Source organism: Prevotella veroralis DSM 19559 = JCM 6290 (assembly GCF_000377625.1).
In the GTDB taxonomy this organism is placed as follows: domain Bacteria; phylum Bacteroidota; class Bacteroidia; order Bacteroidales; family Bacteroidaceae; genus Prevotella; species Prevotella veroralis.
The window spans coordinates 230,685-288,355 of sequence record NZ_KB898326.1; the positions used below are offsets into that span (position 1 = coordinate 230,685).

Sequence of the window (57,671 nt, forward strand, 5' to 3'; positions counted from 1 at the left end):
CGTGCCGGTGCTCTTCTCTATCCTTCAACCTATGATACTGAAGGCTTGAAGAAGGCTATCTTCCTTGAGAGAGAGAAAGAGTTTATAGGTGAGAATGATGCTCGTTATGCTGACATCATACGCAATGGTTATGTCAAAGAAGAGCTCAATGGTAAGTTCAAACTATTGACCAATCAAGATATACAAGGTGGTGCTCTCTTCTTGCCATTACCTACAGATGCATGGCAAGATAAGGATGGTCACATCATAAACAACAAGTTGAGACAGAAACCTTATTGGCAGGCTTATAAGTAAATAGGTTCTATTACGAACTCTAAAAAGGTTGAATAATGAAAAAGATAATATATATTGTGGTACTCTGCTTGACGTTAGGAATGATGTCAAGTTGCACCGATTATAATTTTGATGATACTGGTCTTGCTAACGGCAAACATGAGACAAGCATGTGGGACTACTTCAAAACCGATTCTTACAACTGGAGTATGTTATGCGAAATGGCTGAACGTGCACAGCTCGTAAGCCTCTTTCAAGGTACAAGTCAGTATGGTAAGGACTTCACCTTCTTTGGTCCAACGAATCATAGCATTCGTCGTTACCTCTATAAGAATGGTATGACAAGCGTATCAGAGATACCTGTTAGTGATTGTAAGAAGTTTATTTTGAATTGCCTCTTACCGCATAAACATATCATGTTAGACGACTTCAAGACTGGTACTAAGTCTTCTGATGCCTCTAACCCAATAGGTAAAGGCGGTGAAACATTCACTATGGCATCAGGTGAGAAACTATGGATTTATACCTTCCGGGAGTCTTACGATGGTGTACCTAACGCTGGTCCTTTACAGATCTATTTGGTTTCTCCCACCACAACCAAGACCTCTCACGTTGCTTCTTGTAATATAGAAACACAAACAGGAGTGGTTCATTCACTTGATTATAACTTTAGTTTAACTGACTTTTAAGGTATGAAAAGAATAAAAAATAGTATAGCGTTAGTTTGTCTAACTTTACTTGCTGTGGGCTTAATGATGTCATGCAGCAAGATGAAAGTGGGTTATCTCCGTACTGCGGGGGCTTCTTTTGCACCAGACTCCATCAATGTTTTCCATAATATCGACCCTACCTCTGATCGATATATAGAGCAACAACCCTTCGTATCAACGAGTATTCAGGGTGTAGCAGGTACCAATCCTATTAACTTCGAACTGGCCAGTGTGAAGGCAGATACGCCTGCAGCAGGCGAACTCTTTATGAAGTTATATAAAGAAGGAGAGATATCTGTTGTGGGCGGAAAGGTCATTGTCTCTTTAAAAGCAACTAAGCAGTTGACCAACGGACATTATCTTCTCACCTTGAAAGTCTATAACGAGGATCACGAGGCATTGTTGAAAGACATCTTCAAGGTCGTTGTGACAGATGATGAGTTACCTATTTACTAATCGTAAATCAATGTTTTATTATTTAAAATAGCACATATTATGAGAATAAAAAGATATTTCTTAGTGCTCGTTACACTCATTGCTTTCACCCTCCAAAGCTTTGCGCAAGAGGGAACAACGGGTATTCAGTTCTTTCAGGGAACCTTTAATGATGCCCTTGTAAAGGCTAAGCAAGAGAATAAAGTGCTCTTTGTCGACTTTTATGCAGTGTGGTGTGTACCTTGTAAGAAGATGGCTAAGACTGTATTCACACAAGAGGAAGTGGGCAAGTTCTTCAATGAACACTTCGTTAGCATACAGCTGGATGCAGAGAAGGGAGACAATGTCAACATTGCAAAGAACTATAAGGTCGTTGCCTACCCAACGGTTGCTTTCATCTCACCTGAAGGAAAGGCAATATCGGTGAATACGGGTGCAATGAATAAAGATGAGCTATTGGATGCAGCGAAGATAGCCGCTGGTCAGAGTATTAGCTTTGAAGCTCTTTATGAGAAATATAAGGCTGATAACAATGATCTCGACGTCCAGCAGCAACTCCTTCTCAAAGCTCCTTCTTTCTTACAAGCGCAAGAAGGAATGGAAGCCGACAAGTGGGTTACCCGTTTGCAGAAGTTGTATAAGAACTACATCACCGCTAAAGCACCTTTAAAACTTATCAATGAGAATGATTACAAGATTATTCTTGCACTTGAGGGAGACGATGATAAGGAACACAAGCAATACATAGTTGATCTCATCAATGACCATCTCGACGATTGGACAAAAGCGGTTGGTAAGGCTCCTGCCTACTATATCGTTGAGGCGAATGATGGCTTTGCGGAAGACTTAGCAAAGGATGGTAATGCTAAGTACAAGGACTATGTTGAAAATGTAAAAGGCAAGTATGCAAAGGCTTACAGTGTAATTGGTCTAACTGAGATCACGCCTTATGAGAAGACAAAACTCTATAATGATGCCCTCTTCAACCTATATAAGAATAAGGATGTCGACGGTTATATCAAGGCTATGCAGACTTACTTCGACAAGATGAAAGGCAATGTTCAGGCTGCTGACTATGGTAAGGCTGCCCAGAATCTATACATGGCTGCAGGCAAGGTGTTGAAACCTAAGCACCATGAAGTAGCTATTCAGTGGTCAGAGAAAGCCCTCGAAAAAGAGAATGCAGTTATGGATCGCGTCAATTACATGGTAATGATTGGCGACTCATATCGTGAGTTGAAGAACTATGCGAAGGCTCGCGAGTATTACAACCAAGCCTTTGCTGAGACCCTCACACTACAGAATATGGAGATGCCACAAGCGATGTTGCAAAGTGCAATTAAGCATAAGCTCTCTACCCTCGAACTACTTGAAAAATAAGAATGTATATGTTTAGAAACATCATAAAGAACCTCACGAGCGTGGCTATGTGCCTACTCGTGAGCTTTCTGTTTGGTGTCTCTTCGCCTGCTCATGCACAGATGAAAGGCTTGCGAAAGGGCACCTTACCGAATGGTCTCACCTATTATATATATAATGACGGATCGGCAAGTAGCGATGCTCAATATTATCTTTATCAAAACGTGGGAGCCATCATGGAGAATAAAGATGAGATGGGTTTGGCACACGTCTTGGAGCATTTAGCCTTCAACACAACCGATCATTTCCCTACAGGAGTGATGTCTTTTCTCCGCAAGAATAACCTCAATGACTTCGAAGCCTTTACGGGGGTTGATGATACGAGGTATGCTATTCACAACGTACCAAGTACTAACGACGAACTCAATGACAAGGTATTGTGGATTCTTCGTGACTGGTGTCATGGTATTAAAATCACGCCACAAGATGTGGAGAAGGAGCGTGGTATCATCCTTGAAGAGTGGCGACATCGTGCTGGCGTGAACCGCCGTTTGACCGATGCCATTGCTCCTGTCGTTTATAACCAGTCGGGTTATGCAACGCACAATGTTATTGGTTCGCTTGATTTCTTACAGTCTTTTCAGCAGAAGCAGGTAAAGGCTTTCTATGATAAGTGGTATCGTCCTAACCTCCAATTCATAGCTGTTATAGGCGATGTCGACCTTGATAAGACTGAAGCAAAGATTCAGTCGATCTTCAAAACATTACCGAATAAGCTCGCACCAGCCGTTGATACGCAGGTTCGGAACATTCCCGTGAATGACAAGCCACTCTATCTTCGATTCATCGACCCCGAGAATAAGAGTGCATCCTTTGGTCTTTACCAACGCTATGAGATGCCAGGTAATGCACAGGAAGAGGCTCGCACCCGTCAATTCATCTTCACTAAGTTCTTCAATACACTTGCTCCTAAGCGGTTCGCAATGCTGAAGAATGCGGATAAAGAGAAGTTTATTGCTGCCGACTTGAGCCTTTCTCCATTGGTGAGAGACTATTCACAAATGGCATGGGACATGGTTCCGTATCAGGGGGAGGCACAAGCTGCTTTGCAGCAGTTGCTTGCCGTGCGTGCTAACCTTCGTGACAAGGGCTTTACCGAGGCGGAGTTTAATGCCGAGAAAGAGGCGATGTACAACGGAATGAAGGATGTTTTGGAGGCAAAGGGATTAGGAACTCCTGATAACGCCTTAATGCTCTTCCGCCAAAACTACCTCTATGGTATTCCTGTAAAAGACTTCCGTTCACAGATTAGTCGCAACCTTGAGACCTTAGTAGAGCTTGAGGTGAGCGATATCAATGCGTGGTTGAAGAACTTACTCGATGATAAGAACCTTGCTTTCGTTACTTATTCAAAGTCGAAGGAAGAGATGAATATCACCGAAGACGAGTTTAATACTGCTCTAAAGAATGCCTCTTCCAACAACGATTTGGCGCAGGCTGCTAACGTGAAACCTATCACGAACCTCATTGATTATAATCTCGTTCCAGGGAAGATAACCAGTGAGACGACATTAAAGAAGCTCCAATCGAAGGTGTGGAAACTAAGTAATGGCGCACGAGTCATCTATAAGTATGTACCTGAAGCAAAGGGTCGCTTCTTCTTTGCAGGCTCTTCCATCGGTGGCAAATCGGTTGTTCCTGCAACAGAGCTAGCCAACTATACGGCTATGCGCTCACTCTTAATGCAGTCGGGAGTATATAACTATAACCGCAATCAACTTGCCCAATGGCTACAAGGGAAAGACCTGAATCTATCCCTATCACTCGAGGATTACAGTGACGGAATAGGTGGTTCTGCAGCTGTTGCAAACGCTGATGACTTCTTCGGATACCTTCATCTCGTTCTGTCGAAACAGAACTTTTCAAAGGCAGCATTCGATAAGTACATCCAACGCAGCGTTTATCTCTATGACAACCGACCATTGAGTGGTATGGAGGCAGTGCAGGATTCTATCCGTCAGTTGCTCTATCCAGTAAGCGCGTTGAACCCTCGTCAGGATGAAAAGTTCTTCCATTCAATGCAATATAACCAACTTGCAGAGCAGTTCCAAAAGCATTTAGGCGATGCATCAGGCTTCACTTATTGTCTGATGGGCGATATTCCAGAGGCGAAAGCAAGGGAGTTAATCACACGATATATCGCTTCGCTCAAGGGTTCGGGTAAGCCAGCTGTAACGTCAGTGACGCCACTTGACTTTGCAGCGAGTGCCCCTGTCATCAAGCATACCTTTGAGACTGAGACCGACGGAGGCATGGCTGAAATTGAAATCTCATACTCGAATAAACAGAAACTAAGCGATCGTGAGCAGGCTGCATTAGAGGTGTTGCGTGCGTTGTTGGAGCGTCGTTACTTCGATGTGTTGCGTGAGAAGGAACATCTCACTTATACGATTGGTGTGCAAAGTACTTATAATTCGCAGCCAGAAGCAAGTGAGAACCTAAGCATCCACCTCTCTACTGCAGCGGAGCATATCGATCGTGTCCTCACGTTAGTATATCAGTTTATTGAGGATGTCAAGGCAGGTCGCATAAGTGCTGACGATTTCAAGGCAGCGATGGTACCATTAGCTGTACAAGAGGAAGATGCTAATGCACAACAGAACACAGCTGATCCTTCATTGTGGATGGGACTTCTGAATGTCTATGCAGAGACTGGTGAGGAGTTGTCACCATCGGATAGCTCTAGTTCAGAACCTATCTTCAAGACCCTCACAGAACAAGATATTGCGAAGGTTGCAACGAAGATTTTCACACAAGCTAAGCAACGTGAAATCATCGTCAAGCCTGTTACTCACGAGGGGAAGCGCACGTTTAAGTAAGGAGGAGAGGCCTCACCCCCGCCCCCTCTCCGAATGGAGAGGGGCGTGAATAGTACCATCTGCTAACAAAGAGGGCGTTTCTTCGATGTGAAGAGACGCCCTTTTCACTTTGAAGAGGGCGTCTCCTTGCCATGAAGAGAGCCTCTCTTTGATACAAAGAAACGCCCTCCTTAAATGGAAAAGATACAAACCTGTAGGGACAGACGCCCTCGTCTGTCCGCCAGAACGCAAGCAATAAAAGCCTCCCCACACTCCTCTTTAGGGAAGGGATGTTGCCTAATGGAGTGTTACTGATGGATGGAAAGGCGGACAGACGAGGGCGTCTGTCCCTACTTTGAGGCATCTTTTTGGATAGAAAGAACCATCCCGACTTGCTCCCGTTTGGATCTCCTCCCCTTGGGGGAGGCTGGGTGGGGTTTCCAGATGAGGACGCCTGTCCCTACGCTGTGGCGTTGCTTCGACACGAGGTTAGTTGTAGTTGGAAATGAAGAAAGCCTCTCTTTGATACAAAGAAACGCCCTCCTTAAATGGAAAAGATACAAACCTGTAGGGACAGACGCCCTCGTCTGTCCGCCAGAACGCAAGCAATAAAAGCCTCCCCACACTCCTCTTTAGGGAAGGGATGTTGCCTAATGGAGTGTTACTGATGGATGGAAAGGCGGACAGACGAGGGCGTCTGTCCCTACTTTGAGGCATCTTTTTGGATAGAAAGAACCATCCTAACTCGCTCCCGTTTGGCTCCCCTCCCCTTGGGGGAGGCTGGGTGGGGTTTCCAGACGAGGACGTCTGTCCCTACGCTGTGGCGTTGCTTCGACACGAGGTTAGTTGTAGTTGGAAATGAAGAAAGCCTCTTCTTGTTAGCTTCCATTAATCACTTCTCATAAAAAATTACGTACCTTTGCAGGCGAAAAGAGATTCACGTAACGTGTAATAGACAATATTTAAGGTAAGAGATGACAAATAAAACCAGTATATTTCAGCGTCCCTTATGGGTGACAATATTCGCTTTAACGGCTGCAATAGCGTGGGGCTGGGCCTATCCACTGATAAAGTTAGGGATGCAGGAGTTCGCTATTACGCCCGATATGACAGGTTCGAAGATGCTCTTTGCTGGGATTCGTTTCTGCTTATCGGGGCTTATCATTTTGGCAATAGCTGGTGGAAAGCAACGCAACTTTGCGGTTAGGAAGTCTGCAGACTGGTGGTATATCCTCGTGTTCTGTTTGTTGAATACAACTTTACATTACGCTTTCTTCTACTTTGGATTATCCCATAGTGAAGGCTCAAGGGCTGCCATTCTCAACTCGTTGAGCGTTTTCTCTGTCGTTATCTTCGCTTGTATCTTCTTCAAAAGTGACCACATGACCATTAAGAAGATTATTGGTTGCGTTGTTGGTTTCGCTGGTATCTTATCGTTAAACATAGGAGGTGCCGAGAGCGGGAGCTTTACTTGGCTGGGAGATGGCATGATTATCCTCAACGCCCTATGCGGTGCTTCTGCCTCATTGATGATTCGGGGACTGGGAAAAAGAGTCGATGTGTTTGTTGGGACAGGCTATAGTCTGGCTTTAGGTGGCACTTTATTGGTCATACCGGGGCTACTCATGGGGGCAACCTTACCGAACGTCTCTGTCTTAGGTGGGATTTATCTCTTACTCTTAATAGCAATTAGTACGTTGGGATTTACGCTTTATAACAAGCTACTCACATGCAACCCTGTGGGAAAGGTAGCCATCTATAACTCACTAATCCCTGTCGTTGGTGCTGTCACCTCATGCCTATGTCTGCATGAGACCTTCTATATAAAATATGTGGTGGCAGGCTTCCTTGCGGCACTGGGAATCTATATCATCAATAAGAGTTAGACTGTTTAAATATAATACTCTGCCGCATCCACCAATCCTGTACGTATAGCGTAACGAGTGGCTTCGTGGGCATTGTTGACCCCAATCTTGCGAAAGATATTCTTTCTGTGAGTGTTTACTGTATGGAAAGAGGATATACGCTTTTCGGCAATCTCACGTGTTTTCATTCCCAAAGCAATATCCTTTAGCACTTCAATTTCCGTCTTCGTCAATCGGACTCTCTCCTTTTCTGGTATTGCAACAGGTGCTAAGAGCATGTTAGCGGCATGTTGGCAGAGATAGTGATTACCGTGCAGATTATATTCAATACACTGCTTTATCTCTGATAGTTTAGTATCCTTTAAGAGTACACTTATTCGACTCTCTGTGTTCACCAAGTTACGTATGAAGTCCACACTAAGGTCTTCGCTCCATAAGATGAAATACGATTTCGGATAACGTTGAGCAATGATTAGCAAGTCAGAAGAGCTGTTGATATCAAACAACGTATAGTCCAGTATAACAATAGATTCAGGCTTTTGCCTCAACAGAAACATAAGTTCTGCCTTCGTCTCAACCGATGAGATCGATTCCAGTTGCATGTCAGCAAGGATGTAAAGCATGCCTACGCGCGTTATATCTTGATTATCCGCAACAATGATATTCTTTGTTTTCTCCATACGAATTGATTATCAATTGCAAGCGTACAAAAGTATATAAAAAAGTTGATTAATCGAAAATTTTATCGTAAGTTTGCATCATCATTAAGCGTATAACCTAACATGAAGAAACTCATTACACTAATGGTTGGACTGCTCATAGCGGTCTCTTCGAATGCACAGATTCAACGACCTAAGTTGGTGGTAGGGCTTGTTGTCGACCAAATGAGGTGGGATTACCTCTACTATTATTATAATGAATACGGCACTGGTGGTCTACGCCGACTACTCAACGAGGGCTTCTCCTTTGAGAATACTCATATAAACTATGCCCCCACAGTAACGGCTATCGGACACAGTTCTATATATACTGGTTCGGTTCCAGCTATCACTGGTATCGCGGGAAACTACTTCTATCAGAATGATAAGAGTGTCTATTGTTGTGCTGACCCATCGGTGAAGAGCGTTGGTTCTGATAGTAAAGAGGGGCAGATGAGTCCGCATCGTATGTTGGCATCTACCATCGGTGATGAGTTACAAATTGCTACTGACTTCCGCTCGAAAGTAATAGGAGTGGCATTGAAAGACCGCGCTTCCATCCTTCCAGCAGGTCACGCGGCAGACGGAGCATACTGGTGGGACACCTCGGCAGGGCATTTTGTCACATCGAGCTTCTACATGAATAGTCTACCAAAGTGGGTGGAGGACTTCAACAAGGAGAACCATACTGCACCGAACTTCGACATTAAAAGCACCCTGGAAGGTGTAACGATGACTTTCAAGATGGCGGCTGCTGCAGTGCGAAATGAGCGGTTAGGTAAGGGCAAGGAAACCGATATGCTCACTGTGAGTATATCGCCAACTGACATCATCGGACATAAGTTCTCTACTCGTGGAAAGGAGAATCATGCAGTCTACATGCAGCTTGATAAGGATTTAGCAGAGTTCCTTAACATGCTTGACAAGGAGGTTGGTAGGGGCAACTACTTGCTTTTCTTGACAGCTGACCATGGTGCTGCTCATAACTACAACTATATGCGGGAGCATCGCATACCAGCTGGTGCTTGGAACTACAAGGAGACAGTTAAGAGTTTAAACGACCACTTGCAGCAGAAGTTCGGCATAACTCCTGTGATGGGAGAAGATAACTATCAACTGTTCTTAAACGACTCTACTATCAATGCAGCTGGTCTAAAGAAACAGGACGTGATAGACGCTTCTATTGATTATCTAAAGCAAGATCCACAATTCTTATATGTGTTTGATGAGGAAAAAGTAACCAATGTCACCATGCCTGAATGGATAAAGGAACGCATGGAGAATGGCTACTTCCGTGGTCGTTCAGGTGAGATTGGAGTAGTGACAAGACCGCAGTTCTTTGGTGGATCGGAGTCTCCCCAGTTCCGTGGAACACAGCATGGTCAACCCTTCCCATACGATACGCACATTCCTTTCCTACTCTTTGGTTGGAACGTAAAGCATGGTTCTTCAAATGTAGAAGCACATATCGTGGATATCGCACCGACCATTTGTGCCATGTTACATATACAAATGCCGAATGGTTGTGTGGGAACGGCTCGATATTAAGAAGCCGTTTTCTTTTAATGACAATATAAACAAAGAAATCACATTCACATACTTGTTTGGATTCCATTTGATGGTTAGGAGGAATGGAGAAAACCAGTATGTGGATATTAAGTTATGCACATCGCAATCGCAGGAAACATCGGGAGTGGTAAGACAACACTCACTACTATGCTTGCCAAACGCTATGGTTGGAAGCCAAGATTCGAGTCCGTTGATTACAACCCGTACTTAGAAGATTACTACAAGAACATCAAACGGTGGTCATTCGCTATGGAGGTGTTCTTCTTAAAAGAGCGTTTTAGAGACTTATTAGAGATTAGTCGTAGTGGAGAGTCTGTCGTTCAAGACCGCTCGATATACGAGGGTGTATATGTATTCACGGAGAATAACTATGCAATGGGCAATCTTGACGACCGCGACTATGAGACTTATATGGAGTTATTCGAGGATATGACTGATGCAGTTAAGTTCCCCGATCTTATGATCTATTTGCGTTCTTCGGTCAGCCACTTAGTTTCTAACATCGAAAAGAGGGGTCGTGAATATGAACAAAAGATGCCTTTAGACTACTTAGAGAACCTTAATAAAAGGTATGATGACTTCATTTCGGATAAGTATAAAGGTCGCGTTCTGGTTGTTGATGTCGATCACCTCGACTATCAACACAAGCCGAAAGACTTCGGACTGATTACTGATAAGATAGATAGAGATTTGTTTGGTCTGTTTTAAGAGGACAAGTTTACATAAACATTTAATTAATTAACTGAAATATAAAAAACGCCCTTCAAGGCACGAAAATCCATATATGTGGAGTCCTGCCAAGGGTTTTGTACATCATTATGCATATTGCAATCGCTGGAAACATAGGTGCTGGTAAGACCACACTAACCAAGATGCTCGCTAAACGGTACGGCTGGAAAGCCCACTTCGAGCCTGTTGATAACAATCCATACTTGGAAGATTACTATGCAAATATGGCTCGTTGGTCATTCAATCTACAAGTGTATTTCCTTAACAAGAGGTTTCGTGACGTCGTAGAAATCTCTCGTTCGGATGACACCATCATACAGGATCGAACCATATTCGAGGATGCGCGCATCTTTGCTCCTAATCTTTTCGACATGGGACTGATGTCTGAACGAGACTTCAAGAACTATACTGACTTGTTCGAACTGATGTTATCTCTGGTCAAGCTGCCCGATCTCCTTATATATATAAGGTGCTCCATTCCACGCTTGATTGATCATATCCAGCAACGCGGAAGGGACTATGAACAAACCATGCGAATTGATTATTTGCGTGGACTTAACCAACGTTACGAGGACTGGATAAAGACTTATAAGGGGCACCTGATGATAGTTGACGGTGATACAACTAACTTCCTTGAAAGCAAACAAGACTTCAAACGTGTCACAGATATGATTGATGACCGACTTTTTGGCTTGTTTCCTATGGAATAAACAGGCGTTTGCTTTTGGCATACTATTTGATGTTGTAATCATTACAAAGTATTAACTTGAGTCTTCGTAAGACTTTGGTCCAATGCAGAAGACTCTTTTCATGATAATAAGAAGTATGGAAAAAGTAAAGACACTAATAATCGGAAGCGGTCCAGCAGGTTATACAGCTGCTATCTACGCAGGGCGCGCTAATCTACGACCAGTACTATATTCTGGTATGCAGCCAGGCGGTCAGTTAACCACCACAACTATCGTTGAGAACTTCCCGGGGTTCCATGAAGGCATTGACGCAAACCAGTTGATGATGGAAATGCGCCAACAGGCGGAGGCTTACGGGGCTGATGTTCGAGACGGATCTATCGTTAAGGCGGATCTTAGCAAGCGTCCTTTTCATATCGAGGATGAGCGTGGTAACGTGATAGAAGCCGACACTTTGATCATTGCTACAGGTGCCAGTGCGAAGTATCTTGGTCTTCCTGATGAAGAAAAGTACCGTGGTCAGGGTGTAAGTGCATGTGCCACATGTGACGGATTCTTCTATCGTAAGCGTGTAGTAGCCGTAGTTGGCGGTGGTGATACAGCTTGTGAGGAGGCGATGTATTTGTCAGGTCTGGCAAAGAAGGTCTATATGATCGTTCGCAAACCCTACCTTCGTGCAGCGGAGATCATGCATAAGCGCGTTACAGAAAAGGACAACATTGAGATCCTCTACAATACTAATACCCTCGGACTCTATGGTGAGAACGGTGTTGAGGGGGCGCATCTTGTACGCTTCAAAGGCGAAGAGAACGAAGAGAAATATGATGTTGCTATTGATGGATTCTTCCTTGCTATCGGTCATACACCTAATACTGAACTATTCAAGGGGCAGCTCGATTTAGACGATCATGGCTTTATTCTCACTAAGCCGAAGTCGACTGCGACCAGTGTAGAAGGCGTCTATGCGGCTGGTGATGTGGCTGATCCAACCTACCGTCAGGGCGTTGTTGCTGCTGCAACAGGTGCAATGGCTGCTATTGAGGTAGACCGTTTCTTACAGAAACAATAAAGTATTCATAGATTAATAAGGGTGTATCAGATAGGCTAACTGATTGTTGGCAATCTAATACACCCAGCTTTTAATCAAGTTTCCATATACTCACTTAATCTCATCCCAACCATGTGTAAACTTCTTTCTACTCTATCTACTCTGTTATTTCCATTGCTTGTCAACGCCGCAACTTGTGGTTTTCTTGTGACGGGCTCATCATCATGTACGAATAAAACAAAGACTTCTATGGCACAATCCGACTCTACTCTCTTTCCCAAAAAGAAGTATGCTAAACCCGACGATGCCACCTTGCGCCGCACACTAACCGCCGAGCAATATGCCGTCACACAGCATGCAGCTACCGAGCGACCCTTTACCAATGAGTATGACCACGAGTTCCGAGAGGGTATATACGTTGATGTTACAACGGGCGAACCGCTCTTCTCCTCCACAGATAAGTATGATTCTGGTTGCGGATGGCCTGCTTTTTCAAAGCCAATCAGCGATAAGCTCATCACAAATCACGCCGACCACTCACACGGAATGACGCGTATTGAGGTGAAGAGCAAAACAGGCAACGCTCATTTAGGGCATGTCTTTGATGACGGACCAGCGCCAACTGGCGGCAAACGATATTGTATTAACAGTGCTTCCCTGCGCTTTATTCCAATAGAAGAGATGAAGGCGAAAGGCTATGGGGAGTACATTAAACTATTAAGACCGATGAAAGAAATATACTTAGCAGGTGGTTGTTTCTGGGGAACAGAGCATTACCTCAAGCAGATAGAAGGTGTAGTTGCAACGGAAGTAGGCTATGCCAATGGACGAACAAAGAACCCCACGTATGAAGAGGTATGCACTGATGGGACCCAATTTGCCGAAGCTGTGCATATAACTTACGACCCAAAGGTTATCAGTCTGCCGTTCCTACTGGATCTATACTTTAAGTCTATTGATCCAACTAGTGTCAACAAGCAGGGCAACGATCGTGGTACTCAGTATCGAACGGGCGTTTATTATGTTGATCCAAAGGACAAGGAGGTAATCAAAAAGGTATTTGCCGAACAGCAGAAGCACGTAAATGGCAAAATAGCAGTTGAATTGGAGCCCCTCAAGAACTTCTATAAAGCGGAGGAATATCACCAAGATTACCTTGACAAACACCCCTCCGGCTATTGCCATCTACCGCAGGCTCTGTTTGAATATGCCCGTAAGGCGAGGGAAAAGTAGCCCCCTCCCCAGCAAACAGTACATTTTACTCCCCCTCTCCATTACTTCCCGTTGGTCAGTGACCGTTGGTTCAGAGAGGGGTTGGTGGTGAGGCTGGTTGGGGCGATTGTTGAGGCTTTTTTTTCTTCTTTTCCTTGCTCCTTTAATTTATTCTTCTTACCTTTGCCGCCGTGAAAGAATTAGCAATGACATATCAAGTGAACGAAGTACTGCAAAGAATTATCCAATTCTTTGCATCTTTTTGCACTTTATCTTTGGTCAATCCAAATAATTTGCTAACACACATTCGCACCTAGCGTCTACTAAAATATTTTTTCTTCTCGCATACGCGCGCGAAGCGTGCCGTACCCCCTGTAAACAAAGGACTTTTAGGAGTTTCCTTTGTTCGCTTTTTTATGCCCTTTTGCGAACTCGATTTAGAGCAACCTAAGAACGAAATAACAACGGTTTTAATCAATGAAGTAATGAGAAAAAAGCAAGTAAAGAAGAGAGATATCACACACTTTTTAAGACACTACCCCAATACGCTTACTTTGGAAAGAAAAGACCTATAATAACCGATAATTCTAACAAATAATAAGCTTAAGTATATTTTATCTAACACGAAAGACCCCAAAAAGTTTTACCGGACAGCAATAATATCTTATGATGGAAAAAGCGATAGAAAAAAGGACTACCCCCTGTGGGATAGTCCTTAATTATAATGTAGTCCCTCCCTTAACAGGAGCGAGAACTTACTTCAACTTTGTATAACCATACTTTGCACAAGCACCGAGTTCTTCCTCAATGCGGATGAGCTGGTTGTACTTAGCCATACGGTCTGTACGAGACATAGAACCAGTCTTGATCTGACCAGAGTTTGTAGCAACTGCGATGTCAGCAATAGTTGTATCCTCTGTCTCACCTGAACGGTGTGAAGTTACAGTTGTATAACCATGACGGTGAGCCATCTCGATAGCCTCAAGTGTCTCTGTCAATGAACCAATCTGGTTAACCTTAATAAGGATAGAGTTAGCTGCACCCATCTTGATACCCTTCTCAAGGAACTTAACGTTAGTAACGAACAAGTCATCACCAACAAGCTGGCAACGGTCGCCGATAGCTGATGTTAGCTTAACCCAGTTCTCCCAGTCGTTCTCATCGAGACCATCCTCAATAGAGTCAATAGGGTACTTTGTGATCAAATGCTCTAGATAAGCAATCTGCTCATCTGCGGTTAACTTCTTACCATTTGGATCCTTTGGCATACCGTTCTTGAGCTGACGATAGTCATAGAACCACTTGCCACCCTCGCATACAGCGAACTCTGAAGCAGCACAGTCCATAGCAATCTTAACATCCTTACCTGGCTCGTAACCTGCGTCCTTGATAGCCTGAATGATTGAATCGAGTGCATCCTCGATACCATCGAACTTAGGAGCGAAACCACCTTCATCACCTACTGCAGTAGAGAGACCACGCTTCTTCAATAACTTAGCAAGTGCGTGGAATACCTCAGCACCCATACGGATACCTTCTTTCTCAGTAGGAGCACCAACTGGACGAATCATGAACTCCTGGAAAGCGATAGGTGCATCAGAGTGAGCACCACCATTGATGATATTCATCATAGGTACTGGCAATACATAAGTATTAGCACCACCAATGTAACGATACAATGGGATGTTCAATGCCTTAGCAGCTGTGTGAGCTACTGCCAAAGAAACACCAAGGATGGCGTTAGCACCGAGCTTGCTCTTAGTTGGAGTACCGTCGAGTTCGAGCATCTTGTAGTCGATAGCACGCTGATTGAGTACGCAATCACCTTTCAATGCTGGAGCGATAAGGTTGTTTACGTTTTCAACAGCCTTGAGGACGCCCTTACCCAAGAAACGATTCTTGTCGCCATCACGAAGCTCAAGAGCCTCATTCTCACCAGTAGAAGCACCAGATGGAACACTTGCACGACCCATTACACCATTTTCGAGGGTTACCTCAACCTCAACTGTAGGATTGCCACGTGAATCAAGAATCTCGCGAGCATGTACTTTTTCAATCTTCATAACTTATTTTGTTTATTAAATCTGTTATATTTTATATCCTTCTCTACGGTATGCAAAGTTAATAAAAAAAGTTGGAAACATATTGTACCAACCTTTTATATTTATGTTTTTGACATAATTAACGTTTAATCCACAATTATGACAGTAACTCCTCTTGCTGCCTGAGCACCCATGACGAGTGCTTGTTCTATATCTGCTGTCTTGCTCGGACCTGATATGAAGCATCCATAACCATATTCGGTCATGTGGATTCTCCTATAGGCTTCATGCATATTATTAACAATTTTGTCACGATGAACAAGTATTACGAGGTTCTCGGAAACAAAACAAACAACTCTTTCTTTCATTGTTTGTGGTACCCAAACACATCCATTCTCTGCCACAGCAATGTCTCCTTCAACGATACCGACGTCTGTTCCGTTGAGATCCTGCGCTTCTGAAACCATGTCAGGATTAAGGTCTACCTTAATACCCTTTACGTTTGACGCTAATACTTGAGCTTCTGGATAAGCTTTTCGGATTAGTTCGTTGAGGTCTTCTCCAGCCTTTGCTTCAATGACTTCACTCCCTACTTTGTGACTCGTCTCTATGAATTGTTCGATGGTATTTTCATACTTGATACCATCAATAGAAGCCTCTGGCATGTCAAACTGATGCATGGTATTACGACGCAGTTTGCCTAATAGTTCTTCCTTATTCATGCTTCAATTCCTCCATTGCTTGCTTAAAGATAACGTGGAAAGGCTTCTTGGCAAATTGTGGCATAGTATGTCCAATGCTCCAAGGATTTAGCTTTATATCCATCAATGACTTAGGTATGTGGTTGGCAACTGACGAATTTCTAAGCAAAGCATCATATATATGATAGTTCTCATAAACAGCCTTCATACCCTCTGCCATCACCTTCTTTTCCTTATTCTCTGTACCATATTTCTCTAAACTCTGGCGCCAACGATAGATCTGACTACCTGGAGAAACCTTTGCAGGGCACACACAATCACAACTCAAACACAATGAGCATGCTGACACGTTACCGCTGTGTTTCTTTGGACTCTTTAGCATACCGAGGTTGACACCAATAGGTCCTGGAATGAAATAACTATATGAATAACCACCCGAACGACGATAGACTGGACAGGTATTCATACATGCTCCACAACGAATACACTTTAATGTCTCCCAGTGTTCTGGGTTGGCTATGATATCCGAGCGACCATTATCTACCAAGATAACATGCATCTCTCCACCCGGACGAGGTTTGCGGAATTGAGAGGTGAAAGACGTTGCGGGCTGTCCTGTACCACTACGGGCAAGGAGTCTCTGAAATACTGCCAAGGCATCATAATCAGGGATAACTTTCTCAATGCCCATGGCTACGATATGCAATTTAGGCACTGAGGTAGACATATCAGCATTACCTTCATTGGTGCAAACTACACAATCGCCCGTTGCTGCAACCCCAAAGTTACACCCCGTCAGACCAGCATCAGCATCCATGAAGTCCTCACGCAAATCCTCACGTGCACATCGTGTGAGATAAGCAGGGTCATGGTTTCCTTTCTCATGAGATATTCCTTTTTCCTCAAACATCTCCCCCACCTCATCGCGCGTCAGGTGGATTGCAGGCATAACAATGTGTGCTGGCCTTAAATGCATGAGTTGCAAGATACGCTCGCCAAGGTCGGATTCAATCACGTTGATACCTCGTTTGATAAGATAAGGATTCATCTCACATTCCTCGGTAAGCATTGATTTTGACTTAACAAGCTTCCTTACTTTATGAGACTCAAGTATTCCATAGACCATCTCATTGAACTCTTGTGCGTCTTTAGCAAAATGTACGATGACACCATTGCGCTCCAAACTATTAGAGAATTGCTCTAAATAATCTGCTAAATGGGTCGCTGTATGCGCTTTAATGCGGCTTGCATGCTCGCGTAAGTCCTCCCATTCAGGTAATTCTGCTGCTGCCGCATCTCGCTTCTGACGCACCGACCAGAATGTGCGGTCGTGTTGTGCCACCTTCTTAGGGTCTTTCAGAAACTCTTTTGCTTTCTTTGAATGATATGTTGACATAACTCTTTTGCTCTTCTATCACCTTATTATATATATCAAAAACCAGCAGCTAAGATCTCAGCTACATGCATGAACTTTATAGGATAATGCCTCTTTGCCGCCACACCTTGCATGTGCATTAAGCAAGAGCTATCAGAACCTGTGATAATTTCAGCACCTGTCTCCATGTGACGTTTCACCTTGTCATTACCCATAGCAGCACTGACACGTGGCTCTTCTATTGCAAACATACCACCAAAGCCACAACATTCATCCTTGCGATTAGGCTCTTTTACCGTAATACCTTCCTTGAGCTTCAGCAAATCAATAATCTTATTGAAAGGCTTCTCTTGTATTTCTGAAGGTGCACTAAGCCCTAACTCACGAACACCATGGCAGGAGTTATGGACAGAAACAACGTGAGGGAAACTCCCAGGAAGTTCCTTTACTTTCAAAATATCATGTAGGAATTCTACCAGCTCCATTGTTTTTTTAGGGGTCTTACACTCATGATCAAGTATTTGTGGGTAATTAACACGCACAAAGGCAGCGCAAGATACACTTGGTGTTATCACATAATCAAATTCATTAAACTTATCCTCAAACCGCTTTGCAAGGTGACTTGACATGCGCTGAAAGCCACCGTTTGCCATTGGTTGCCCACAGCAGGTCTGCCGATCGGGATAGACTACATCTAAATGAAGCTTTCGCAAAAGCTTATAAGTTGCTACGCCAACCTGCGGAAAGAGCGCATCGACGTAACATGGAATAAAGAGCCCAACTCTCATAAATATATCTTCTCTTGTTCGTTTCTATGCTACAAATTTAGATAAAATAACTTAGATGGAGAAAGAAAAACGCAAAAAAGCATGGGGAAAAAGGCTTGTTTAATCCTCCTGTAGAATATTTTTCTTATCTTTGCAGGGGTGAAAGAGGAAGTTCGGAGGCGTAGAGTAAAGAAAAAACATGAAAGTTTGCATAGCAGAGAAACCAAGTGTTGCCAAAGACATTGCCCGTATCCTCGGTGCGAATAGTGCGCATAACGGGTATATGGAAGGCAATGGATATCAGGTAACATGGACTTTTGGCCACCTTTGTGAGCTAAAGGAACCCCACGACTATACCCTCAACTGGAAATATTGGAGCCTTGGTTCGCTTCCGATGATACCTCCTCGTTTTGGTATCAAACTAATTGATGATGAAGGTATCAAGCGACAATTTGATATTATAAAGGAACTTTTTCAAGCTGCGGATGAGATTATCAATTGTGGTGATGCGGGTCAGGAGGGTGAGTTGATACAGCGTTGGGTTATGCAGAAAGCCGGTGTGAAATGCCCTGTTAGGCGTCTTTGGATCTCGTCCATGACGGATGAAGCTATCCGCGAAGGCTTTGCCAATCTTAGAGATGAGGCCCAATACAAGCCGCTCTACCTCGCCGGCCTGTCAAGAGCGATAGGTGATTGGCTGCTGGGGATAAACGCTACACGTCTTTACACGCTCAAATATGGCAGGAATTCATACGGGAAAGGACAGGTATTGTCCATCGGGCGCGTGCAAACTCCTACTCTCGCGCTCATCGTGCAACGCCAGAAAGAGATCGACAACTTCAAGCCTGAGCCTTATTGGGTACTCGCGACGATCTATCGCGACACGCAGTTTACAGCGACAAAGGGAAAGTTTACGTCTAAAGAGGAGGGCGAAAAGGCTTTCTCAACCATTGAGGGTAAGCCCTTCACTATCACGAGCGTAACGAAAAAGAAGGGTTCTGAACAGCCCAAGCAGCTCTATGATCTCACGTCATTACAGGTGGATTGCAACCGAAAGTATGGTTACTCGGCTGAAATGACGCTCAATACTATCCAGAGTTTATACGAGAGGAAGTTCACAACTTACCCTCGTGTTGATACTCAATATCTATCGGATGACATCTATCCAAAGTGCCCACAAACAATGAACGGGCTTTTTCAGACAACTTTCGCAGGCAAACGTCCTTATGCAGAATTGGTAAAGACGCTGAGTGGTAAGCCTCTTCCGAAATCAAAACGAGTGTTTGATTCTTCAAAGGTGACCGATCACCACGCTATTATTCCAACTGGTATTCCGCCGAAGGGACTGACTGATGTGGAACACAATGTGTATGATCTCATTGCGAGAAGATTCATCGCTGCTTTCTATCCTGACTGTAAGTTTGCTACGACAACCGTATTAGGTAAGGTGGACGAGATAGAATTTAAGGTTTCAGGAAAGGAGATATTGGATAAGGGATGGCGTGTGGTGATGGGAGCACCCACCCCTGAACCCCTCCCCAAGGGAGGGGAGACTGGACAGCGAGATACGCTGGGCAAGGATGCTCAAGAGGGTACTTCTTATCTTCCAACATTTGTGAAAGGAGAGTCAGGGACGCATACGCCTACCCTAACAGAGAAGCAGACGACACCGCCGAAGCACTATACTGAAGCGTCACTATTGCGTGCCATGGAGACAGCTGGTAAGTTAGTTGAGGATGAAACATTGCGTGCTGCGATAAAAGAAAATGGTATTGGGCGACCTTCTTCACGTGCAGGAATCATCGAAACGCTGTTTCGTAGGCATTATATTCAGCGTAAACGGAAGAATATTGAGGCTACTCAAACGGGCATTGCACTCATCGATACAATCCATGAAAAGCTCCTTACATCAGCTGAGCTGACGGGTATTTGGGAGAAGAAATTACGTGACATCGAAGCAAAGAAATATGATCCTGCACAGTTTGTCAACGAACTAAAAGAACAGATTAACAACATTGTTAATGATGTATTAGCTGATAATTCTAACCGAAAGATTGGTGTGATACAACCTCCCGAAACTCCTACAAAGGACGGGGATACAACCTAACAAAATACAAAGAGACAGGTTTTAATACAGAATGACAGATTGTCATATAGTCTTAATGACATGCTCTTAGACAGAAGAAACACAAGGAATAGGACTTGGACATACATATTTTATTACAGGATATACGTGTTTTTTCAGAGCTACAAAGCGACATAAGATTCCTTACGAAACAAGAGAATGCACAGAAGTAGCTACTCTTGCGTAATTCAAAATGCAGACTTTACGATTCAAAGTTATAATTACTTTTGATCCATATAAGTATTGCTTCGTAAACAAGAGGGCGTTTCTTCGATTTGAAGGAGGCGTTTCTTCATTTCCAAGAGAGGCTTTCTTCGATGCAAGGAAAGGCTCTCTTCATCATAAAGAAACGCCTCCTTTGATGTGAAGAAACGCCCTCTTTAAATGAAGAGGGGCATTTCCTTCTATACAATAGATTGTTAGGAACGAATTACCAGATGATAAAGAATAACTGCAACTGGTAATCTTAATCATTTAGCTTACTGATATTTGCATTTAAAGAGACACTGAAAAGCACAAAAATTAGGTATTTTTAAACCGTGAAAAGTTTGCTTTTAAGAATACTTTTGGCTATCTTTGCAAGCGAAGAGTTATACAAATTGGGAAACTTTTAAGGCTCATTTGAATTTAAAGTTGTCCAAAACTAATAACTTTGAGCATAGCTTTTAACAACAAATAAAATAAGCTATTGCACTGGTTATAAGCGATATAAGTAATATATAATACGCTTAGATACCAATCAACAGATACTCAATAAAGTTAGACGAAATTATCTAAAAACGAAAGAACTAAGTAATTGTAATGAAGAACTTCACCATCACTAAGCGCAATGGAGACAAAGTCCCTTTCTCCCTTGACAAGATCATGAACGCTATTGTAAAGGCTTTCCAGAGTGTGAACGAACCAACGGATATAGGCATTGTATCGCGTATCTTGTCGGACTTAGACATTCACAACGATATAAAAGTCGAAGACATACAGAACCAAGTAGAGTTTGCTTTGATGAAGGAAGGCTACTATAAGGTTGCAAAGAGCTTCATCGTCTATCGCCAACAGCACACGGAAGACCGCGAGACGTTAGAGAAGATGAAGTTTCTCTCCGATTACTGCGAGGCGAAGAATGCTGCTACTGGATCGAAGTTCGATGCTAATGCGAATGTAGAACATAAGAATATTGCAACGTTGATAGGTGAGTTACCAAAGCAAGGGTTCATCCGTTTGAATCGTCGTTTGTTAGTGGATCGCATTAAGAAGATGTATGGTAAGCCGCTTGCTGACGAATACATCGACCTCTTGACACACCACTTTATATATAAGAACGACGAGACGAACCTTGCAAACTATTGTGCTTCCATCACGATGTACCCATGGTTAATCGGTGGAACAACGTCTATCGGCGGTAATTCTACAGCGCCAACGAATCTAAAGAGTTTCTGTGGTGGCTTTATAAATATGGTCTTCATGGTCTCTTCTATGCTTGCCGGAGCCTGCGCCACACCAGAGTTTCTGATGTACATGAACTACTTTATTCAGAAAGAATACGGCAAGGACTATTGGAAGAGAGCGGACGAAGTGGTGGATCTAAGCGTTAAACGCCGTACAATAGATAAGATAATTACGGACGACTTCGAGCAGATTGTCTACTCACTGAACCAACCCACGGGGGCAAGGAACTATCAGGCTGTGTTCTGGAACATATCTTACTACGATCGTCCCTACTTCGAATCGCTCTTCGGGAACTTCTATTTTCCAGATGGATCGCAGCCCGATTGGGAAAGTCTGTCATGGTTGCAAAAGCGCTTCATGACGTGGTTTAATCAGGAAAGACTTAAGACTGTCCTCACGTTCCCAGTAGAGACTATGGCGTTATTAGCCGAGAATGGCGATTGTAAAGACAAGGAATGGGGCGACTTCACGGCACAGATGTATGCGCAAGGGCATAGCTTCTTCACTTATATGAGCGATAACGCCGACTCGTTGAGCTCGTGTTGTCGATTGAGAAATGAGATACAAGACAATGGTTTCTCATATACTTTAGGAGCCGGCGGAGTGTCAACAGGATCGAAGAGTGTGCTTACCATCAACTTAAACCGCTGTATCCAGTACGCTGTGAACCATGACTTGGATTACAAGGAATACCTAACTCACATCATAGAGTTGTGCCACAAGGTGCAATTAGCCTACAATGAGAATCTTAAAGAGCTCTTGCACAACCACATGTTGCCGCTTTTTGATGCTGGATATATCAACATTGACCGTCAATATCTTACTATCGGAATCAACGGATTAGTAGAGGCTGCGGAGTTCATGGGGCTTGATATCAATCCTAATGACGATTACAAGAAGTTCGTGCAAGGTGTGTTAGGATTGATCGAAACGCAGAATAAGGCATTTAGAACTAAGGAGGCAATGTTTAATTGTGAGATGATTCCAGCTGAGAACGTGGGTGTTAAGCATGCAAAATGGGATAAGGAAGATGGTTACTTTGTGCCTCGTGACTGCTACAACAGCTACTTCTATCGTGTAGAAGACGATTCCCTCACCATTTTGGACAAGTTTAAACTACACGGGAAGCCGTATATTGAGCACCTAACGGGCGGTTCTGCACTTCACATGAACCTTGAGGAACATCTTTCCGAACCGCAGTATCGACAGCTTCTACGCGTTGCTGCGCAAGAAGGATGCAATTACTTCACATTCAACATACCGAACACCATCTGTAATGACTGCGGTCACATCGATAAGAGATACCTGCATGAATGCCCTCATTGTCACTCTAAGAACGTTGATTATCTCACACGTATTATAGGCTACATGAAGCGTGTTAGTAACTTCTCTGCACCTCGTCAAGAGGAAGCGCACCGCCGTTTTTACATCCACACAGACACATGCTCCGATACTGTAACACAGACATCGTATTCCAAGAGTACCCAGATGAAGTAACACTGGCTATCAACATCTCGGGCTGTCCATGCCACTGCCCGGGATGCCATAGCCCTTTCTTATGGGCTGATAAGGGTGATGAACTATCAATCGACTCGCTAACCTCTCTCATTGAAGAGGCTGGCGAGCCGATTACCTGTATAGGGTTTATGGGGGGAGATGCTGATCCAAAGACCGTTGATAACCTCGCTTTCTACGTAAAACAGCACTACCCTACGCTCAAAACAGGCTGGTACACAGGTCGTACCGCTATATCTCCTGACATCCACAAGGAATACTTCGATTATATAAAAGTGGGTCCTTATCTTCGCCACTTAGGCGCTCTTAATTCACCAAAAACCAATCAGCGCATGTTACGCAGACGCCCCGATAACAGCTTTGAAGACATTACCTCCCGTTTTTGGAACAAATAAATAAGGTGTATGGAATGAATAAGTGAGGCGTACGGGATAATTAAATGAGGCGTACGGGTCAATCAAGTGAGGCGTACGGGTCAATTAAATGAGGCGTACGGGTCAAACGACTAAGGCATACGGAACAAATAAAAAAGGACTATCAAACGATAGTCCTATATCATAAAAACCTACTCTTCTTCACCTGCATGTAGGATAATACTTGTTGCACCGATGGTGAATAGCGTTCCATCCTCTATCACTCTACGCTCTCGATCACCAAGTATCACGTTGTCAACGAACGTCCCCGTGTATGACGGGCCATCGCGTAGAACATATTGTAACTGCCCTTTCTTGTCACGCTTAACAGTAATGACACAATGCGTCATATCGACACTTGGATCCACAGTCTCTATCGGACAGTTGATCGGATTACCCTTCATATATCGTCCAATAACGTTCTCTCCCATCTGTAAAGGTATCACTTGCCAATAGTGAAAAACGTTCTCAATGACATGCAAAGAGCCATACTCGCAAGGTTGGTCACTGTCAGTTGGGGTGTTATTCTCCTCTTTTTGCGTCTTACGTAACTTCGACATGCCTATTCTAATACCAAACTCTTTACCGCATTGAGGGCACTGGAAGACCAGACGTTGCCCTGACTTATACTTCGTCTCATCGAATGTGATAAAGTTATCACACTTAGGACATCTTACTCGTTTCATATCTAATAAGGATATAAGAAAGTTTTGTTTGGAATACTAAAGATCGGTTATCACTTATCAATCTCGATGATCCAAGCATTCTTAAAGAAAGTCTTTCCGTGCATAGCATTCAGTTTCTCACGTGCCTCGCGTTGGCTTGCATAATAGCCGTAAAGCACCTTGATGCTCTCAGTCCCTTCATAGACACGGGCGTCATCAAGCCCTTTCTTCTGCATACGCTTTACATAGGTACGTGCATTCGATTCGGTTACATGACTTGCAACAACAATCGCCCAGTAATGCGAATGATGTGCGGCTTCCTCCTTGACAGGCGCATTCACCGAAGTTGCAATAGCTCTTAAAGGTTTGAAATGTACGGAAGTATTAGATGTATCACTGGAGTCGAAGAGGTTATAAAGCATGCCGCTCTTAATCTGATGTTCGGAAGTTCCATTCCTTGTAGAGCTCGGGAAGCCCACTAAGAACACTGCCGTAAGGAACACGGCAGCTACTGCAGCACTGCGAACAGCATGTAAACTAATGCTCAATCGTTTATTCTCTTTGTCTGAATTATCAATGTATATAATTCTGGACTTACGTTCCTGTGCATCAGAAAGGGCTAAGGTTGCATGATTACTCTCGCTCACCTCATTAATTTGTGGTGCCTCGAAGCTACTCAAACCATAGTACATTGGTGTCAATATACCGCTCTCGAAAGGTTCAAACTCAAGTTTCCCTTCGCTGTTCCGAGCCAATCTTCCAAGGTCATAAAGCTCTACCAAGCCTTCATTCTCCAGTGTGTGATAGATCTCATTCACCTCATTCTCTATCTGACGGAGTGCCTCTGGATAACTCATATCATACGCATCTACATACGACTGAGCCAACAAGGAGTCATTCATAGTGAGCTGTGCATTGAAGCCAAGAGTGCGATATGGCGGCAGAAACAAGCCGTCCTGCTCATCGTATCGGGCTGATACATGATGAGCAACAAAGCCTCCTAACCCTGGAACAATAACACAGTCATTATCCAAGAGAAGTATTTCTATATGTCGGTCGAGTTTTGTCACGTTTGCAAAATTAGCTATTTTATTCTGAAGTAGCAAGTCTCTTCAATTAAAAAATACCATCATAAAGGAAAAAGTTAGTTATCCTTCTCCTTATCAATAATTATCTTTATCTTTGCGAGAGAAAACTATCTTTAATTGCTAAGAGTATATAACAACGAACGAAATGGAATATATAAAGACAGAGATCGAAGGTGTATGGGTGATCGAACCTAAGGTGTTTAACGATCAAAGAGGCTACTTTTTCGAGGCTTTCAAACAGGCTGAATTTGACGAACACATCGGTCATCACGTTGAGTTCATACAAGACAATGAGTCTAAATCGAGCTTTGGTGTGCTGCGAGGACTGCATTATCAAAAGGGCGAGCATTCGCAAGCTAAGTTGGTAAGAGTCATCAAAGGGAAAGTAATTGATGTCGCTGTCGACCTCCGTAAAAGCTCTCCAACATTCGGAAAGTACGTTGCTGTTGAGCTATCAGAGGACAACAAGCGTCAGTTCTTCATCCCTCGTGGCTTCGCACATGGCTTCCTCGTATTGTCTGATGAGGCTATCTTTACTTATAAGGTGGACAATGTTTATGCGCCACAAAGCGAAGCCAGCATTCGATGGAACGATGAACACGTAGGTATCAAGTGGGCGATCGACCCAAAAGAGGTTCTCCTTTCAGAGAAAGATAACGCCAAGTCGCTATCCTGGGAGGCTGCTGAAAAATTTGAATAAACGTCTTTTTACCCAAATAACAAAGATGAAACAAACAATAATCGCATGTGCCGTATTAACGTCACTACTAATATTCTCTGCTTGTAAAAACCGAGGGGCTGACTATCAGAAGACGCACGAAGACAAGCAAGCAAAGGAGATGTTGCAGGGCTTATGGACTAATGGTGACAGTGGAGACCCTGCTGCGTTGGTCAAAGGGGATAGCATTTTCTATCCCGATTCGGCTAGTATGCCCGTGCGATTTTGGGTTTATCAAGACACTCTCTACCTACAAGGTCAGAACGTAAACGGCTATAAGATTGAGAAACAAGCACCTCATGTGTTTAAGTTTATCAATCAGAATGGAGAAGAGGTGAAGCTCGTCAAGAGTAGTGATAAGGCTCTTTACCCATCTTTCAGTTATCATGTTTATGCGATGAACACCTTTGATGAGCAGACACAAGATACCACGATTCGTACTGACTTAGGCTATTTCCAAAGTAAAGTACACGTGCAGACGACATCTGAAAAGGTAATTAAATCAACCTACAACGATAATGGTGTGGAGGTAGATAACATGTATCTTGACAACGTGGCATCCTTGCGTCTCCTCAACCATGGTACTCCAGTCTTTGCACATGACTTCCGTAAGCAGGAGTTCCAACCCTTAATTGCAAGAGACTTCCTCAATAAGAGTATTCTTCGTAAGCTCTATTTCACACATGCCGACGCAAAGGCTCTCTATTACGATGCCCTCATTGGCATTCCAGATGCCTCCACCACGTATGTCGTTGAACTGCGAATTACGCCTAACGGAAGGATGTCGAAGAAGCTAAGGTAGCACTTATTGTAATTCAAAATTCATAATTCACAATTCAAAATTATGATTACTTCGAGTTGATTAAGGCACGAGTTGACAAGTAGGCAAGTTATTAGCTCTATTTGAAAAAATAGGGAATCTGTAGGGACAAACGCTCTCATCTACCCGCCAAAAGAAGCCTCACTTTCAGCATCTCTTCCAACAGAAAGGTGAATGAATACTTCTATCAACAAATATTGCTGTCTGGTAAACCTTTTCCACATATAAAAGTTAAGGGCTAAAATCCTCTCTTGTATTTCAGCCCTTTTTGTTACTTTTGTTTTCTCCACAGAATGTTCAATAACATGGGTAAAAGTACACATTTTACCGGATAGCCAGTCTATAATCAGGTAATAAAATTAATCGATAAGCAAAAAATCAGGCAAATTAGCTTTGAAACACCCTAAAGTGTTCCTACGCTTGTACAGCTTACCGCTGCCGCTACGCATGATCACTATCTACTTAAAGAAGTGCATCTTCCCAAGGATGCTACTCTTACAATGGACAGAGCATACATTGATTATGCACATTTCCAGCGACTTACAGAGAGGGAGTATGCTATGTGACCAAGATGAAGAAGCCCCTTACCCATAGGGGAACTGTACTCCGTTATCTATGTAAGCCCTGACGGGCTGGTTACACATACGGACAAGAAGATTGTCTTTGAGAAAGGGAGGGGGATGTGATTAGTCTTGAGGAGCGTGTGTTAGGGTGCGTAAGTTAGGTGAATGATAGGGCTAAAGGGCTAAAATATGACCCGTACGGGTCGCACGCGTGAGGTGTACGGGTCAGAAGTCTAACCCGTATGGGTCGAAAAGTAGAGCATATAACCATATAACTCGTAACGTATGAATATCAAAAGTAGGACAATAGCAACAGGAGTAACTAAGTCCCCCCTCCCTTAGGGAGGGGGTGGGTATTATATGAGTAGTAACAAACAACAATATTAACAAAATCCCCTAACCAAATCCCCCTCCCTTGGGGAGGGGAGGGGTGGGTATTAATTTATGTGGCAATTCAGACAAGATGACCTCGATACTATCTTCACGGTCATTAACCAAGGATTGATAAAGAAGCCCTACTGGGTAGAGTATCACGATACATACGATGACGGCACACCTGTATGGAACGGAGAGAAGTCCGTGCTGTGGAACCTCATGGATCAGGCATACCCAGAGGAACATGCGCAGATAATGCGACGAATGATGGATAAGATGGAAGAGTTAGGAGGCTTATAAAAGGGCTCGCACCAATAGAAGCTCTTTGCATTCTTCGCTAAGTATTACTTCTCCGTGATTGACAACTTCTCCTCTATGCTCTATAACGAGGATAGCAAGTTTTATGAGCAGATGAAACTCGCATGGAAATAGCTTTATACCAAGAGGAAGCAGAGCTGTTGCACGTTGATAAACAAACGAAACCTTTAGAGGTGCAGGCTCGTCAACTTTACATGCACGTGTATCAAGATAGAGCTTTATTGTCACCGTATACTTTATTGCGTGTTATTTGCATGCATTTTTAAGTATTATTGTTTAATATTGTGCGTTATTGTGCAAATAATCGTTGTTTTTCGACTTTTAAAAGGCTGTAAAAAGGTTTGTAACTGCTTGATTTTGCGGAAAGAGAGGGAAATGACCATTCCGCTGCAACTCCTTGTATCATAGTCTTTTATTTTTTTATCCTTTTAAATTGTAGCCATATTGTAGCCACAACAGAGTATTTTGAGAGTACACGCAGATACTGCTACCCGAAATGCGCACTTGCATTTCTTGGGTTCAAAAGTACAAAAAAGTAGAACATTCTCCAAATTATTGTGGGAAAATGTTTTAGAAATCTTTTGGCTACAATTTTCAGTGCATGGTGCAAGTCTATATATATAGATAGACCTTGCACCATGCACTGACAGTCCCAAAGGTGTGATTGATTGATATGGCAGGCTCAATATTTTCGTCTATGCAATGAGCATCAAGGCAACAAATAAGTAACTACTCTGCAATACTGAAAAACAAGCATCATTGGTTTTCAATAAGTTACAGTCTTCTACCTCTGTGAATTTAGACAAATTCTGGCATTCAGAAGAGTTTTTCGCTAATATCCCAATTGTAAGTTACTGATGTTCAATGCTGACGATTGCTGAATAGTTACACAAATAATGCATAATGTAAAAAAAGCAAAATGGCAATATAATGCCAACATTGGCAATTTAATATTCTTTCTAAAGCCTTATTTGTTAGGAACCTTGCGACATTATTTCCAATAAAAAGACGGATACATATGAAGACAAACAAACGAAACTCCGGAAGTAACGCAAAATTCTACATTGTACTTCCAACACTTGAGAGTTTGCTCTCCGCCTGCAACAACTGCAAGCTTAGGGCAGATCATGCCGGCATGGAATATTCCAACTTTATGAAACATTGTAAGATGCAGACTGACCTTCGCATCAACACCTATGCTAGATGTGCGGCAGCCTTCGATATGGACGTGCTCCTGATACATCTCCCCAAGGGTATGATTGAGTCCATGATAACAACCACGCCCCATAAAAGCCTTCGCTTCTCCACAATGGAGCAGGAAGATCTCATCGTCATTCTCAATCGGCTGTGCAAGCTAGACAGTAGAAGATTTAAGCAGCATCTTATGCAGTTATTGCACCAATTTGGGAAGGACTCTGAATTTCCAGACGGATGATAATCCACGGAGAGCAACAATTCAATCCTAAACTGAAAAGAGAAGTGACATATGACAGAAGAAGACAATTTGCAAAAGACGGTAATTGCAGAGTTACGCTCACTAAGGAACGACATGGAGCGGATAGCCGGCTTTATCGTGGAAATGAGACGCGACTATTCCGTTTTGGAGGATAAGATGGAACTCAGTTCCTCCGACGTCATCAGACTCTTGGGCATTTCGCGGGCATCCCTTGCCCGATGGAGGGACACCAACGCAATCCCGTTCAGATATGTGTCATGCAACCACGTTGCCTATCCGTTCAAGGGACTTTACGTCGCCGTCAAGAGCGGACGTGCCTCATTCAAGGGTTTCAGACGAGTGGAAGCCCTACAACGGCTCAACGCCTACAAGGATGGTGTCCTTAAAGGATATATGGGTGATGGTCAAACTTTATTTGAGAAGCTATGAACATCAAAGAAGAAATACTGAGCCGAACCAACAAAGGACTAGATGTGTTCTGCTTCTATATGCCCATCGACTTTGTGCCAAAGCGCAATTTCCGAAATCCGTTGTATGACGACAGGCGTGCATCGTGCAATATCTATCTTGACAACAAGTCCGGCTGCTACCGAATGAAGGACTTTGGCAACGATGCCTACTCCGGCGACTGCTTTTGGTTTGCAGCCACAATGCTCGGACTGGACGTGAGGAAAGACTTTGTTAATGTGCTTGAAACCATAAATCGGGACTTGCAGCTGAATATTTGCATTGAAAGGAAAGAACATAGTAATCCCCACACAATGATGATGAAGCCTTGCAAACCAACCTTAGTACAACCACCTAACCAGCTCAAGAAGATGGAAGGTAAAAAGTGGTACAAGCTAATTGAGCAATCTTTCAATGTCAAAGAACTAGACTATTGGGAGCAATATGGTATTGATACTAAGACTCTGCAACGTTTTCATGTAAAGTCGCTTGCTCGCTATGAGTCTGTCTCCAATCAGGGTAAGCCGTTTACACTTGGTTCAACACATGAAGATCCGATGTTTGCATACAGTATGGGGAAGTTTGTAAAAGTCTATCGCCCTAAGAGTAAGCTGCGCTTTCTTTATGGGGGTGAGAAAGTGAACGACTATGTCTTTGGCTTCCAGCAGCTGCCCAGCAAAGGGGATGTTGTTTTCATCACAGGTGGGGAGAAAGACGTGCTTTCACTTTCGGCTCATGGTTTCAACGCCATCTGTTTCAACAGCGAGACGGCACAGATTCCTGAGAATATCATCGAAGGGTTACAGCTCCGCTTTCGCCACATTATTATATTGTACGACTCTGATGAGACAGGCATAAGAGAAGCTAAACGGCAGACAGATGCACTTGCTCAATACAAGGTGTTGAGTCTAACCTTACCATTGCAAGGGGGTAAGTCGGAGAAGGATATATCGGACTTCTTTGCCTTGGGCAATGAAGCAAAGGACTTGAAAGTGCTTCTTAATGATATGTTCACCAATATGTATGCACAGACGATGATGATATTGCAATCTTGTGAAATCGACTACGATAATCCGCCAGACGCTTCAAAGTCGGTGGTGGCAGTAAATGGTGTTCCGCTCGGTACGCAGGACAATCTGTTTTGTATCACAGGTGGAGAAGGAACAGGAAAGAGTAACTATATTGCTGCTATCCTTGCTGGCACACTTGGTTCAGAAAGATTACAGGCAGAGCAAACCTTGGGATTGGAGGTAACCGCCAACTCCAAAGGTTTGGCAGTTCTTCACTACGATACAGAGCAATCGGAGGCACAACTCTATAAGAACTTGGAGAAGACACTTCGCAGGGCTGGTGTCAAGTCCGTGCCAGAGTTTTATCATTCCCTCTATCTGGCATCGCTATCACGCAAGGACAGACTGAAGATTATTCGTGAAAGTATGGACTTGTTCCATCACAAGCACGGGGGAATACACCTTGTGGTCATTGATGGTATAGCAGACTTAATACGCTCCGCCAACGACGAAACGGAGAGTATAGCCATTGTGGATGAACTCTACCGCTTGGCAGGCATTTACAATACTTGTATCATTTGTGTACTCCATTTTGTACCTAATGGTATCAAACTAAGGGGACACATCGGGTCGGAACTGCAACGCAAGGCTGCGGGCATTCTCTCCATCGAGAAAGATGACAATCCAGAATACTCGGTCGTCAAGGCTTTGAAAGTCCGTGACGGAAGTCCGTTGGACGTTCCGATGATGCTTTTCGGCTGGGATAAGGCTGAGGACATGCACGTCTACCGTGGTGAGAAGTCAAAGGAGGACAAGGAAAAGCGCAAGACCGATGAACTGATTGGCGTTGTCAAGGAAGCTTTCCGAAGTTCTTTCAAGCTCACTTACCAAGAGCTTTGTGAGGTTCTGATGCGAGAGATGGAAATCAAGGGCAGAACCGCAAAGAAATACATCGCCTATATGAAAGAACAACGTATCTTGGCACAAGATACCAATGGTAACTATCAAAAAGGAGAACTATGCCGTACATAGATTATAAAACTGAAGATATTTGGCAAAAACGCCTGTTTGACAAGCTAATGAATGTCGAGGACAAACTTGATCGCTTGCTGGTTTTACAGGAACAATCCATCGACACGACCGTACACCCTCCATTGAAACCTGAATACTTGGACATTATCGACGTTTCCAAGATACTCAAAGTGGAGCAGAAGACCATCTATAACTGGGTTTGGGCAGGAAAAATCCCTTATCTCAAAGCCAATGGACGATTACTCTTTCTCAGAGAAGAGATAGATGAGATGCTCCGAAAGCGGGAGGGATGGTAATTATTGTTGCTTATATTTTTTTATCCGCAATTATTTTGCTGGAACAAAAATAATACTTACCTTTGCAAGCAGAAAGTTGGTTGCGGCTTTACCGCACATGAAGATAACAGTACTCGCTTGGCATACCGTAAGATCTGCCGGCGAGTCATTTTTTTATATATACTATGGCAAATAAAAAATCACGTTCCATTCAGGAACAAATCGATTTACTGAAAGATAGGGGCATGATTATAGAAGACGAGGAGTTTGCCCGTCTTCACTTGAATCATGTCAGCTACTACCGATTAAAGGGGTACTGGTGGGATATGCAAAAGGACAAAGACCGGCATATATTTATGGAGGAGTCCAGATTTGAGGATGTTATCTCACGTTATTTCTTCGACAAGGAATTACGCCTGATACTGTTTGATGCCATTGAAACGATAGAGATAGCGTTGCGAACAAAAATGATTTATCATCTCTCACAATCTTTTGGCGGGCTATTCTATACAGACAAAAAACTCTTTGTAAATGAATCTTTCCATCAACAGCATATAGAGGATTTGATGAGCGAATTTATGCGCAGTGGTGAAGTCTTTATAAAAGAATACAAACGCAAATACGGAGTGTGGCGAGACGGGAAATGTACATCATTTACCCAGCAGCCTGATGCGTGGGTGATTTTTGAGGTGGCAACTTTCGGTACCCTTTCAAAGATATACAAGAATCTCTGTCATCAGTTACCGGAAAAGGCGAGAATTGCCAATGACTTCGGGCTTAACATACACACGGAACTCTCAAGCTGGCTCGAAGCTATATCCTATTTGAGGAATATTGTAGCCCATCATTCCAGAGTTTGGAGTCGGAATATGGTAAAACGACCTATGGACATCAACAATCCCAAAGGTATATGGCTGAGAAATCCTCTTTCGGAGTTTGCCAAGAAAAAGCCATATCTGATAATTACCTCTATGTTGTACCTGTGCAATGCTATCAATGCCGGAGACACTTACAAAAAGAAAGTTATCTCATTGATAGAAGAACGTCCGGATATTCCAATTTACAAGATTGGCTTCCCTAACCATTGGAATAAAGAACCTATCTGGCAATAATGAATTTATGGAGATAATTCAACCAATTATCATACACAATATAAGAATGCAAAGATAAAAATTTTTCAAAAATAGAAAGTCAAGCACAAGAACAAGTGCTTGACTTTCATTTGGATAACCAATACATATTTAGTGTCTCCATTTGGGTCTGAAACTCTGTGAATGGCTATCCTCTTCTTTATTTTGAACAGGAGAAGGCTCATTGCTTACCTTGACAGAATGACTATTGCCGGATAAAGCCTCTTCTTGTTTCATACCCTCCGTTTCTTCCTTTTCCTCTTCCGATGGTGCAAGTGTAAGGGCAATCTTTCTGTCCAGCTCTGCCGACTGCCCTTTGAGCGAACGAAGCTCGTCCTCTTTCTTCCACGTTCCATTAGCAATAGCAGTATAGATTTCCTTATTGGTTGCAACCTTTTCTTTCTCCTTCTCGTGCGATTCTATCACCTTGGGGATACGCCCCAGCGCACCCAAGAAGTTCTCACACGCAAGTTTCGGGTCCGCAGCCAACTTACCATTATTATAGGTGTAGTAAATACTCTCATGCCCTTTAACAAAGAAACGGTTCACGGAGCAGTCAAACAGATCTTTTGAGGTACTCTCCGTCTTCACCATGATGGAAAAACCATAAATCTCACCGATTTTATTGTACTCGCCTTTGGTACGTGCCTTGTCGTTAATTTCTTGCAGGCGTGCGGCAATGACCTTGATGTCCGTACTGTCTTCCACGCCCTTGATAGTCAGTTTGTTAATGGGCTGCCCATCGGTATCACGTTCTACACGCTGCTCAAATAGAGCTAAGTCTGACTGTGCCTCTTTGATTTTGTCCGAATGGAAAGACACGGAACTATCTATCTCTGCCAACTTGCCGTTTGCTGCATCACGTTCACGGAGGAAATTCTTGCGCTCTGATTCTAAGGTGGTAATCTTCTTGTCAAGTCTCGCTTTCTCCAAAAGGTCGGTATTGCCTGAAAGCACTGCTACATATTCTGAAAAGTTCATGCCGCTGTCCTCATCCATCGAACCCTCATCAATGGTACGACTACCAAGCGTGTTTGTCTTTAGCTGATTAATGAAGAGCTGCTTGTTATGCAGCAGGTTGAACTTGTAACTATCCAGTGACCGTTCGACGGCATAGATAATCACATCGACCTTGTTGTCCGCAAACTCCTTGGCAATAAGATTTCCCTTGCGCACAGCTCGTCCATTGCGCTGCTCCAAGTCAGATGGTCGCCAGGGCGTATCCAAATGATGGACCGCCACGGCACGTTGCTGGGCATTCACACCAGTACCCAACATAGAGGTAGAACCGAAGATAATACGGATGTCTCCACGATTCATAGCATCGACCATCGCTTTCTTTGCCTTCTCGTTCTTACATTCCTGAATGAAGCGTATCTCGTATGCGGGGATATGATAGTCCTCCACCAGCTTTTTCTTGATTTCCGAATAGACGTTCCATTCGCCAGGCTTGTAAGTACCTAAGTCAGAGAAAACAAATTGTGTACCTTTCTGTGCATCGTACTTTTGGTAATAGTCATTGAGCAGCTTGGCACAATGGCTTGCCTTGTTGTCAATATGATCTGAGTACGCATTTTCATCAATCATGCGTAAATCAAGGCTCATCTTTCTGGCATAATCAGTCATTAAGAATGAAGGGAAACAGAGGGAAATGTAAGGAATGTAACTATTTGAAATATCATCATTTAGCATTTTTATGCCATTATCGAGTTAGGCGAAAGGAAGCATCAAACGGCAGGAGTTCCGTTACCAAATCGTAACCCATCAGGGAAAAAGCAAAAAGGGGTTACGAATTGAAGATAAACATCTGTGCCATAGGTTTTTATTCTTCGTCTTTCATTTTTCTGCATCGCTCAGGAATACTTGTTCATCTGTACCTTTGCAAGCAAAGGAAATTTAGAAAAAAAACGACAGAAAAATGAAGGAAAACAAACTGAAAGTATCGTTCTTCGTTCAGGCGAAACGAACCGACAAGAAAGGACTTGTGCCTGTCATCGGGCGCATCTCCGTGGGCAGAACCCATTCGGGATTCTCCACCAAGTGTAAGACTCCGCTCACTCTTTGGGACAGCCGTAAGCAAAGGCTCGTCGGCAAGAGTGCAATGGCAGTGTCCGTCAATCAGAAACTCGGTGAATGCACCGCACTCATCCACGCGCGCTTTCACGAACTCAGTGAAAGAGGAGAATGCTTTACCGCCACAGACGTGAGGGATGCCTATCAGGGGCAAATCCACCGCCAAACCCTGCTCTTGGAGAGTTTTGGGGAGTATCTCACACAGACAAAGGAGCGCATAGGCATCGACCGAGCCCTAAAGACGTTCAAACTTCGTACCTACCAGCTCTCCCTGCTCCGTGAGTATGTGCAGAAAAAGCATAAAGTAAGCGATATTCCCCTTTCACAGTTGGATAAAGCCTTTATCGTTGGCTTTGAGTACTATCTCACCATCGACCGCAGACTGAAACGCAGCAGCATATCGAGTGCCTTGTCCACCTTGCAGACCATCGTCCGCATGGCACTGAAGAAAGGTGTGCTGGACTTCTATCCTTTCTTGGGCTATAGTTACGAGCGACCAAAGGGTGAACCGAGAAGCATCACGAAGGAAGAACTTGAGCGCATCATCGACTTGGAGATTGAATGGACGAACTACCGCGTTGTTCGTGATTTGTTCGTGTTCTCCTGCTTTTCAGGGCTGGCTATCTCCGATGTCCGTAATCTTCGGGAGGAAAATATCGTCTTGGAAGAGGGTGAACTCTGCATCAAGGGCAGGCGAATGAAGACCAAAACTCCGTATCGTGTACAGGTGCTTCCCCCTGCGCTGACTATCATGAATCGTTATAGAGGGATAAGGGCAGGCTTTGTCTTTGACGTTCCAACCACTGACGTTATCCTCAATGGCATGCACTATATACAGCGAAATATCGGTATGGAAACTCCGCTGACCTTTCACATGGCAAGACACACCTTTGCATCGCTTATCACGCTTTCGGCAGGTGTACCTATAGAAACGGTGAGCCGTATGCTCGGACACACCAACCTGAGAACAACACAGATATATGCAACGGTTTCCTCCGAGAGAATACATCGGGATATGCAGATAGTGCAGCAGCGAATACAAGATACATTCACTTTAAAACTTTGACATCATGGCACGTAGCACATTCAAGACACTCTTTTATATCAATTGCTCCAAAGAGAAAAAGAACGGCAAATGCCCGATTATGGGACGTATCACCATAGACGGAGAGCAGGTGCAATACAGCACAGGCAAGGAAATCGCTCCCGAACTTTGGGATAGCCATAAGGGACGATGCAAGGGAACAGGCGAAGAAACAAAAGAAATCAACCGCTATCTGCAGACCAAAGAGGAACAAGCCAAAGGCAAGTACCAAGAATTAGTCTGGCAACGTGGCTATATCACCGCCGAGTTGCTGAAACGTGAACTCATGGAAGAAGACAAGCCCAAAGGTTTTCTTTTGGAGGAAGCCCGACTATTTATTGAGGAAAAGCGTCCTTGTGTGGGAATAACGGTTGCCAAGCCGACCTTTGCCAACTACATCTATGCCACACAACTCATAGAGGCATATCTGCGTGAACGCTTGGGGCTGGAGGACATTCGCTACTCTCTGTTGGACTATGGTTTCATCGAAGGGATGGACTTCTACCTTAAATCAGAGCGCAACCTATCTCTTGCCACTATTCAGGTAGCGGTCATCTTCCTTAGGAAACTCATCGGCATCGGCCAGCAGAAGAAATATATCCGCATCGATCCGTTTGCAGACTACAAAGTAGAACTGCCACACCGAACACGCAGATATCTTACAACGGAAGAATTGCAACGACTATTGCTAACACCCATCATTGACAGGCAGTTTGAGCGAGCAAGGCAACTCTTCCTTTTCTGCGCCTTCACCGGTTTGGCTCGTGTGGATATGCAACGGCTCAAACCGAAGCATATCATCCATAATGCTGACGGCACGGAGGAAATACGCATCAAAAGGCAGAAAACGGATGTAGAGGCGATTATCCCACTTCTGCCCATTGCCAAACAAATCCTTTCGCTCTATATCAAAGACAAGAAAGCGGACGACTTGATATTCCCTAATCTCACAATAAGAAAAGCATCCTTTGCGTGTGTGAACATTGGGCAGATATGCCGGATAGAGAAAGGCTTGACCTTTCACATGGCTCGCCACACATTCTCGACCACGATTTGTCTTTCCAATGGTATTTCGATGGAGACGCTCAGCAAGATGCTCGGGCACAGCAATATCGGTACGACACAAATCTACGGAAAGATAACCAACCACAAGATACGGGAAGATATGACCGCACTCACTGACAGAGAGCATTCAGCCTTTGAAGAATATTGTGAGTCGATAGCACGGCAGAAAGTGCCACTGCAACAAGCATAAAAGGAAGGAATTGCCAAACATATATTATTCACGATTGAAAAACAAACGGTTATGAAAGAGAACAACAAACAGGAACTTTCCTACTTTCGATTGAAGTTAAGAAGTTACATGAGTGAGCATCACCCCGAAAAGTTGCAAGATACGGAGTTTATCACTGCACGAGCAGATATGGCTCTCACTGTTTACTGCGATGCTGTAGCACAAGGCTTTACACACATTGAAGCGGAGAGTATGGCAAGTGAGGTCTTGCATCAGGGCTTGCACTTTTCCAAGTATGATACGCTTGTATCCGTGTTGGAAAACGAGTTTGAAAGGAAACTTCCTGCACCGCTCCCAGAGAAACTCGTACCTATACTGTTGTCGAACAAGGCTATTCAAGCCACATTCGACAAATTCGGTTTGACGGACATATTGGCTTCTGACGAGCAATACGGCCGTCTTTACACCGAACTCACAGGCACAATAGTGCTGCTCATCGAGAGCAACAACCTACCAACAATCAGACTGACAGAGGAAGCAAGCCCGAAGGCGTTGTAAGCAAAGGCGCACGCAAAGTCCCTGATGCCGTTTCTTATCGTGCAAAGGTACAACGGCAGCCTGTCTGCCCTGACAAGGTCAAGTCCTGCGGATGGAGAGAAGAATCTCCACCGCAGGATTTTTCTTTTTCAAGGTGGTATTGCCATTTTCAATAGCCATGCGGTTGTATTCATCTCTCCCAACCTTGCAGGGCAGGGCTGCCGTAGAGAGTATAGGCACGACAAGAATACGGCATACTCAGGCTCTTTGGACGCAAGGCGTAACAACCAACAACAGATAGGACTGACGATAATACGGACAATCTGTTGTTTGTACAATTTGTTGTCATGACTATCTGTTGTCAAAACTATATATCGTCAAAATAATCTATCGATAAAACTATCTATCGATAGTTCTACATATCGATTTGTCGAACTATCGAACTGTCGAGAGAATAATTGCTATGTGATAAAAGGAAAGAACCGGCACCTCTTCTCATTACCGCAATCATACCATTCTTATACAGAACATAAGAGTTTTTCTGCGGCGACTCCAAATCTGATGGGGAAAGCTACCAGCCTTTGCGCTTAAAGATTAGGAGCTTTCTATGAAAAGCTTATAAGCAATCTATAAAAAGCTTATAAGTAATCTGACAAAAGCTTATAAGTAATTTACAAAAAGCTTAAGAGCTTTTTAATGAAAGCTTAGGAGCTTTTCTGACTGATAGACTAACTTCTCTTCTCTTCCTTCTATTTCCCTGCTTTTCCTCATTTCTTGCAGCGGTGCTTCCGAGGGTTTACTTTTGCACTCAATAAGTACGGCAATGGACTGCATATTAGTTCGTTTGCCGAGTAACAATAAAGTAATCAAAACAAAATCAAGGAAATGGAACTCATTATCATCGACCGCAAAGCGTGGGAGCGGCACAGCTCCGACTTTGCAGACTTTATTCATCGTATCGAACAACTCATCGGCAATCCGCCCGAAAAGGACGATTGGCTCGACAACGAAGCCGTATGTCGCAGACTCGGCATCAGCAAACGTACCCTGCAATCTTATCGGGATACAGGCAGAATACCCTTTTCCATCATTGGGCATAAATGTTATTACAAGGAGAGTGACATCACAAATTTACTGAACGCAAACAATGAATGAATTATGTCGGAGAATGAAATCATTACACAGCAAGACCCTCAAATGCAGATGTTTGCACAACTGATGGAGGGTACTTTGAAGAAACTGGAGCGTTATTGTTCTACAGCCCGACCGATGTTAGGCGGAGAGGTTTACCTCACTGGCGAGGAGGTTTGCAGTCTGTTACGTCTGAGTACCCGCACACTTCAGGACTATCGGGACAGCGGAACGATAGCCTACTGCAAAATCGGAGGCAAGATACTTTACAGGCAAAGCGACATACAAGCTATGCTCGAAAGACATTATAACGCAATACCCAAGAAATTATGGCAAGAATAGATGAACAAAGGAAACAACGTCTGGAACAAGCCCTTCGAGATATGGGCAATTATGGCGTTAAGCTCCGCAAGCCCGAAGAGTTGCCCGATTTTGACCAGCCGATAGATTATGAAGAGGAAAAGAAAAGATTTGAGCCTGTTAAAGTTGAGGAACAAAATGACAAGGAGAGCCACAAGGACTATTCTCAACCGTCCTATCAAGAAACAGAGTTGTCACCAACGGAAAGGGCTACTTCTATCGAAGAGAATTATCAACGAATGGGAAAAACAAAGGACAGGAAGCAATTATCCGAGTTTCAGGGGAAATATCTCCAGCCCTTTCGCAACAGCCACCGCAAAGCCGTGTATGTATCAGAGGAAACTCAACGAAAGTTGGACTTCGTGGTGAGGAAAATCGGTGAGCAGGGAGCAAGCGTTTCTGGATATGTGGAGCAGGTGCTTCGAGAACATCTCGACCAATACAAAGATGATGTGGAAAGATGGCGGAAACTCTGAAGTACTGCATTCCTCGAATGCAAGCCTACGCTGAGTTACTGTATTCAGTGAATGCAGTAACACGGCATGGGCTTATAATCCCATTTTCTACATCAGCAAGGTGTGTCTTTGTACCACAAATTGCCATTTGTACCACAAAGACCCTTGCCCCGAAGGGGGGATTAAATCACTCCAAAGTCGTGATTAGAAAAACAAAAATAAGAGAATATGGCAAGCGATAAATCAAGGAAAAGAGTAGTGAAAAAGCAGTGAGTTTAACCATTGACTATCGAGAGAGATAAGGAATGTGCGATGGAATTAGATGTCCCCAAGCATTTTTTGCAGCAGATTGCCCGATGTTCGAGTTATCTGGAAATCCACCGTTTGGTTTTCTACAGTTTTTATGTCGGCTGACTTGAAACGGCATAGTGCTTCCTGGCGCTCCAATGTGTCACGGACGGAAGAAAGGTCTCGTATCTGTCCTGCAAACGTTCTATATGGAGATTGCAGACAAATTATTTGTCCCTTCACTTTGTTTGGGCGTTTGTTCTCAAACTTAAGCAAGATGGTTATATTCGTGCTGTCCACTGGTGTGGTTGCCGTTTTGTGTATGGTAGCCGTACCCGAATATACTTGTTTATAGGGTAGGAAATAGGCTACAGCAAAAAGACAAAGCAACACCATTCCGATGGCGGTAATGCCATAACGGATAAGCGAGGAGGGTATCTGTCCCACGATACTACGAACTTTCTCGCTGCGAAGTTCAAAACTCCGTTCCTGTTTCTTTTCCTGGTCTTCCATATCAGTTACCCAATTCTAATTGATTCTTTACTAAGGCAAAATATTTACCACGTTTAGCAGTCAGTTCCTCGTGTGTACCTACCTCTACAATTTTACCTTCATCCAAAACTACAATTTGGTCGGCATCGCGAACAGTGGAAAGGCGGTGTGCCACTACTACAACTGTTTTTCCCTTGTAGAACTCCGAGAGGTTTTCTGTAATGGCTCGTTCATTGTTGGCATCTAGGGCATTGGTGGCTTCGTCCAAGAAGACGAACATCGGATTCTTATAGACTACCCTTGCAATCAAAATGCGTTGCCGTTGCCCCTGACTGATACCTTGTCCGTCTTGTCCAATCATTGTGTTGTAAGCCAAAGGAAGGGCTTCGATGTAGTCTGCGATGTTTGCTACACGGGCAGCATGACGGATACGTTCGATGTCGGGTTCATCGTCAGATATGGCGATGTTTCTCGCAATGGTATCGGAGAATAGATATCCCTCCTGCATCACCGCACCGCATTGGCTTCGCCACCAGCCGAGGTTGTATTCACTCAAATTGGCATTGCCTATCTGAATACTTCCGTTTAATGGCTCATAGAATCCCAAAAGGAGTTTTACGAGCGTTGTCTTTCCGCTTCCACTCGCTCCCACGATTGCCGTTACCTTGCCGTTGGGAATAGAAAGGTTGATATTCGATAAAATATTTATCGGACTGTATATATCATATTTGAAGGATAAGTCTTTTATCATGAGGGAATGTCCTTTAGTATTTTCGTCCGTATAGGCGGTACGTGTCCGTTCGACATTCTCCTCGTTGGTCTCGGTGTGGATTTCGTTCATGCGGTCAAGGCTGATGCTTACGTCTTGCCATGAGTAGATAAACTGAATAAGTTGTTCCACAGGGCTGTTGAGCTGTCCGATGATGTACTGTACCGCCAGCATCATACCGAGTGTCATATTTCCGTGTATTACGGCTGTGGCTGCAAGTACGGTAATGAGGATGTTCTTCACCTCATTGATGGTGATGCTTCCTGCCTGTTGCACTTGTTGCAGATTGAGCGATTGTAGATTGACCTTAAACAGGTCGGCTTGTACGTCCTCCCATTCCCAACGTTTGCGCTGCTCGCATCCTTGCAGCTTGATTTCCTGCATACCGCCTATGAGTTGGTAGGTAACGTTGCGGTTACGACCAGCCTGCTCGAAATACTTATAGTCCAGCTGTCTGCGCTTTTTGAGGAAGAGAATTATCCAGCCTGCGTAAAGCGATGTCCCCAGGAGGAAGACAAAAAAGATGCCGAGATTATAGACTGCAAGGACGACACCGAAGACAATGAATGTGAAGAAAGAGAAGAGCAGGCTCAGACTGCTTGAGGTAAGGAACTGCTCCACACGTCGATGATCTTCAATGCGTTGCAAAAGGTCGCCCATCAGCTTGGTATCGAAGAACTTCATCGGTAGTTTCATCAGCTTGATGAAGAAGTCTGATATGAGCGAGATGTTGATACGGGTGGAGATGTGCAGGAGTATCTTGGAGCGGATAAACTCAATGGCTGTACGGCTGAAGAGGAGCATCATCTCAGCCAGCAGCACCAACCACACAAAGCCGACATCCTTTCCCCCTATACCTGTATCTACAATAGCTTGGGTGAGGAACGGGAAGACAAGTTGCAGGAGTGAGCCGAGTAACAAACCGAGAATGAGTTGCGTAAAGAAACGCTTGTATTTCTTGAGATAGCTCCAGAGAAATTTCACTCGCCTTTGAGTCGGCACTGCTTTCGTATCGTTTTGAGCATAGAATTGTTCTGTTGGTTCGAGGAGAAGAGCAATACCTTTCTCCTCGCCATTGGTCTTGGTGCTTATCCAATGCTCGCAGAACTCCTCCTTGGTATAGGTTATAAGTCCTTTTCCAGGATCTGCCACATAAACTTCATATCGATTACCTCTGCGTTTCTTTATCTTATAAACAACCACAAAGTGGTTCTGGTTCCAATGAATGATGCAAGGTAAGGGAACTTCTGACGTAAGCGTGTCAAAACTCAAACGACCTCCGATAGTTTTAAAGCCTATCTCCTCTGCTGCTTTGCTGATACCAAGAAGAGACACTCCATCTTTGCCTAAGGAACAGATTTTCCGCAATTGCTCCTTATCAGCTTGCTGTCCATAATGTTTGGCTATCATTGCCAAACAGGAAGGACCGCAATCCATAGCATCTCGCTGTCGTTTTATTGCAAAACTCATTATTAAAATCAAAAATTATTATTATTTCTCTCCTTTAATGACGGATGATTCACTGCTTGTGTTGCTGTTTATGCGTTTTGAAGCCTCCTTGTATTTTTTACCATACGATAGGTTCAGCGTAAGGTTTAAACGTATAAGATTTCTTGTTTCATCAAGATATTCATAGCGTTTGTAAGGAGCCACGCTTGAATAGTTTTCTTGTGCGGAAATATGCTTCAAAGAAAACAGATTCAGCACATCGGCAGAAAGGCTGAGTTTATTTGTCTGATAGCCAAACGACAACATGTGGCCGTCTTCATACCGATAAAGCGTTTCTCCCCAAAACCTGTCCTGCACATTCTTGCGAAACTGCCATCTCATAGTGAATTGTTTATAGTAAACAGAAACCTGACCTCCATAGTAGGGTATTGTTTTGCGGTGAGTGTATTGATTGCCATTGCTTTTATAAAATTTCAAGCCGGTATAAACTTTGAACGACAGCAGATTGCCAAAAGGCTGCCCTCCATATTCAAATTCCGCATTATAGTTCTGAAAATTCTTGTGGTTTTCCATGGTTCTGACTACCTTTTCATTATCCAGATATGTGCATTCCATGATTGGCGACTTTGAATATGTTTCATTCAAGTAGAGAGCCAATGCTGTTTTTGTGAATTTATAATTGAATACCAACGCATTATAGAAATCAATCTGCGGCTTGAGATTAGGATTACCTCGCTGTATCTGTATAAAATCTATTTCCTGTGAATAGTCAGAAATAGCCGAAAGTGTAGGCATTATATTAGAGACCGACCCCTGATAACGAAGTTCGATTTTTGGAGAAACGGTATAACGGACGAATAGCATCGGACGAATCGTAAAGGTGCTTTGTTTCTGTTCTCCCACATGCATCCATCGCTGGTTCAGTCCAATGCCCACTCGGCAATAAAGTTCGCTCCATGCCTTTCCCCATTGTGCATAAGAATAAAGGTTGGCCTGGCGTTGGTCTGTGTGATGCTCCTGTGTCATATCGTTTAGGACTGAATTGTAGTCGCTTTTGGTAAACTGCTGGTTGAAGTTTGCTCCAATGGTCAAAGTTCCCCAATTCTGCCTGTTCTCGTATAATTGCGACAGCGCATAGCCTTTTTGAATCTCACGGACATTACTGCAGAATTGGTTGGATTCACTTTCGTTGTCTGCCTCCTGATACAGACGGTTGTATTTCCCTTTGTTGTATTGACCAGAGAGATTCATTACATATAGTTGATTTTCTCCTATGGGCAACTGTATATATAGTTGCGAATAAGGATTTGTGGCCGATGATTTCGCATTGTCGTATAAGTTGAGTGCTGTCCCTTTATAGTGCAAATCACTGTTCCACTCTTTATACGGTGCATTTTGGATGGCTGTCCCCAGTGAAAAGTTAATTATTTTCTTGTTCTCCTGATAGTTGTAATTGAAATGTACGTTGTGATTGTCGTATCTGTATCGTCCAGGATGCCCCAGTTCGGTTCTCGAAAAGTTCTCATTTTGCAGATTAAAGTCCTCTTCATATTCCCTGCTGAGGTGTTTCCAATTGCGGTATGCCATATTGTAGTCTAATGAAAACTGGCTGTTCCTGCGGTTGAATTTCAAGGAAATGTAGTCCTCTCCGAAACTCGTTAAAAGCCCCTGCCACAAAGAAAGGTAAACCCTTGCGCCAACTTTGTCGTTTTTGGTAATAAAATCCAAGACCACGTCTGCATTGCCATACCGTGCTTCCGGCGTGTCGTGGTATTCTACGCGCTGTATAATTTCTGGGGAAAGTGCAGCAATTTCAACGGCTGATACCTCCCTTCCGTTAAGCAATGTCTTAACGCTTCCGCCACCGTTCAGTGTCAGGCTTTTTGTTAGTGGGTCAACATTAATCCTCGACAGGTTCATCTTGTCAAGCATAACCATAGCGTCAGGACTGTTTCTTTGAAATTCATTGGGGAAAATTCTCTTGCTTCCATTTTGAAAACTTATGCTGCTTCCCACAACAGTAACTTCGTCCAACGTAGTAAGACTGTCTTTAAGGAACATTGTCCCAATGTTCAGATCCTTTGTTATGCGGTCTATCTTTATTGTGTCAGTAGTATATCCGACATGTGATGCAACCACATAATAAAAATTGTTTTTTGCGAGATTTGAGAATGAAAACATTCCTTTCTGTGTTTGTACGGCAGAGACAACCGTATGGCTTTTGGTGTACAGCTCTACATTGGATTCAAGGGTGTCACCATTCTCGATGAGGACTTTTCCAATAATAGAATACTGCGCATTTATGTTGCTAAATGTGCAAACCATGAACGCGAACAAAAATAGTCTTTGCATATAGATTATATTAAAATTTCAGATAGAAGGTGTTTTAATCCTCAGTTTATCCAAATGTAAACAAATACATTTTTCTATTACTCCGTTATCTTTGTAGAGTGAGCAAATGTCAAAATTCCCATTGTCAAACATATTCTTGATTCGATAAAAGGCGCATCCTCCCATGCAAATAGGTATAAATTCGCAATCCTTACATTTTTCATCTTCAAAACAATTGGCTGATAATACATATTTTCGTATTAAATCTTTGTTTTTGAAGTCTTGATCGTTAATATAACCAATTATTTTCTTGCTATCTCCAAGTTCATTCCAACATTTATATAACTCTCCTAAAGGACCAATTAAAAAGGAGTTTAGATGAGTTGCCGAACACCCTTTACCTTGTAAAACAGGATAGAAATTGACGGCTTCTGTTAATCCATAAAACAAATCTCGAACGTCATCGTGTAATAAAGATTGACATCCCATACATTTGTTTACAGTGTCTTCTATTCGTAATATGCCTGGATATATTGTTATATTTGGATAAGAACTCCATTTTTCAAGCAACTCATTTCTGATATTCTCAAAATCTCCAACATTATCCTTGTCAAGATTAACGCGAACAGAAATTTGCGTACTAGGCATGCTTTTCAAAATACAGTCAATATTTCTAACTATTTTATCAAAAGTTCCCAACCCACTTTTTTTTAGTTTTCTCAAATTATCGTGACGTGGTTTATTGCCATCTAATGTGATTTGAATTGAGTTAAGTGGATATTTGGAAAAAAGAGAAAGCATCTTTTCATTTATCAAATATCCGTTTGTAACAAGGAAATGATGAGATATTTTAATATTTGGTATCTCGATACTAATTCTATTCAGAATTTTTTCTATAATATCTATTGCCATTAACGGCTCTCCCCCATACCATGTAATATATAGATATTCAAGATGTTTGTAACGTTTTATAAAAAGAATTATATTTTCAATTACGGCATCAGACATTCTTATGGGTCTTTTGTTCTCTTCAAAACAATAAGGACAATTAAAGTTACAATCGCTTGTTGGTGCTATTGTTAAAAGTAGTTTTTGATGGGAGAAAACTTCCATAAAATAATCCATCTTTATTTTACGGTAATAATTGGTTTCTTCTTCAACAGTGGTAATGATATTGACTGTTTTCAATTTTTGGAAAATCTTCTCTGGAATACGGCTTATTGAAGAAGGATTTTTTTTACATTCGCAGACCGAGTCATAAATTTTACGACTCACTTTATGTAGAGAATTGTTGTTTGACAAATAAAAATAGGCTTTTTCATCTGATGATAAAAAAGGAATGCAATACTTAGAAATAATAAAATCACTCATATTTAAGAATATATAAAAAGCCATATCAAATCAACAGGACTAAATCCAACTAATTCGATATGGCTAATAAAGATTATCCAAATTGTAATTGTCTTATTGTTGAATGTGCACTATTACTATTTGCAGACCCACAAGTGCAATCAGAAGGAGCTGCAATCTTGTTACTGTTTCCTGATCCACAAGTACAATCGTTACTACCGTGTTCTGTTTGTTCCGTATTGCTATTTCCCGAGCCACAATTGCAATCATTCATGTTGTTAGAAAGACCTCCATGCAACATTCCCATTAAGTTAGAATCTAAATTTTCAATTCCATCAATAATGGTGATAAAATCATTTTCTATCATAGATAGTAGTGTTTATATAATTCTACTCATGTCGCTTTTCGAATCCGCGTCCTTTATTTCATACAGTTTCCCGAGTTATTCGGTAGGAATTACTGCATTGCAGATAACTGCAACTTCCAAGCTAATAGCTTGTGTTTTTTATTTTTTCTAAATGCAAGTTATTCTTTAATTCTTATTCCGTTCTCTTTTGTTTTTTACAAACTCCTTGCAAGGGACTTCATAAATACAGAGGCTAACTATCATACAGATAGAAGCACTGTTCCATACGAGAACCTTCCACTTTCCGGTACAAGAAGAAGTATCTTGTTTCCACGTTTAATTTCTTTTGTCCTTATGAGTTCTTCCAATCCGACATAAATGGCAGCCGAACCGATGTTGCCTACAGAAGTAAGGTTTGTAAACCACTTCTCTTTTGTCAGAGCAATGTTACGAGCAGCAATTTCGTCATTTAATTTCTCATAGAAAAACATTGATGATACATGAGGTATGACATAATCTATCTCTTCTGCTTTTACATGATGTTTGGCAAGTACGGTTTCGATATGGTCAACCCAATACTTGATAATGTATTTCTTTAGCTGCCGAATGTCCTGTTTGCCCACAAGTACGGCACGCTCCTTAATCTCATCAGGAGAGAACTCCTTCCAGCTTTTGAGCCGTCCGTTTTCTTGCAACTCTGATGCCATAAACATACAGGTCGGTAGTTCGTTGGCATAGGAAGTCATATCAACCCATTCGATTTTGAGAGGACATATTCCTTCGGGATGATCTTGCACCAATACCGCTCCTGCACCATCAGAAAGCATAAATCGCATAAAATCCTTCTCAAAAGCCATATAAGGGTCTTTGTCAGGATTGTCATGTGTAGCTTCATACTCAGGGTCATAAAATTTGGATACCAATGCAGGTGAAGTTAATTCTGATGCCACGCATACAGCTTTTTTATGCAGTCCTGCAAGAATATTGCTATAGCATATTTTCAATGCCTGCAATGAGGTAAGGCATACACCTGCAGAGGAAAATATTTCCATAGGATAGTTGGCTAATTCTCCATGAACCATAGACGCATGGGAAGGAAGCAATTGATCGGGTGTGCTTGTCCCACAAGCCAAAAGGGTCAAGTCGTCAGGAATATTTCCATTTTCAAACAGCCCACATACGGCTTCTTTTGCCAATTCTGCATTCGAGTGTGTTAGGCTTTGATTTTTGTCCAACCCGTAATATCTCGTTTTGATGCCATTTTGTCTAAGGACAATGGAACGAACCCTTGACGGATTTCCACCAATTTTTCCGATATAGTCTTCCATATCCTCATTGGCGATGGGAGAATTAGGAAGATATGCCGATACGCTATTGATATATGCTGCTTTTTCCATAGGAATATTATTTGGTTATTAAATAGTATATTGTGTATATTTGCTCTTTCAATTCGGAAATAGAAAGTTGGCTGCTCAATGCACTTCTGTATGACAATCCAAGATATATATTTCTAATGGAAGATATAATCTTTTCTGTTTCCACAGTTTGAGTAATCTCTCCTTTCTGTTTGGCAAGCTCTATCACCTCTTTCCACTCAAGGCTCTTTCTTTTCTCGTATTCTTGAAATTTCTCTTTCCAATCCGGATAGTTGTCTTTCAGATACAAGATAAATGACATGAAATTGGCAGGAGTGACTGTGCCTTTTGTCATTATAAAAAATGATTTCATACGGCGACCGATGTTTTCTACACGATTATCAATGAAGTCCTTTAATGGTGTAGAGCTTGTAAGTTCAAGAAAGTCTGTAGCATCATTTGTCAAGAATTCAAATACAAACCTATCAACGGCATGATTGAATATATCCTCCTTATTCTTGAAGTGATGGAACATATTGCCACGAGAAATGCCAGTAGCTTCCACTAAATCCGAAAATGATACTGCTGCATAACCTTTTTTCAGAAACAGCCTGAACGATTCATTAAGGATAATGTCCCTTTTGCTTATGCTTTCTTTATCTATTTGTTTTTCCATTATTTCATTATACTAGAATTAGAACAGAACGTTTGTTCTGTGTTTATAAGTGCAATATTATGCAAATTATTTCAATCTGCCAAATTTTTCGGAGGATTTTTCTCCAAAAAGTTTCATTTTTCTTATTTTGCAATGCAAAAGAGTTGATTCTGGGTATTTTTTGCAGGCTTAATAATTAGGCTGAAAATCCCGTCAAATTCCTCCCATTAGACTTTGTATGTGATTATTTTTTAGGTGTGTTTCCTATTTATTTCCGTAAAAGCACACTGTTTTCATCAGAAAAGCATTATCTTTGCACAATCAATTTAAGTGTTCTTTGAGGCATTGCAGAATAAAGAAGGAGAAAGAAACTCGCTCGTTTCCAAGTCGTAACCCATTTATCCATTATTCATTCTTATTTTATTGGTTATCTGAAAGATACAAATATCTTGAATCTTTTCCTCGCGTAGTCTGTGGCAATGAGCATCTTCGCCCTTTCCTCACTCTCACTCAGAGGTGCACGTCCTAAGATTGTGGCATCGCCGCTCTTGGCGAACTCCATCAGCTTGCCGATAAAAACCTCCTGCTCGGGTGTCGGTGGTATGTTGTGCAGTATCTCATTCTTCTCGGGGCGGTCGATACCGATGTCCTTGGCTGTACGGAAGTCACATATCTCCGCATAGAACGAGGCAAGTTCAGGTACCTTGATGAACGTCCTAAACCGCTCTTTCTGAATGATATCGTTTGTGATGGAGAACTCATAGTCGGTAGACTTCTTTGCAAAGACTGCTGCCCAAGCATCAAAACTATTGATACCCTGCTTTTCTAATGCTTGCGGACGGAGGTATTTGAAGAGCAAATACAATTCTGTCAGACTGTTGGAAATAGTCGTTCCCGAAAGAAAAGTTGCTCCCAAGTCCTTACCCGAACGTTCCTGTATCGTGCGTATGGCAAAGAGCATGTTTAAGGCACGCTGTGAACCATCAGGATTGCCCAAGCCTGATACACGGTCATGGCGGGTGTTGAACATCAGGTTCTTGAATTGGTGCGATTCATCTACAAAGAGGTGGTCAATACCCATCATCTTGAAGTCCACGGCATCGTCCTTTCTTTCGGCGATGCTGTCCTGTATGTTCTGTAACTTGGCTTCAAGCGTCTGTTTGCGTTTTTCCAGTCCTTTGAGCATCCCACGGGAGATGTCTCTTCCTTGTTGTCGCAACACTTCGAGATTTTCTTCCACAGAGTCCAGTTCCTTTTGCATAATCGCTTCCTGTATCTCCAATGCTTGCGGTATCATACCGAACTGTTCATGTGTAAGTATAATACAGTCCCAATCGTTGTTCTTGATGTCGTTGAAAATACGCTGGCGGTTCTGCTTATTAAAATCGTTCTTGCCCGGATAGAGCACCTTGGCATTGGGATAAGCCTTGTGGAACGTATCGGCAATATCGAAGACGTTTGCCTTTAGTCCGATAATCATCGGCTTGTTTGCAAGTCCCAATCGCTTCATCTCGTAGGCAGCCGTACACATGATGAGTGTCTTTCCCGCTCCCACCTCGTGGTCGCAGATGCCGCCACCGTTGGTTTTGAGCATCCACACGGCGTCCTTCTGGCTCTTGTAAAGGTCGGCAATGCCCAATCGTCTGAGGTCAAGGTCGGGAAAAGTCTGATGCGTGCCGTCAAAGTTGGGTCGCACAAAGCAATTGAAAAGGCGGTTGTAACGGTCGGATAACTGCTGCTTGAACGTGTCAGGTGTCCGTCCGAGCCAATCAACAAAGCCCTGTCTGATTTCCTCAATCTTGGCATTCGCCATCTGTATGGCATGTCCATCTCTTACTTTAATGGTCTTGGTTTCTCCCGTAACCTTATCCGTCACTTCCTTGCTCTTGTTGATGTCGGGAATGGTATTGTGCAGGGCGTGCTTCATCAGGTTGATGCCGTCATAACGGCGGAACTCTCCCTGTACAGCATACTTGTGCCAGATATTGGCATTTTTGTGGTCGCAGACAATGCTGTACTCGTCCATGTTGGAATGGTAGGATACGCTAATGTCTGTCCCGAAGAATTCCGAAGCGAACCTGCCATAGACTTTAGCAGGTATCCAGCGTTCACCGAGGTTGAAGTCAAGGTCCGCAAAAGGAATGGGTGTTGGCGTGGCTGCACGCAGGACAGCAAGGCTCTGTTTTGCTTCCTCGTGTCCAGGATGGTCCAAGAGCCACGATTCGATGCGCTCCGCCTTTTCTATTACATTGCCCGAAATGAACTTATCCGCCACTTCGTAAGCATTCTCTTCGGGATTGTAATAGATGCGACCTTCCAAGGAAGAAATGATGTCGCTTTCCTCCATATCAGGTAAAAGTGGACTCATGTAGTCAAGTTCCACCGCGCCGTACTTGTTGAGCGATGCACCCAGTGCTTCCATCGAGTCTGTGGCAACGGTCAGTTCCGTGGTAGAAAATGCCGTGGGATGGTCGAAGATGTCCGCCTTGACGTACCTGCCGTTTTTGGAGCGTTCCAAGAAGAGCATTTCCACACCCGTGGCATCCATTTTTATCACATCGATGTTTGTCTTCTGGTTGAAGTAGCCCCAGCGTGCAACATAGTCATTATAAAGGTGATTGAGTCTGCTGCGGTCTTCCCTGTCTTCTGCATGGTTCTCAGCCTCGTAGTCATAGAGACGATGATAGCACTCCCGTATCTCGATATAGGCTTTGAGACGGGAAAGCTGCGCATACGGCAAGTCCATCGGGTTAAAGGTTGGATGTCGCTTTAAGTCAGAAAGAAAGCCTATCTGTCCCTTCTGTACGACAATGGAGCCGTCTCTCAGGTGAGAGTCCGGCGAAGAGAGAAAAGGGCGCGGGGAAGCGTCAAACTCTTTTCTGACTTCCGCTATAGGTTTTGGCTTGCGCTCTTCGGCTTCGTTCATGAAGTCGAAAAGCGACGACTCACGTGAAGAGGAAGAAGCATTTTTCCTGCTACTACGGGTACGGCGTTGAGGAATGATCGCTGCCTTTTGTACCTTGCTGACCGATGTTTTTGGGGGAGCAGTTTGTGTTATAGGACGGCGTGCCTGTGAAGTTCCTGGATTATCCTTGATTTCATGGTTCACACGGGTAACTTCTCTTGTCCAAAGACTGTATTCCTCCGGGGCAAACAGTGACAGCTGCTCCGGTTGTCCGATGTCTTCCATATTATTATCCACCACTGGATGATGATCGTCGTCAAAGAATATTGTCTGCCCATTCATCTCTCTTGGGGCTTCAATATCCGTACGGATTTCCTGTGGTTCTTGCTCGTATTGATGATGAAGTGTCAAGGCGGGTACGCCTTCGGGCGCAGGTTCAACAGTTATGGAAGGCTGTTCTGATACTAATTGTTGTGGGGCGGACTCTGATGATGACGGCTGTAATGGAATTGTCTCGCCGTTAGGAACGATATTTTCCATTATCTGCGTATCGTTCTCAGAAGCAATGGTTACAGTCTCCTTAACCTTATTCTCTGTTTCTGCCTTTGTTATCACTTCTTCCTTGATTTCCTCTGCTACCACTTCTTCTTTGGTATATTGTCCCCTGACTATTTCTTCCAGTTCGGCTATCTCATGCAATTTCTTAGGAGAGAAATACAGGTCGCGTTCAATCCCCAGTCCTCTTACCTTCACGCCTTCCATCTCATCAAGGGACATATTGCCAAGCTCCCAACCATAACCCATTGTCACGGCACCGAAGCCAATGCGGCTCTTAGGGTCATATTCCAGAAGGTAGGCTGTGTATGCTCCCATAGGGAAGAAATAGCGTGCATAGGCAACCTTATCGCCAATGAGTTCCTTTTCCGTGCTGTAAAGTTTTGGCAGTTGCTTCTTGATACTGTCGGGCATGAGGTTATAGGCATCGTTTATACCCTTGTCTTCAGTCTTTGTCCTCTCTGTCTCTTCTTCCCGACTTATGGTAATACCCAACTTGCGAAGCTGTTTCTCTGCTTCAGCCTCTCGTTCTACCTCTGTCATCGGTATACCTGTTTCATATAGCTTACGGTCGATACGTTGTCCCATTTCAAGGGAGAGTTGTGTTCGGAGACTTTCTGCCATTTCCTCAATCCCTCCTGTGAACCGATACTCCCATGCAAGTCTTCCATAAGGGTCTGTACCCATTATGCGCTCTGTAGCAATGGTGCGATGAGATATGTCTTTCCAATCTCCTACAAAAAGAGAGTTATGCTTGAAGACGACAGAAGAGCCTTCTTCCTTAGGAACGGAAACGGTTTCTACAAACTGCTGCTCAATCCCCTTGCTGATTTCTTTACCTGTTTGCTTCTGCAGGACAATGAGGTCACTGCCTACGTCAGTTCCTGCATTGTCTGAAAACATACCCGATGGTAGGCGGAGAGCGGAGATAAGGCGGCTGTTCTGCATGAGGTAACGGCGTATGGCTTCATTGCGGGGACTGTCTAATACGCCCTGTGAGGTGATGAATGCCAAAATTCCACCTTCCTTGATGCAGTCCAGACCTTTCACGAAGAAGTAATTGTGAATGGCACGTGTGGACTCACGTTTAAGAGTGTCCTTGCCTTTGCTATACTCTCGGTCATAGACCATGAAATCTCCAAAAGGAATGTTACTTGTAATAAGGTCGTACTTGTCCTTGTCTTCCAGTTCTCCAATAGCTTCAAAAGGCTCGTTGCGAACGAACACATTGCCTTTACCATAGGGGTGCAGGGCTTGGCTGATGCGGGCAGTGAGCAGATCCTTTTCCATTGCATCTACAACTCCAGCTTGCCTTGCAAAGGTCTCTGCAAAGGCACCCATGCCAGCCGAAGGATCCAAACATCGACGTATGGGTACATTTACAGAAGTGAGAGCATCAGAGATGGCAGAAACGATACGGGTATCGGTATAGAAGGAGGTCAGTACGCTTGCCTTGATGCTCTCCCAGTACCGCTTGGCGGTATTGGCATCTAAGGCTTCACGGTAAATCATCTGTTTGAGCTGCTGTGTCGGCTCGAAGAGATTCTGCTCAGACTTGCTCCAATAGCGTATGTCATCGGGGTTATCTGTGCGGTTGAGTACACATTTCAAGCCACCGAAGCCCTGATAGTTTCGTAAGATACTTTTCTCAGCTTCGGTGGCTTCACGGCGTTCTTTTTCCAGGCGCAAGACCACACGGATAGCCTCCGTGTTGGCTTGCAGGACTTCTTTCTTATTGTATGCCATAAGGTATAACTTCTTCTATTATGAGAATAACCACTCTGATACCAAAGCTTGGTTGTCATGTCAGACTTTAGTATCAGGAATGAAGTAGTATGCTATTTCCGTTTCCTGTTTTGTTCAAATTCAAAGGTGGTAGTATAATCGTCCTTCAAAATCAGACGGGCGTTGAATTTCTTGCCTGCCTTGCTGGTCAGTCCTTTAAGGATAGGTGTACGACCAGAATTTATCAAGTCACGGATATTATCTTCAGAGAGATGTATGCCGCAGACTTCACGAAATACGTGAAAACCACAGGTTTCATGCCTGCACTTGGCTACCTTGGCATAGATGCCGACACTCTGCTGTCCGCACTTTGGACAGAGGTAGACAGGATAGGACTTCTGCTCTGAAGAAAGCGAGAGGAGTTCCTCGCAAATAGTTCCCACGTATGAGTTGATGCCTTGTGAGAACTTATCAGATGGCATCTTTCCTGCTTCAATAGCGGCAAGGGCAAGTTCCCAACTGCCTGTCATCTCAGCATTGGCAATCTTCTTGTCCTTGACAATTTCATAGACAGCTAAGCCTTTCTCGGTAGGTATGATGGATTTCTTGTCCCTTCGGATATAATCACGAAGGATCAGCGTTTCGATAATGTTGGCACGGGTGGCAGGTGTTCCGATACCACACTCTGCCATCGCTTTCTTACTCTCTGCATTTTCGACCTCTTTTCCGGCGTTCTCCATCGCAGAAAGCAATGTCGCTTCTGTGTAGAGCGGTTTAGGTTTAGTCTTATGCTCGGTTATTTCAGCAGAAACAAGTGGCAAAACCTCTCCCTCCGTTAGGCTAGGCAATGAAGACAAAATCTGTTCTTTACCATCTTCTTCCTTCTCAGCTTCCACTTCTTTACTTTTCTGTACGGCTTTCCAACCCAAGGAAATCTGCCTACATGCTTTCCAAGTAAAGGTGTTGGTGCCGTCCGTAAACCGCACCTGCATACGCTCTTCCTCGGAATCAGAAGAAAAGGCTTCGGAAAAGCGAGTTACTACCATATTATATATGTTTGCTTCGTCCGTAGATAAGCCCGTTGGCGTCTCCCCCGTGGGGATGATGGCGTGGTGGTCGGTTACTTTTGCGTTGTCCACCGAATGGCGGTTAAGTGGATTTGAAAGTGTCTTGCCTATCTTGCGCAGCAGGGCGGGTACTTCCTCGAAAATATCCTCGCTGATGTATCGGCTGCCTGTGCGGGGATAGGTCGTGATTTTCTTCTCATAGAGGCTTTGGGCTATTGAGAGGGTTTTGTCTGCAGAAAAGCCGTGGCGTCTGTTGGCATCTTTTTGCAAGGCAGTAAGGTCGTACAAGAGTGGTGGCGGTGTACCAGCCACCTTTCTTACGACCGATTCCACTGTAAGCTGGCTCTGACTGCGAAGTACAGCGAGAGCAGTCTGTGCCGATGCTTCACTCTCATAGTCTTTACAGCCAACGGTTTTCAGCGGCACGCCCTCTTTCTCTGTGTGAACGGATAATTTCCAATAGGGTACGGAAGAAAAATCACGGTTCTCTATGTACCGACGGCAGACCATAGCAAGTATCGGGGTCTGTACCCGTCCCAAGGAATAGCCACCCCTGCGGGCAATGGAAAGGGCTCGGCTGGCATTAATACCCACGAGCCAGTCGGCTTCGCTTCTTGCCTTGGCAGAATGATAGAGGTTGTCGTAATGGCTTCCTAGTTTGAGATTGGAAAGTCCCTCACGGATAGCTTTGTTTGTGAGAGAACTTATCCAAAGGCGGTCAAAAGGTTTTCTGCAATCAAGATATTGATAGATATAGCGGAAGATGAGTTCACCTTCACGCCCTGCATCTGTGGCAACGATGATACGGTCTGCCTTGTCAAAGCAGGAACGTAACACCTTGAGTTGCTTCAATGCTGCAGGGTCTGATATATACTCCTTGTCCTTGTGTACTTGTCGTACCATTAACTGAAATGGATTGGGACGGATGGGCAAGTCCTCGGCTTTGTAGGCAGAAAAACCGTAGGTTTCGGGCATGGCAAGGGCGATGAGGTGTCCCATTGCCCACGTAACGAGGTAACCGTTGCCATCCATGTATCCGTCCTGCTTGCTGTTTGCCCCAACGATGCGGGCAATATCTCTGGCTACCGAGGGTTTCTCGGCGATAATACAAGTTGTCATAGTCGATAATAGAATTAAGGGTTACATCTTACGTCCACGGGACTTCTTCTGCTTGTTTTCGTCCTTCTTTTGCCTCTGCTCGGCAGTAGGTTGTGTCTGTCCCGTTTTGAGTGGCTCTTTCACATCCTTGGTGGCTTCGTTAGTCTTACCGTGGTTATTCACGGCTACCTGTGTTTTGTGTTCTTCGGCTACGGCAACCACCTTTTCTTTGCCAGTTTCTTGCTTCTTATCGGGATTCCACTTGTAAAAACGTGGTCTATTCTGTTCCTTATCCATGCGGACGTATGCGTTGAAAGGTTGTCCCTGTTTATCCACCATATTCTTTAAATATAGTGTGCGACCGCTATCCAATGCTTCACGCTGTTTATCTGATAACTCTAAGCCGCAAAGCTTATGTGGGACGCCTTGCTGCAGTGTCTGCTGCTGGTGCTCCTTAAATCCACGATTATTGTCAAAGATAAATTCAATGCCTTTCTTCTCTGCATTGACTTGCAATACAGCATTAAATGTTTTGCCACTCTTGGCGGTCATGCTCTCCACTTTCACAGCCTTACCTTCCACGAGGCTTTTGTACTGTGCATCGGAAAGGGTAATACCTTTGATTTCCCTAGGAATGTTCACACGGTCGGCACGAAGGGCGATGAGCTCGTTGGTCTGCGGATCGA

Annotated in this window: 45 protein-coding genes and 1 pseudogene (2 of these 46 cut by a window edge); 28 read left to right on the top strand and 18 right to left on the bottom strand. The window is 43.6% G+C overall.

Going from position 1 to position 57,671, the window contains the following annotated elements:
• The 6 genes from D464_RS0103385 to D464_RS0103410 form a co-directional block, all read left to right on the top strand.
• Positions 1–294, top strand: partial view of a RagB/SusD family nutrient uptake outer membrane protein gene (locus D464_RS0103385; RefSeq protein ID WP_018910153.1) — the final stretch only. The gene continues 1,257 nt to the left of window position 1, outside the view; 294 of the gene's 1,551 nt are visible here — the last part of the coding sequence; its start codon lies off the left edge, out of view; it ends in the stop codon at positions 292–294.
• Positions 295–329: 35 nt separating this feature from the next.
• Positions 330–962 (top strand): fasciclin domain-containing protein, encoded by a 633-nt coding sequence (locus D464_RS0103390; protein WP_018910154.1) that lies wholly within the window; start codon positions 330–332, stop codon positions 960–962.
• A gap of 3 nt (positions 963–965) precedes the next feature.
• Positions 966–1,439, top strand: coding sequence for a hypothetical protein (locus D464_RS0103395; protein ID WP_018910155.1), 474 nt, complete (start codon positions 966–968; stop codon positions 1,437–1,439).
• A 39-nt stretch (positions 1,440–1,478) separates the two neighbouring features.
• Positions 1,479–2,798 (top strand): thioredoxin family protein, encoded by a 1,320-nt coding sequence (locus D464_RS0103400; protein ID WP_018910156.1) that lies wholly within the window; start codon positions 1,479–1,481, stop codon positions 2,796–2,798.
• Positions 2,799–2,806: 8 nt separating this feature from the next.
• Positions 2,807–5,656, top strand: a complete 2,850-nt coding sequence (locus D464_RS0103405; RefSeq protein ID WP_018910157.1) for a M16 family metallopeptidase — start codon at positions 2,807–2,809, stop codon at positions 5,654–5,656.
• 953 nt (positions 5,657–6,609) lie between these two features.
• Entirely contained in the window at positions 6,610–7,521 is a 912-nt protein-coding gene (locus tag D464_RS0103410; RefSeq protein WP_018910158.1) for a DMT family transporter, read from the top strand.
• Positions 7,522–7,526: 5 nt separating this feature from the next.
• On the opposite strand, the gene D464_RS0103415 is transcribed toward D464_RS0103410, so the two are convergent.
• Positions 7,527–8,180, bottom strand: a complete 654-nt coding sequence (locus D464_RS0103415) for a response regulator transcription factor (RefSeq protein WP_018910159.1) — start codon at positions 8,178–8,180, stop codon at positions 7,527–7,529.
• A 102-nt stretch (positions 8,181–8,282) separates the two neighbouring features.
• Between D464_RS0103415 and D464_RS0103420 the strand changes: the two genes are divergently transcribed.
• The 5 genes from D464_RS0103420 (at position 8,283) to D464_RS0103440 (ending at position 13,466) form a co-directional block, all read left to right on the top strand.
• On the top strand, positions 8,283–9,746 hold the full coding sequence (locus tag D464_RS0103420) for an alkaline phosphatase family protein (protein ID WP_018910160.1): 1,464 nt from the start codon (positions 8,283–8,285) through the stop codon (positions 9,744–9,746).
• 114 nt (positions 9,747–9,860) lie between these two features.
• A complete protein-coding gene (locus D464_RS0103425) occupies positions 9,861–10,475 on the top strand; it encodes a deoxynucleoside kinase (protein WP_018910161.1) in 615 nt (204 codons plus the stop codon).
• Positions 10,476–10,585: 110 nt separating this feature from the next.
• Complete coding sequence (locus D464_RS0103430; RefSeq protein ID WP_018910162.1) at positions 10,586–11,206, top strand: deoxynucleoside kinase; 621 nt, start codon at positions 10,586–10,588, stop codon at positions 11,204–11,206.
• A gap of 115 nt (positions 11,207–11,321) precedes the next feature.
• Positions 11,322–12,254 carry a thioredoxin-disulfide reductase gene (trxB, locus tag D464_RS0103435; protein WP_018910163.1) on the top strand — a complete coding sequence of 311 codons (933 nt, stop codon included), beginning with the start codon at positions 11,322–11,324 and terminating at the stop codon, positions 12,252–12,254.
• A gap of 228 nt (positions 12,255–12,482) precedes the next feature.
• On the top strand, positions 12,483–13,466 hold the full coding sequence (locus D464_RS0103440) for a bifunctional methionine sulfoxide reductase B/A protein (protein WP_409371852.1): 984 nt from the start codon (positions 12,483–12,485) through the stop codon (positions 13,464–13,466).
• Positions 13,467–14,200: 734 nt separating this feature from the next.
• Here D464_RS0103440 and eno read toward each other — a convergent pair.
• From eno to D464_RS0103465, 4 genes are all read right to left on the bottom strand, one after another.
• Positions 14,201–15,508: a phosphopyruvate hydratase gene (gene eno, locus D464_RS0103450; RefSeq protein WP_004381800.1), complete on the bottom strand. Its 1,308-nt coding sequence runs from the start codon at positions 15,506–15,508 to the stop codon at positions 14,201–14,203.
• Positions 15,509–15,633: 125 nt separating this feature from the next.
• Positions 15,634–16,209 (bottom strand): LutC/YkgG family protein, encoded by a 576-nt coding sequence (locus tag D464_RS0103455; RefSeq protein WP_018910166.1) that lies wholly within the window; start codon positions 16,207–16,209, stop codon positions 15,634–15,636.
• Positions 16,202–17,584 (bottom strand): lactate utilization protein B, encoded by a 1,383-nt coding sequence (locus D464_RS0103460; protein ID WP_018910167.1) that lies wholly within the window; start codon positions 17,582–17,584, stop codon positions 16,202–16,204. Before D464_RS0103460 ends, D464_RS0103455 begins: the two co-directional genes overlap by 8 nt.
• 35 nt (positions 17,585–17,619) lie before the next feature.
• Positions 17,620–18,351, bottom strand: coding sequence for a (Fe-S)-binding protein (locus D464_RS0103465; protein ID WP_018910168.1), 732 nt, complete (start codon positions 18,349–18,351; stop codon positions 17,620–17,622).
• A 178-nt stretch (positions 18,352–18,529) separates the two neighbouring features.
• Between D464_RS0103465 and D464_RS0103470 the strand changes: the two genes are divergently transcribed.
• The 3 genes from D464_RS0103470 (at position 18,530) to nrdG (ending at position 23,811) form a co-directional block, all read left to right on the top strand.
• Complete coding sequence (locus D464_RS0103470; RefSeq protein ID WP_018910169.1) at positions 18,530–20,437, top strand: DNA topoisomerase 3; 1,908 nt, start codon at positions 18,530–18,532, stop codon at positions 20,435–20,437.
• Between the two features lie 819 nt (positions 20,438–21,256).
• Positions 21,257–23,398: an anaerobic ribonucleoside-triphosphate reductase gene (nrdD, locus tag D464_RS0103475; RefSeq protein ID WP_004381793.1), complete on the top strand. Its 2,142-nt coding sequence runs from the start codon at positions 21,257–21,259 to the stop codon at positions 23,396–23,398.
• Positions 23,344–23,811, top strand: coding sequence for an anaerobic ribonucleoside-triphosphate reductase activating protein (gene nrdG / locus D464_RS0103480; protein ID WP_026284628.1), 468 nt, complete (start codon positions 23,344–23,346; stop codon positions 23,809–23,811). Before nrdD ends, nrdG begins: the two co-directional genes overlap by 55 nt.
• A 170-nt stretch (positions 23,812–23,981) precedes the next feature.
• Here the strand turns inward: nrdG and D464_RS0103485 are convergent, their stop codons facing one another.
• On the bottom strand, positions 23,982–24,515 hold the full coding sequence (locus D464_RS0103485; RefSeq protein ID WP_018910170.1) for an FHA domain-containing protein: 534 nt from the start codon (positions 24,513–24,515) through the stop codon (positions 23,982–23,984).
• A gap of 50 nt (positions 24,516–24,565) precedes the next feature.
• On the bottom strand, positions 24,566–25,564 hold the full coding sequence (locus tag D464_RS0103490) for an HU domain-containing protein (RefSeq protein WP_457920587.1): 999 nt from the start codon (positions 25,562–25,564) through the stop codon (positions 24,566–24,568).
• Between the two features lie 163 nt (positions 25,565–25,727).
• Here D464_RS0103490 and rfbC point away from each other — a divergent pair, with 163 nt between their 5' ends.
• The 8 genes from rfbC (at position 25,728) to D464_RS0103535 (ending at position 33,708) form a co-directional block, all read left to right on the top strand.
• Positions 25,728–26,282, top strand: coding sequence for a dTDP-4-dehydrorhamnose 3,5-epimerase (gene rfbC / locus D464_RS0103495; protein WP_018910172.1), 555 nt, complete (start codon positions 25,728–25,730; stop codon positions 26,280–26,282).
• Positions 26,283–26,307: 25 nt separating this feature from the next.
• On the top strand, positions 26,308–27,102 hold the full coding sequence (locus D464_RS0103500) for a DUF4738 domain-containing protein (RefSeq protein WP_018910173.1): 795 nt from the start codon (positions 26,308–26,310) through the stop codon (positions 27,100–27,102).
• 1,025 nt (positions 27,103–28,127) lie between these two features.
• Positions 28,128–28,358, top strand: coding sequence for a hypothetical protein (locus D464_RS0103505; RefSeq protein ID WP_018910175.1), 231 nt, complete (start codon positions 28,128–28,130; stop codon positions 28,356–28,358).
• Positions 28,359–29,529: 1,171 nt separating this feature from the next.
• On the top strand, positions 29,530–29,811 hold the full coding sequence (locus D464_RS0103515) for a hypothetical protein (protein ID WP_457920583.1): 282 nt from the start codon (positions 29,530–29,532) through the stop codon (positions 29,809–29,811).
• 51 nt (positions 29,812–29,862) lie between these two features.
• Positions 29,863–30,261 carry a hypothetical protein gene (locus D464_RS0103520; protein ID WP_004381957.1) on the top strand — a complete coding sequence of 133 codons (399 nt, stop codon included), beginning with the start codon at positions 29,863–29,865 and terminating at the stop codon, positions 30,259–30,261.
• Entirely contained in the window at positions 30,258–32,321 is a 2,064-nt protein-coding gene (locus tag D464_RS0103525) for a bifunctional DNA primase/helicase (RefSeq protein ID WP_018910177.1), read from the top strand. The genes D464_RS0103520 and D464_RS0103525 overlap by 4 nt, the downstream gene beginning before the upstream one ends.
• Positions 32,309–32,617, top strand: a complete 309-nt coding sequence (locus D464_RS0103530; protein ID WP_004381955.1) for a helix-turn-helix domain-containing protein — start codon at positions 32,309–32,311, stop codon at positions 32,615–32,617. The genes D464_RS0103525 and D464_RS0103530 overlap by 13 nt, the downstream gene beginning before the upstream one ends.
• Before the next feature lie 164 nt (positions 32,618–32,781).
• Positions 32,782–33,708 (top strand): Abi family protein, encoded by a 927-nt coding sequence (locus tag D464_RS0103535; RefSeq protein WP_018910178.1) that lies wholly within the window; start codon positions 32,782–32,784, stop codon positions 33,706–33,708.
• A gap of 129 nt (positions 33,709–33,837) precedes the next feature.
• Here D464_RS0103535 and D464_RS0103540 read toward each other — a convergent pair.
• Positions 33,838–35,355, bottom strand: a pseudogene (locus D464_RS0103540) (helicase-related protein); the annotation flags it as partial.
• 289 nt (positions 35,356–35,644) lie between these two features.
• On the opposite strand from D464_RS0103540, the gene D464_RS0103545 reads away from it, so the two are divergent.
• From D464_RS0103545 to D464_RS0103575, 6 genes are all read left to right on the top strand, one after another.
• Positions 35,645–36,865, top strand: a complete 1,221-nt coding sequence (locus D464_RS0103545) for a site-specific integrase (protein ID WP_018910180.1) — start codon at positions 35,645–35,647, stop codon at positions 36,863–36,865.
• 4 nt (positions 36,866–36,869) lie between these two features.
• On the top strand, positions 36,870–38,138 hold the full coding sequence (locus tag D464_RS0103550; protein WP_018910181.1) for a site-specific integrase: 1,269 nt from the start codon (positions 36,870–36,872) through the stop codon (positions 38,136–38,138).
• 51 nt (positions 38,139–38,189) lie between these two features.
• Entirely contained in the window at positions 38,190–38,675 is a 486-nt protein-coding gene (locus tag D464_RS0103555) for a DUF1896 domain-containing protein (protein ID WP_018910182.1), read from the top strand.
• A gap of 864 nt (positions 38,676–39,539) precedes the next feature.
• On the top strand, positions 39,540–39,809 hold the full coding sequence (locus D464_RS12995; protein ID WP_018910183.1) for a helix-turn-helix domain-containing protein: 270 nt from the start codon (positions 39,540–39,542) through the stop codon (positions 39,807–39,809).
• Between the two features lie 3 nt (positions 39,810–39,812).
• Positions 39,813–40,127 (top strand): helix-turn-helix domain-containing protein, encoded by a 315-nt coding sequence (locus D464_RS0103570; protein ID WP_004352880.1) that lies wholly within the window; start codon positions 39,813–39,815, stop codon positions 40,125–40,127.
• Entirely contained in the window at positions 40,115–40,621 is a 507-nt protein-coding gene (locus D464_RS0103575; protein WP_004352896.1) for a DUF3408 domain-containing protein, read from the top strand. Before D464_RS0103570 ends, D464_RS0103575 begins: the two co-directional genes overlap by 13 nt.
• A gap of 297 nt (positions 40,622–40,918) precedes the next feature.
• On the opposite strand, the gene D464_RS0103580 is transcribed toward D464_RS0103575, so the two are convergent.
• The 10 genes from D464_RS0103580 to D464_RS0103625 form a co-directional block, all read right to left on the bottom strand.
• On the bottom strand, positions 40,919–41,401 hold the full coding sequence (locus D464_RS0103580; protein ID WP_018910184.1) for a hypothetical protein: 483 nt from the start codon (positions 41,399–41,401) through the stop codon (positions 40,919–40,921).
• Between the two features lies 1 nt (position 41,402).
• Complete coding sequence (locus D464_RS0103585; RefSeq protein WP_036908500.1) at positions 41,403–43,619, bottom strand: peptidase domain-containing ABC transporter; 2,217 nt, start codon at positions 43,617–43,619, stop codon at positions 41,403–41,405.
• A gap of 21 nt (positions 43,620–43,640) precedes the next feature.
• Positions 43,641–45,950, bottom strand: a complete 2,310-nt coding sequence (locus D464_RS0103590) for a TonB-dependent receptor (RefSeq protein WP_018910186.1) — start codon at positions 45,948–45,950, stop codon at positions 43,641–43,643.
• Between the two features lie 18 nt (positions 45,951–45,968).
• Positions 45,969–47,300 carry a radical SAM/SPASM domain-containing protein gene (locus D464_RS0103595; protein ID WP_018910187.1) on the bottom strand — a complete coding sequence of 444 codons (1,332 nt, stop codon included), beginning with the start codon at positions 47,298–47,300 and terminating at the stop codon, positions 45,969–45,971.
• A gap of 73 nt (positions 47,301–47,373) precedes the next feature.
• Positions 47,374–47,646 carry a hypothetical protein gene (locus D464_RS13725; RefSeq protein WP_024985904.1) on the bottom strand — a complete coding sequence of 91 codons (273 nt, stop codon included), beginning with the start codon at positions 47,644–47,646 and terminating at the stop codon, positions 47,374–47,376.
• A 239-nt stretch (positions 47,647–47,885) separates the two neighbouring features.
• Entirely contained in the window at positions 47,886–49,022 is a 1,137-nt protein-coding gene (locus D464_RS0103605; RefSeq protein WP_018910189.1) for a StlD/DarB family beta-ketosynthase, read from the bottom strand.
• Between the two features lie 7 nt (positions 49,023–49,029).
• Positions 49,030–49,656 (bottom strand): TetR/AcrR family transcriptional regulator, encoded by a 627-nt coding sequence (locus D464_RS0103610; RefSeq protein ID WP_006948478.1) that lies wholly within the window; start codon positions 49,654–49,656, stop codon positions 49,030–49,032.
• A gap of 406 nt (positions 49,657–50,062) precedes the next feature.
• Positions 50,063–54,841, bottom strand: a complete 4,779-nt coding sequence (locus tag D464_RS0103615; protein ID WP_018910190.1) for a DUF2958 domain-containing protein — start codon at positions 54,839–54,841, stop codon at positions 50,063–50,065.
• A gap of 92 nt (positions 54,842–54,933) precedes the next feature.
• Entirely contained in the window at positions 54,934–57,006 is a 2,073-nt protein-coding gene (locus tag D464_RS0103620) for a type IA DNA topoisomerase (RefSeq protein WP_018910191.1), read from the bottom strand.
• Positions 57,007–57,027: 21 nt separating this feature from the next.
• On the bottom strand, positions 57,028–57,671 hold the 3' end of the coding sequence (locus D464_RS0103625) for a DUF4099 domain-containing protein (RefSeq protein WP_004384682.1). Its footprint extends 760 nt past the window's final position; the window shows 644 of its 1,404 coding nt (coding positions 761–1,404); its start codon lies beyond the right edge, outside the window — the gene reads right to left on this strand; the stop codon is at positions 57,028–57,030.

Coding starts and splice junctions, on each gene's coding strand:
- D464_RS0103390 (WP_018910154.1), top strand. CDS start 330: ATGAAAAAGATAATATATATTGTGGTACTCTGCTTGACGTTAGGAATG.
- D464_RS0103500 (WP_018910173.1), top strand. CDS start 26,308: ATGAAACAAACAATAATCGCATGTGCCGTATTAACGTCACTACTAATA.
- D464_RS0103585 (WP_036908500.1), bottom strand. CDS start 43,619: ATGAGTTTTGCAATAAAACGACAGCGAGATGCTATGGATTGCGGTCCT.
- nrdD (WP_004381793.1), top strand. CDS start 21,257: ATGAAGAACTTCACCATCACTAAGCGCAATGGAGACAAAGTCCCTTTC.
- D464_RS0103615 (WP_018910190.1), bottom strand. CDS start 54,841: ATGGCATACAATAAGAAAGAAGTCCTGCAAGCCAACACGGAGGCTATC.
- D464_RS0103535 (WP_018910178.1), top strand. CDS start 32,782: ATGGCAAATAAAAAATCACGTTCCATTCAGGAACAAATCGATTTACTG.
- D464_RS0103520 (WP_004381957.1), top strand. CDS start 29,863: ATGACAGAAGAAGACAATTTGCAAAAGACGGTAATTGCAGAGTTACGC.
- D464_RS0103485 (WP_018910170.1), bottom strand. CDS start 24,515: ATGAAACGAGTAAGATGTCCTAAGTGTGATAACTTTATCACATTCGAT.
- D464_RS0103415 (WP_018910159.1), bottom strand. CDS start 8,180: ATGGAGAAAACAAAGAATATCATTGTTGCGGATAATCAAGATATAACG.
- D464_RS0103440 (WP_409371852.1), top strand. CDS start 12,483: ATGGCACAATCCGACTCTACTCTCTTTCCCAAAAAGAAGTATGCTAAA.
- D464_RS0103465 (WP_018910168.1), bottom strand. CDS start 18,351: ATGAGAGTTGGGCTCTTTATTCCATGTTACGTCGATGCGCTCTTTCCG.
- D464_RS0103430 (WP_018910162.1), top strand. CDS start 10,586: ATGCATATTGCAATCGCTGGAAACATAGGTGCTGGTAAGACCACACTA.
- D464_RS0103580 (WP_018910184.1), bottom strand. CDS start 41,401: ATGGAAGACCAGGAAAAGAAACAGGAACGGAGTTTTGAACTTCGCAGC.
- eno (WP_004381800.1), bottom strand. CDS start 15,508: ATGAAGATTGAAAAAGTACATGCTCGCGAGATTCTTGATTCACGTGGC.
- D464_RS13725 (WP_024985904.1), bottom strand. CDS start 47,646: ATGATAGAAAATGATTTTATCACCATTATTGATGGAATTGAAAATTTA.
- D464_RS0103425 (WP_018910161.1), top strand. CDS start 9,861: ATGCACATCGCAATCGCAGGAAACATCGGGAGTGGTAAGACAACACTC.
- D464_RS0103410 (WP_018910158.1), top strand. CDS start 6,610: ATGACAAATAAAACCAGTATATTTCAGCGTCCCTTATGGGTGACAATA.
- D464_RS0103405 (WP_018910157.1), top strand. CDS start 2,807: ATGTTTAGAAACATCATAAAGAACCTCACGAGCGTGGCTATGTGCCTA.
- D464_RS0103515 (WP_457920583.1), top strand. CDS start 29,530: ATGAAACATTGTAAGATGCAGACTGACCTTCGCATCAACACCTATGCT.
- D464_RS0103595 (WP_018910187.1), bottom strand. CDS start 47,300: ATGAGTGATTTTATTATTTCTAAGTATTGCATTCCTTTTTTATCATCA.
- D464_RS0103505 (WP_018910175.1), top strand. CDS start 28,128: ATGTGGCAATTCAGACAAGATGACCTCGATACTATCTTCACGGTCATT.
- D464_RS0103570 (WP_004352880.1), top strand. CDS start 39,813: ATGTCGGAGAATGAAATCATTACACAGCAAGACCCTCAAATGCAGATG.
- D464_RS0103550 (WP_018910181.1), top strand. CDS start 36,870: ATGGCACGTAGCACATTCAAGACACTCTTTTATATCAATTGCTCCAAA.
- D464_RS0103525 (WP_018910177.1), top strand. CDS start 30,258: ATGAACATCAAAGAAGAAATACTGAGCCGAACCAACAAAGGACTAGAT.
- D464_RS0103605 (WP_018910189.1), bottom strand. CDS start 49,022: ATGGAAAAAGCAGCATATATCAATAGCGTATCGGCATATCTTCCTAAT.
- D464_RS0103575 (WP_004352896.1), top strand. CDS start 40,115: ATGGCAAGAATAGATGAACAAAGGAAACAACGTCTGGAACAAGCCCTT.
- D464_RS0103610 (WP_006948478.1), bottom strand. CDS start 49,656: ATGGAAAAACAAATAGATAAAGAAAGCATAAGCAAAAGGGACATTATC.
- D464_RS0103420 (WP_018910160.1), top strand. CDS start 8,283: ATGAAGAAACTCATTACACTAATGGTTGGACTGCTCATAGCGGTCTCT.
- D464_RS0103590 (WP_018910186.1), bottom strand. CDS start 45,950: ATGCAAAGACTATTTTTGTTCGCGTTCATGGTTTGCACATTTAGCAAC.
- nrdG (WP_026284628.1), top strand. CDS start 23,344: ATGCTCCGATACTGTAACACAGACATCGTATTCCAAGAGTACCCAGAT.
- D464_RS0103555 (WP_018910182.1), top strand. CDS start 38,190: ATGAAAGAGAACAACAAACAGGAACTTTCCTACTTTCGATTGAAGTTA.
- D464_RS0103470 (WP_018910169.1), top strand. CDS start 18,530: ATGAAAGTTTGCATAGCAGAGAAACCAAGTGTTGCCAAAGACATTGCC.
- D464_RS12995 (WP_018910183.1), top strand. CDS start 39,540: ATGGAACTCATTATCATCGACCGCAAAGCGTGGGAGCGGCACAGCTCC.
- D464_RS0103545 (WP_018910180.1), top strand. CDS start 35,645: ATGAAGGAAAACAAACTGAAAGTATCGTTCTTCGTTCAGGCGAAACGA.
- D464_RS0103395 (WP_018910155.1), top strand. CDS start 966: ATGAAAAGAATAAAAAATAGTATAGCGTTAGTTTGTCTAACTTTACTT.
- D464_RS0103400 (WP_018910156.1), top strand. CDS start 1,479: ATGAGAATAAAAAGATATTTCTTAGTGCTCGTTACACTCATTGCTTTC.
- D464_RS0103530 (WP_004381955.1), top strand. CDS start 32,309: ATGCCGTACATAGATTATAAAACTGAAGATATTTGGCAAAAACGCCTG.
- D464_RS0103460 (WP_018910167.1), bottom strand. CDS start 17,584: ATGTCAACATATCATTCAAAGAAAGCAAAAGAGTTTCTGAAAGACCCT.
- D464_RS0103620 (WP_018910191.1), bottom strand. CDS start 57,006: ATGACAACTTGTATTATCGCCGAGAAACCCTCGGTAGCCAGAGATATT.
- D464_RS0103455 (WP_018910166.1), bottom strand. CDS start 16,209: ATGAATAAGGAAGAACTATTAGGCAAACTGCGTCGTAATACCATGCAT.
- trxB (WP_018910163.1), top strand. CDS start 11,322: ATGGAAAAAGTAAAGACACTAATAATCGGAAGCGGTCCAGCAGGTTAT.
- rfbC (WP_018910172.1), top strand. CDS start 25,728: ATGGAATATATAAAGACAGAGATCGAAGGTGTATGGGTGATCGAACCT.